Origin of the sequence: Pectobacterium sp. CHL-2024 (assembly GCF_044751765.1) — a bacterium.
GTDB lineage: Bacteria > Pseudomonadota > Gammaproteobacteria > Enterobacterales > Enterobacteriaceae > Pectobacterium > Pectobacterium brasiliense.
Map to the genome: position 1 here is coordinate 1 of NZ_JBIXKO010000022.1, position 45,911 is coordinate 45,911.

Below are 45,911 nucleotides of genomic sequence, written 5' to 3' on the forward strand. Positions count from 1 at the left end.
AGACTCGAACTCGCGACCCCGACCTTGGCAAGGTCGTGCTCTACCAACTGAGCTATTCCCGCAGAGAATCGGATTTATTATCTTTTTACTTTCAGCAAAAAACAAATCTTGCCGAAACCAAAACTAGTTAAACCCAGTCAAATCAAATGTAACCCAATGAATTTAATCACTATTTATCAGTAGGTGATTCAACGGTCAGCATTATGTACCAATCAACTTTACGTGGCAAGCCCTTTTCACTGAAAACCTTACCATCCAGTTTTAACCAGCACCAACGCAGTGGGGGCAAAGCTATGAGCCCGCCTCCACAATCAGACCGCCTGAGGTTAAGGCGGCCTGATATTTCATTGACTTATGCGTATCAGGATTTTACGCTTTTCAACAACGTTTGCTTACAGATGTGCCCGAATGTGACGTGAGTGACATTATTCCCGCCCACGCCGACACCGCTCTGAGCCGGGACTTCAATACGCCATGCACCCACATCGTAGGTTGTTCTCCACGTATTAATATAGCCCTGACTGTAGTCCTGGAACTGTGTCGTGTAATCAGCATAACAGTTATCCAATTTCACAGACCCAGAAGCCTTGCCGTTTGCATCAGTGATTATTCCGTGGGCATTGGCAGCATTAAACTCTAACTCACCGTTGTTTTCTCGTTGGTCGAGTATAAGAATCGCCACAATATTTGGAATACCCGCGCCGGTGGAATCCGCCATCGTCACTCCCCAGGTAACATCCCGATAGGCTTGCGTGGTCATAAAACCAAAAGCTGTCGGTGCAGAACTTGGGATACGCAGGACGGTACTTTCCCCCGTAACAGAATGGCTAAACCCAACAATTTTGGAGCCTAAAGTTAGCTTATATTTCTGGGACACCGTCGGTAATCTTGATGGATTAGGCAACACTCTCACCAAAACTTTCTCATTCGGCTGAGAAGGAATGATGGTAATTTCCTGTCCGGTATTACGGGTTGTCCAGGTATTACCGCCATCAGTGGAAGACGCCAGTAACCAGTTGTTATTGGTTCCGCTCGTCACGCCATCAAAGCGAAGTAAAACATGCTGGCCACGGGTTGCGGTAAATACGTAGTAATCCGCATCAGAATCACTATCAGAGTTACCTTCAATTTCCCTCAAATTATCAGACAAGGGATAGGCCAAAGACGGAATATCGTTCAGCTCATAAGCATCAACATTCGTATTAACAATGGCGCCAAAATTAAAACCAGAACCATCTGCGGTATTGGCTTCCATAAACCAGTAATAGTGCCCCGGTGGAGTTAAATCCAACGTAGCTTCATCAGCATTCCCTGCTTGATTTGAATAATTAATTGCCGTCACATTATTCTGACCATCGTCCCGCATCAAGCTAAGCGCAATATCTGTTTCAGGACTCATGCCTACGACGAATGCGGTTGTTTTAGAACGCTGAGTGATTTCAAAGTGATAACAGGCGCTGCCTCCACTTTGCAGCCCGTCCAGCGTATAAATAGAGTTTACGGCAAGAGTCGGACACAGCGGAGTGAATGCAGCGTTATTAGCAAGAGGCTGGGTGCTGGATAACGGCTTTTTTTGTGCATTTTTTGCATCAGCCTGTGCAGCTGGTGCATTGGGAGCGATAACAACAACCCCCTCATTTTCCGCTTTGTGAAATTTATAATTACTTGCAGCATGCGCTTGTATGCTATTAGGGGCATCAAATACAGAAACCGTGCCTTTCTTTTGCAGTTTCCCAATATCCTTCACTTCGACAGAAACGCTGGTTTCAGCAATCGCTGAACCCATGCAGAATGCCAATCCGGCAGCCGCAAGATATACATTTAAACGATGGTATTTCATCCCAATATTTCCTTATCCTTGAGGATTATCAAATAGAACGCAGACTTATTATTTAATAATTAACAAATACTGAACGTGAAGCGGACGTAGTATTACACCGACATGCTGTATAATCTCAATAAAATCTTACAAAAATATTTAAAATGAAATTTTTAAATGAGCGAATTGAAATTATTATTAATTCGCTCATTGATAATTTACTCAATAATTATTTAATACTCGCGACTAAAATCAACCTCACCACGCAACGTATTATCAGCATGAAAGCGGGTGAGATTATCCAGAAATAATCGCCCCATCAGCCCCGGCACCATTGGTCCGGCAATGTGCGCCGTCAACGTCAGATTCGGTGTGTTCCAGAATGGATGGCTGTACGGTAGCGGCTCTTGCCTGAATACATCCAGCACCGCCCCCGCAATCTGCGCATCACATAGCGCCGCCCGCAAATCATCATCCACCACGGCGCTACCCCGTCCGACATTAATGAACAGCGCCGAAGGCTTCATGGCGGCAAACAGACGGGCATCGTAGATATCGGTGGTTGCCGACGTATCGGGAAGGAGATTGATGACATAATCGGCCTTCGGTACCGCAGCGGGTAACTCCGCTAAGCTCATGATCCGTTTAAAATCAGGCCGCTGTCTTGGCGTACTAACGATGCCATATAACTCAACGCCAAAAGGCCGTAGAAAACCTGCGACCTCACAGCCGATCTCTCCCGCACCAACAATCAGCACATTTTTATCCGCCAGCGATCCTGGTAAACGGTGATCCCAGCGCCGTTCTTCCTGACTGATTTGCCGTTCCCCCAGACGCAGTTCATGCCTGAGCATATAGGCAATCACATATTCGGCGATAGGCTGCCCAAACACGCCAACAGCACGGCTTAAACGGTAATCACGCGGCAACTCATCAGCCAACAGCGGTTTGAACCCTGCCCAGGTCGACTGTAGCCACTTTGGTTTGGCTCCCTGAGCCAACAATGCGGCAGCGGTATCCGGTTCACCCAGCCAAATCGGGCAGCTTGCGGCCTGCTCTGCCGTACCGTTCGAGAGCACCAGCTCAAGCTCTGGTGCAGCATGATTTAAGACAGAGCCAATCTCATCGGCCCGCGAGTCCAGCAGCAGAATAGCGGTCATAAGCACGTTCCTTAGCAGAGTGAGACACCTTCGGACTCACTCCGAACATTGTCGTCATTACGTTTACGATTAGGCAGAAGCCTGAATGAGCGACGTCAATAGCGCGCCGCGCTTCGCTTCCGATTTTTTCACCAGTGCAGCAAGCTTTTTGGTGTTGCCCCAGATGAGATACAAAATATGTTCTATCACGGCGGGTTCCCGCATCCGCACTTCTTCAACCAGTTGTTCGAACAACGCATCATTCTCTAGCGCGAGCAACATATTCAACTTTAGACTTTCTGTCGCATGGCTCAGACAGGCAACCAGCGTCGCCACGTTCTGCGCCGTCACGCTATGCTTATCGAAAAATGCACGAATGAAGGCATCCTGTACCGATTGATGCTCATCATCCACACTTTCCATGTAATCTTTGACGAGTGGGAAGTATCCCGCCTCGGTCAGACCAAGCCCGAACACCGCATAGCTTCCCGGCATACAGCACTTTTCGCCTTCCGAATCGTCATACCATTCAAATTCTTCAATCGCAGTACGCGCATAATCCTCAAGAAGCGGATAGTTCGATTCATACTGCAACGCGTTAGCAAAAAAACGATGGGTATCCGATTTTGCCAGCCCCTTGATGGGAAGGTACTGCCGCATCGACGATTTCAGGACGATCTTGTAGCTCTTTGGGAAGCCGAGCGTCAGTAAGCGCGTAATGAAGCGCAGCGCCTGCTCATACGCTTCGGCGCTTTCCTGACGAATACGGACGGTGATGGTCGAGAACACATCATTCGCCACGCATTCCACCGATTCGTTCTTCAGGTTAATCTGCGCTTTCTCAAACGCACCACTTCCCTCTTCCATGATGCTTAGCGCACGCGGGTAGCCCAACTGCTTCGCGATATCCAGATATTCCAGCGCCTGAGACTTACTGTAGGAAGGCTCATAACGCAGAATCATGATGGCGGCATAAAGCACGAGCTCGACGGGGTGAAGCGTTTGTGGATCCTGCTGCTCCAACGTGATTCCGGGCTTGAGGGTATAGATTTCTGGCTCAAAAAAATGCTCAGGCTGAGATACGTCGCAATACCGCAGCAGAAATTGCTGCTCTACCCATGTTTTTAATGCACCGATAATATTGCGCCGATGCTCCGACAGCTCCGCATGCCCGGCATTTCGCCGCTGAATTTGCTCAAACTGCGTCATGATCCAGTGGATATCCTGCGAGGGAAAGAGCTGTATATCAAGCAAGTGACGAGCCAGAAAGAACGTTTGTAGCGGCTCCGTCGGCGCATCGCCATGAGTCAGGTGCCGATCGGTATAGGCGTGGATAGACTCAAGTAGCCGCTGTTTTTTCACCTCGTTGGTGAACGTAAACAGCGTAACCAGCAGGCGGCCTTCCGTTGCCGGGAAGATGGCACGGAAGCAAAACCGGTAGTTAATCAGCGCCGTATCGGCCAGTTTCTCAATACGCTGCGCGATAGCCTGAGTCAGCACAGGAACGATACTTTCCTGTATCTGCGCCACGCTCAGTGCCCCTTTGCGGCTGCCGGGAGACAGCCCATCGGCATCCGGCTTCGCTTCAGAGGATATCGACGTACGCCCCGGCGCATAATCCAGTATCACATCGTCATGGATGCCGGCCTGCAATGTGGTTCGCGATATAATCTCATCAAGACCGGCCCTTTGCTCCTGCGTATCAAACCATTTGTTGATTGCCGCAAGCGACTCGTCGCGCATAGGGAAATCGTGTTGTGGTGATACCCCGGTTTCGTTTGAATGCCTGTCCGTCATTTTCCTATTTTTCCTTATTATTTATCGCAGATGAAACATTGCCCCAAAGCACGGTATTGATGATGCTACCACCCGCCTCCACCGCCACCGCCGGAACCGCCTCCCGACGATCCCCTGCCGGAAGAGCCGGAACCGCTGGAGCTGCCGCCTCCCCCGCCAGAGCCGGAGCTCACCACCGTCGTTGACGAGGCGCTACACGCGCTATTGAACTGGGAAATACCGTCCCACTGCGTACTGGAGAACACGTCAGAAACCATTTGGTGGCTTTTCAGATACTGAGCAAACGTATTGGCCCAGGTTTCCCCCACGCCCAACGCCAGCGCATAAGGCAGCATGCGTTCAAAATGCGTCACTCGCTCATCGGGCGGATACAGCGTTTCATAACGGCGCTCTTCTGCGGCGCGGAGGTACAAGGTCATCCCTTTGGCTACGGCCAGACCATTCAACCCTTTCTGGATATGACGCGGGACGATGCAGAAGAACCCCAAACACAGTAACAGGCTTACCGATAAGGCTCCCTGATAGTCTGTCGGCAGTTGAGACGATGTCAGTAAGCGAAACAGCCCGAGACCAAACGGCAGCGTAAAGAGAAACCCGGCCACCACCAGAAAAAGCGAGGCTTTACTTTTCTCACTATTCTTTAGCAGTGCGGAATAGCGTGCGTATTTCAGTAATTGCAGACACAGCATCATACTGAACAGAAGGAAAGGCATGCCGATAACCGTGCTTATTGCCGTCCAGAGATTGAAGAAAAAGCCGTACAGCACCGGAACCAGCAGGCTTAGCGCGAGACCCACTCTCACGGCTCCTGCACTCGATAAAAACAGCGTCGGGTGCATTTTTTCATAATGCGCCTCTTGAGCCTTACGCGCCTTCTGCATTGGCACCGAACGCATACTGGTTTGCGTAATATCCAGTTTCTTCGTCTTGCCGGGAAACAAGGTGCTGAGGAGCTGTTTATCCTCAGGTGTCAACTTCATGGACCCGCTTTCAGGTAAGCGAGTGAGCCACTGCTCTTCTCGCCTCTGTGTCATACCACTTCGGCTTTTTCTCGGCTTATGGATGACTTTTGTCAGCGCAATCGCACGCCTGGCAACCAGATCCAAGACATCGCTGGAGAAAGCCACGTTATCGTAGGTTCGTTGACAGAGGTAACGTACATAGCCGGGATAAATGCCATTGGGAACGCTATACAACGGCATGACTGCAGGTTTCGTTAAGCCAAGCGGGGTTATATGCTTACCCCACCAAAACAGGTAGTAAGCCACTATCAGAAAGGGAGGAAACCACAGTATCCCGCTTTTCAACGCGGGCGAGAGCCAATTCCCCAGCAGAGAATCCTCTTGCGGTGCAGGGGCGGAAGCCAGAATACTCCGTGGCCAGGTGTAGGCGACCGTTACACCTTCCCCCGGATGCAGCGGCGCGAGCGTCTCGATACTGCCATCAGCCAGAATACGGGCGTTGTCACCTTTCCTGCCCACCGGACCGGTATAGACATCAATCGATTGCAGGCGTGTGTCTTTACCGCTGGCAGAGAGAAACGCGGCTTGCTCCGGCAGATACAGGCGAAAACGCACCTGATTTATTGGATAGCTCCAACCGTTGCCGGTGACGTTCCAATACAGCTCATCCCAGTCGGGAAAGCGGCTGAAATGATTACTCACCTGATACTGAATACGGTAGCGATAGACTCCAGGTTGCAGTTGGCGATCGGTTCGACCAATCAATACTTTAATCTGTTCGCCCGTTTGATCGATGCTGTAGCGTTCCGGCTCGCCATCTCGCAGCACCTGTGTGATCTGGTACGCCAGCCGGAACGTACTGCCGTCCTGCCGATACCAGACCAGCGGGAGCGTGCGGAAAATCCCTCGCTTGATCTGCTCGCCGGTCGACTGAACCTGAATGGTCTCATCCACCAGCATGGTGCCATCCGTCTGGAAGTGAGCCTGCGAATCAAATAGCAGAATACGTTCGTCCGCTAGCCGGTTATCAACGTTAGCGCCCGGCGCGACGCTAACACTAGGGATAAACATATTATCCGGCACGTTTGCCTGAACTAAAACACTCCATCCGAGTAAAACCAGCCAGCCACAACGGCGCAGCGCATCCACCCACCTTGCCATCACGTCACTCCATCCGTGGAACGTCACCCTCTGCGGGATTCTCCAGTTCAAAGAACGCTTCGGTTTTAAACTGGAACAGTTTTGCGATTAGCAAGCTGGGGAAGGATTCCACCTGAATATTCAAATCCCGCACCGTGGCATTGAAATAACGGCGCGACATCTGAAGCTGCTCTTCAATTTCAGAGAGCGATTGCTGCAAGGCGAGGAAATTTTGGTTGGCTTTCAGGTCAGGATAAGCCTCCGCTAGCGCAAAAAAGCGCCCCAGCGTCCCTGAGTATTCCCGTTCATTCTGAGCAATTTGCCGCGTACTGCCAGTCTGACTAGTACGCTGGCGGGAAATGGCTTCCAGCAGGTCTTTTTCATGCTGCGCGTAGCGCTTGACCAACGTCAGAAGATTAGGGGCCAGATCGTGCCGGCGCTTTAACTGCACCGCAATACCGCTCCAGGCTTCATCTTTAAAACGTCGCAGAGATATCAATCGGTTGTAGGTAAAAATCGCCCAGATAATCACCAAACCAACCAGAGCTAAACCAAGATAAATTTCCATTTTAAACTGTCTTTTCGCTGTGATAGAGAAGGAAAATCAACGCGTTGGTATAAAGGTATGACAACGAATAGTACCGCATTCACGCGTCGTTGGTGACAGGAAATTACGCTGGTTTGGTTTTTCTCATGATGTAGAGAAGGCGTGATAAATCAGTCGATGACAATCCCACAGCACGGGGAAATCCGTGCGGTGGGATACAGCTAATCAGGCGTGCAGCGTGGCGTTATCAATGACGAAGCGGTATTTCACATCGCCTTTGAGCATCCGCTCGTAGGCCTCGTTGATTTCGTCGGCGCGGATCAGCTCAATATCGGACACAATCCCGTGCTCGGCACAGAAATCCAGCATTTCCTGCGTTTCAGGAATGCCGCCAATCATCGATCCCGCCACCGTGCGGCGTTTCATGATCAGGTTGAACACATTAGGGGAAGGATGCGGTGACGCAGGCGCACCGACCAGCGTGAGCGCGCCATCACGCTTCAGCAGCACCAGAAACGCGTCCAGATCGTGCGGCGCAGCAACGGTATTCAGGATTAAATCGAAGCTGCCCGCGTGCGCCGCCATTTCTTCCGCGTTACGAGACACCACGACTTCATTTGCGCCCAGCGCCTTGGCATCTTCACGTTTGGATTCAGACGTGGTGAACGCCACAACATAAGCCCCCATGGCATGCGCCAGTTTGATCCCCATGTGGCCAAGTCCACCGATCCCTACGACACCGACCTTCTTACCCGGCCCGACATTCCAGTGGCGCAGCGGCGAATAGGTGGTAATCCCCGCGCACAGCAGAGGTGCGACCGCAGCCAGTTCCGCTTCGGAATGACGGACGCGTAGCACATAGCGCTCATGTACGACGATCTGCTGGGAGTAGCCACCCAGCGTCCAGCCGGGCTCATCCGCCGTCGGGCCGTTATACGTGCCGACCATGCCGTCACAGTAGTTTTCTAAACCATCATCGCATTCTTCACAGTGCCGACAGCTGTCCACGATGCAGCCAATACCCACCAGATCGCCAGCCTTAAAGGCCGAGACATGAGCCCCTACAGCCGACACCCGCCCGACGATTTCATGACCGGGTACACAGGGAAACTGTGTACCTGCCCATTCAGCACGTACCTGATGCAGGTCCGAGTGGCAGATACCACAGTACGCAATCTCAATCTGGACATCGTGGGCTCCGGGCGCACGACGGACAATCTGCAACGGTTCAAGAGGTTTATCGCCCGCATGGGCTCCATACGCATGTACAAGCATGGCTATTTCCTTTTCTGTTGAGAAACCGATTATGTTGAGAAACACGCTATACCCTAAATAATTCGAGTTGCGTGACAAAACGTTAGCGTTTTGAACAACGCTCTGCGTTGACCCTTTAGGGCAAGGCCCATTTATGGCCTTGTAACGCGGCAACCGAGCGACAAATTCGTCGGGAACGAATTTGACCAGCCAACGGCTGGCCTCCGGTGAGAGACAGGATGTCTCTCATTTCATCCCCAGGAGCTTACACGAGTAAGTGACTGGGGTGAGTAAGGGCAGCCAACGCACAAGCAACTTGAAGTATGACGGGTATATTTTCCTCAATTCCCCCAGCAAACAGGTATAGCATTCCGCTTGTTTTCTTGCCTAATTCTCCATTTTTATGTTCACACGACGTATTACAGACGGCTTTATTCACCACCGTCATGCATCAGAGCGTAATTTTGGTGAACGCCAGCGAAGCGCCTAACGCAATCAGTGCAACGCCGATACCTTTGTCGACCAGACGTTGCTTGTCGAGCAGCCGGCGACGCATAGCCGGTGCGGCAAAAAACAGCGCGACAATGCTGAACCAGACCCAGTGCGCCACCGACATGAATAACCCATAGCCAAAATTATGGCTCATTGGGCTACCGGGCTGCACAACCTGAGTATAGGTGGCGACAACAAACAGCATGGTTTTTGGGTTAAGCGCGTTGGTGAGAAAGCCCATGCGAAACGCGGCAAGCGATGACGGCGCATGACCGGACGCTTCTTCTAATGTTATTTTTGTTTTATTGGTTAATGACTTATACCCCAGATAAATCAGATATGACGCTCCTAGAACTTTCATCGCCATAAACAGTATCGGAGAGTTCACAATGAATACCGCGATGCCAAAAACGGTATACATCACGTGGATCTGGACGCCGCAGGCAATGCCAAACGCGCTGAGTAAACCGGCGCGCGAGCCAAAGGCATAGCTGTTGCGGGTCACCATGGCAAAATCAGGCCCCGGACTGATCACCGCCAAAATGGTGATCGTCGCGACGGCAATTAACTCATTCATTAACGTTTTCCTTGTTCGGCAAGCCATCACTTTCACGATGATTTTGCACAGATGGGTAACAGACAGGATAAAGGAGCAATGCAAAAATCACTGACGCAATACGGCTAGCAAAGGTGCGACCTCTACGATATTTCCTCATTATTTAGGCCATTAGGCCTTTTAAATCTGAAGACAGTGTGATTATTCAGCGTTTGCATGTGGCAAAAAAGCGATTTATCTTGGTATAAATCTGTCAAATTTCATCGTGTATATGAAAATTCCCTCGTTAGCCTCTTTTCGCTTCTTTGAAGCGGCCGCACAAACCGGTAGCTTTGTTAAAGCCGCCGAATCCCTGCACGTCACGCATGGTGCTGTCAGCAGGCAGATCAGATTGTTGGAAGAGGCACTGGGGGTTGAGCTATTTGAACGACGCAACCGCGCGATCTTTTTAAACGCGGCGGGTCGTTCTTTGCATACGGTCACGCAGTCCGTCTTCGAGCAGCTCGAAGGCGCGGTCTATCGGCTACAGCAAGGTGCGCAGGATGAGGTACTGACGCTGTCATGCGAACCCACGATTGCCATGAAATGGCTGATTCCGCGGCTACCGGCTTTTAATCAGGCGAATCCCGATATCAAACTTCATCTGGTGGCTGCGGGCGGGCCGATTGATTTTGTGCGTAGCGGCGTTGACCTCGCGCTGCGGCGTGACGATTTTCACTGGGATCCGCAAACGCATGGGGTAAAGGTGTGTGACGAATGGATGGGGCCGGTAAGTCGCGACAAAGCCGATCGCAAGGAGAGTCTGGAGGGAATGCGCTTGCTCTATGCCGGAACGCGGCCGAAAGCGTGGGCAACCTGGCAACGACAGACGCATGTGTCACTCAAAGGCAGCACCAGAGCGGACTATGAACACTTTTATCTGTGTATTCAGGCGGCGGTATCGGGATTAGGCATGGCAATGGCGTCTTTCCTGATGGTGCAGGACGAGATTGCAAACGGGCAACTGCATGCACCGTATGGATTTGCGCGGGAGGGGTCTGCTTATTATCTATTATCGCCTATCCCCCTCGAACAAAATGAAAAGTACGTACGATTTCATACCTGGCTAATGCAGGAAGTATCCACCTGCCTTTCCGGGGTTGAAAATGCTTGTTAAAACCGCACTGGAAAGACAATGACAGCATATTCCCGTGAAGCCAATTTCACGACACTGAACATGATTATCGCCGCCTCACTCGTGGGGTTGGTTACGGGGTACACGCTGCCGCTCATCAGCCTAAAGCTGGCCGAGCTCGGGCACAGCACCGCGACACTCGGTATTCTGGCAGCCCTTCCCGCGGCGGGGATGATGCTATCCTCTTTCGTTACGCCATGGCTCAGCCGCCACCTGCACGCCAGCTATCTGTTATCCGGCAGCCTGATCGTTCTGGCGGCATCCACCGTTGCCTCGTTCCTGCTGTCACACCCTGTTTCGCTCATCTTCCCCCGCCTGTTAACCGGGCTCGCCTCGGGGGTTTTGGTGGTGCTGGGAGAAACCTGGGTCACCAGTCGGGCGTCAGACAAACACAAAGCGACGCTGACGGGGCTGTATGCCGCCGTTTTTACAGGGTGTCAGCTGATAGGGCCGCTGCTGATTGCCGCTGGCGAGCCGATACAAACCTATGCGCTATGGCTGATTTGTGCGATATCCGCCGCGTGTGCGTTCATGCTGAGGAACTGCGCCACGATGGTTCAGGCAGATGAATCGTCCTCAGCGTCTTATCGGGATCTTATCCCTTTTCTCCCGGCAATCGCTTCTGGCGTGCTCTGCTTCTCCTTCTTCGATGCCAGTATCCTTGCGCTCTTTCCGCTTTACGGCATGGAACAGGGTTTAGACGAAAAATCCGCGATCTTACTGGTCACACTCATTTTTCTGGGCGATGCCGTCTTTCAGACGCCGATTGGCTGGCTGGCAGACAAATGCGGCATCATCAAAACCCACATCGGCTGCGGCATCCTTTTCTGTGTGATGCTGGTTTTGATCACCTTCTCGTTCTCCTCCCCTTCACTTTTGATCCCCGTCTGTATCGTACTGGGCGCAGCGGCGGGCGGGCTTTACACGCTGTCTCTGGTTCGGGCGGGTCAGAAATTTGCCGGTCAGCGGCTGATTGTGATGAATTCACTTCTGGGGCTGGTGTGGTCGGCTGGTAGTATCAGCGGGCCGCTATTCTCTGGTGCCGCCATCACGTTTTACGGCTACGACGGCCTCATCGCCATCTTGCTGCTAACCGGCGTGCTGTTTGTCGGTATACAGGGCATATTAAGAAAAGAACGCGTATCGCGCTCGTTGGGTGAAGAGTGAATGCAGAAATCTGGCTCACCCAGCCCGCTACGGCTGGGTGAGCCAGGAATAGATACGCCAGATGGGCGACTTATGCAGCCATTTCGCGTTTGAACACCTCCAGCGTATGTGCCTTGACGCGGATAAACTCAGGATCGCTCATCGCCTCCGCACCGCGCGGGCGCGCTAAATTGAACGGAACAATCTCCGACACCGTCGTTGGCCGGCGCGTCAGCAGCAGGATTTCGTCCGCCAGAAATACCGCATCTTCCAAATCATGTGACACGATGACCATCGTCACGCCGGTCGCCACCTGAACTTCTTGCAGCTTGTCACGGATGAACAGCGTCATTTCAAAATCCAGCGCGGAGAATGGCTCATCCAAAAACATCACCTCTGGCCCCGTCGCCAATGCCCGCATGATACATACCGTCTGCTGCTGTCCACCTGAAAGCTCATACGGATAACGCTGAAGATCGAAGCGAATATCAAACATCGCAATCAATTCATCCATCCGAGCCTGAACGTCTTGCTTGCGCATGCCGCTGCGCACCAGCGGGTAAGCAATATTCTTCCAGGCGCTCATCCAGGGAAAAAGTGCATCACGGTAGTTTTGAAACACATAACCGATTCTGGTTTCTGACAGCGTTTTGCCATCAAACAGGATATCGCCGCTATCGACGGGAATCAGCCCGGCAATCATGTTCATCAGCGTCGATTTACCACAGCCATTCGGCCCGAAAATAGACACGATTTTGCCACGCGGTAAATCCAGATTCAGGTCGGTATAGAGCGGCTGACCCGCAAACGACTTGTTCAAGCCGCGAATGGTAACGTGGGTGTTCGGTGCCGGATAAGGCGGAAAAGCGGTATCCGGTTTTTCCACTTGCGCTGTATGGGATGTCATCATGCTTTGCCACTCCAGTGAACAATTCGTTTCTCTACCACTAAAAACAGGACGTTAAGCAGATATCCCAGTGCGCCCGTAATCAGAATCGAGGCGTACATATCCCGAATATTGAACACCTGCTGGGCATCAATGATGCGGTGTCCCAGCCCCGTTTCCGAGCCAATAAACATCTCCGCGACAATGACGATCACCAATGCCATCGACACGCCCGTGCGCAGGCCGACAAAGGTTTGCGCCAGACTTTCCAGTAACATGATGTCTTTAAAAATATGCCAACGGGAAATCCCCATGACCTGCGCCGCCATCAGACGGGTTTTCTTTGCATTCATCACGCCATAGGCGCTGTTGAACAGAATCACCAGCACGGCGGCAAAAGCCGAAATGGCAATCTTATTCGCGTCGGTTATCCCGAAAATCAGCAAAAATAACGGAATCAGCGCCGATGATGGCGTAGAACGAAAGAAGTCGATCAAGAACTCCAGGCTGCGGTAGATCTTTTCGTTACTGCCTAAAATGATGCCGAGCGGCACACCAATCAGTGCAGCAAAACCAAACGCCACCAGCGTACGGTATAGCGTCGCACCGATATCGGTACGCATGCCGGCATCCGCGAAAGACTGGAACATATAACCCAGCGTCTCAACCGGCGATGGCAATAAAATAGGGTTCAGCCATTTCGCGCTGACGGCCAACTGCCAAAAGAGAAACAGCAGAATCGGTCCGACAGCGGGTAATAATTTAGACGTCCAATGCTGGCGCATAATCGAACACCTCCCTTAAGGCTGATAAATCAGGCTGCTGACATCCACCGGCTGCCGGAAGATTTTTCTTTCGGTGAACACGTCATAGAACTTCTGGAACCACGCCAGATTGTCGCCTTTTAGCTCGTCGTACATGACAAACCCCGGCAGCGGCACTTCTTTACTCAATTCGGCCTCAATGCTGGTGTAACCAGTGATGTGATCGCGTGCGGCTTCTGGGTTCTGCTGAATAAACTGCACCGATTTGGCATAGGCCTGCGTGAAGCGTTTTGCATCCGCCGCACGGCTTTCGATAAAACCGCTATTTAACGCCGCCGCACCGCCAAACCACGGCGCATCGGGGTTATCGAGCACATAACGCGAGATCACACCGGTTTCCAGAGTACGCGACAGCCCTTTCAGCCGCCCGACGGTTCCCGTGGGTTCCAGCGTATAAACGCCGTCAATTTGCCCCGCGGCCAGCGCAGCCACATGTTGCCCGACGGGCAATTCCGTCACGCGCAGCTCGTCCGCCGTAAAGCCATTTTTCTCCAGAATGATTTTGGTCATCACCACATTCTGAATACCCGGGCCACAGGCGATGCGCTTGCCTTTCAGCTCCGCGATACTTTTTACGTCGCTGTTTAACGGCACCAGAAATTCATCCAATACCATCTGATGATTCGACGGGTTCGAGCAGATGATCTTGAACAGGCCGGGTGAGGTAATCGCCCCTAATCCCAGCGCACCAGTGGCCGTACCGTTGGCGCATCCGTGTATGCGGCCCGTGATCATCCCCTCGACAATCTGTTGCGGGCTGGCGAATTTCACCGCTCGCACATTCAATCCTGCCTCTTTGAAAAAGCCCCGCTCAACGCCCACATATAAAGGCAAGCCGCCCACAATCGGCCAGTAACCAATACGGATTTCTTCCCCTTCGGCAGCAAAAGCCATTCCCGGCAGCAAGCTACTTAGCGTCAGCGCCCCTGCGCTAACCGCTGACCACTTCATCAACTGCCTGCGTTTACGATCGATCTTGTCATTGTTATTTTTCATTGTGTTCCCCCTTCAATGGTGAGCTAACAACAGCTGATAACCACCAGCCTGAAAAAACCGATCAGGTCGATTGCCTGAGTCGCCCCATCTTGTACACAAGATGGTATGTAAGACTAAGCACAGGCCGTGCCATGTTTATTAGCGCCATAAAACCCCAGCAAACACGCCGATCCGGCTGCGTTAGCGCACCAAAAAAAAGCAAAACGTTACAAAAATGCATTGTGAGTGATGCAGAGTGATTAGCAGTCAGCACATCGTCTTCTTGCTGAGGTCGACAAATGTGGCATCATAAAAAGCCCCATTAGAGGCGATATTCTTTTCTACGTTAGGGATTGCTATGCCAATCATGCACACGGATGTTTTATCTATAGATTTCCCCTCAAATTTCACGTCTATTGAGCAGATAGGACAAGGGGCTCTCGGCCAGTACGCCACCGACGACGGCATCGTTGCGCTAAACATTTATCCGGTGAGTAGGGAACTGCTGCATAAAGTAGAAACGGGGCAGGCAGAGCGATATCGCGCTTTCTGCGGTAAAAGCTATGGCAAACTCACCTGGCTTGAGGAAAAGACGTTAACTCTCGAAAACGACAGCGCATTGTTAATGACGGCTGAAGGGATTTACGGCTTCGCCTACCTGTTCGCGTTTATCCGCTTAACGGACACGGTTTGCCTTTTCGCTGGGGGATACTGCCCGGAGGATCGGCGACAAGAACATTTCAAAACCATAGAAACCGCGCTGCGCAGCCAGCGGATTGTCACCACAACCCCAGAGATGGCATTGAGCCGCCATCGACAAGCATTAGGGGAAGAAGACGCGGGGGCCAGCGCCATTCAGGAAAGCAAGCTAGAAATAAAGCAGGAAAAGACAGCAGAGACGCCAACCTTTAGCCCTATTCCCATAGATCCAGCCTTGCACCCGCTGCTGGCGGAGCATTCTCCGTTACGGCGGCACCTTGTGGATGCGCTGCTCTCAGCGGATACCATCACCCCCATAGCCCATGCCGTGGCTGGTACTTTACGCAGCAGCGTCGATTTCTATCATGGCACTGAGGACGACCAGACAGCGCTGGGTAATCATCGGCTGGGCGGTCTGCCAGATTTACCTGTTGATATCCCCTACCCTTGTGTCAGCGTCGCCGAAGATATTCTGCTCGAATACGAGGAGTGCTGGGAAGAAGGTGAAGACGAAAAAGACGTGTGCATTTTTCCCTGGGACGACGTTACACAGAGCTATCGTGTACCGCTGGAATTTATTGCGCAGATAGACTGCCGCGCTTTGGCACCGCTGCAAGATTATTTACCGCGCGAAGGCACGTTATTCTTCTTTCTGGAATGTGGAAGCAGCCCTGTAACAACCCGAGGGAAAGTCATCTATGTGCAAGATGCCGCACGTCTGTGCAGCGGCATTCGCTTTGCCGGCCTGACCTTCAATGATGAGAATACACTCGGGCAGAAGCCCGCATTCAAACTACATCCGAGAACCAGCGTCGCCGTCCCCAGCTTTTACGCATTGCGCCAAAATCCTCATATTGGATCCATACTCTGCTCGCGCCTGAGTCTAGAGCAGCAGGCAGAGCTGGACGATGATACATACGACGATGCACTGTCCCGTCTTGGCTTTGCACAATATTACGCCTGGCAGTTACGGCAACTGGGCGCATTCAATCTGCTGCCTGACAGCAAAGCGACGAAAGAGCAACTCGCCTGGATGATCAACAACGACATGCTGCCATCGGACTTTTCGCCTGATGCTCTACTGCCTGAATATCGGGGCATTGCCCGAATCAACGGCTGTGGCTTCAGCCAGCATGAATTACCAGAGTTGCAGGCAGCACAGAAATTGGGTGGCGAAGCGCAGGACTGGCTGGTGCTGTTTCAGGTCTGTCTGGACGGACAATTTCAGTGGGATGACGGCATGCTGAATTTCATCATCCATCGCACAGACCTTGCCGCCCTACGCTTCGACCGCGTATTTTTGGTCTGCGACTACTGAGGACGTGCATGTTGCTAAAGCTAAGTGAGCAATTGGGATAAGTGCGACGACAATCCACCGCGAGTTAACCATGGTGATTGTCGTCGATGTTGCGTGGTACGGCTTAAGATCTGCCGCTGAGCTGCGTGAAGACATCTTGCAGGGTTGCGGCTTCGTAGGTTGGCGCGATGTCCGAATCGTTGGCGGCTCCGCCTGCGTTGAACCAGCAGCTGTCTATGCCGTACAGGTTCGCCCCAAGAATATCGGCATCGAGCCTATCGCCCACGATGATCGCTTTGGTTTTCTCGAACGAGCTAAATTTGCTGGCGGAGAACTCGAAGAAACGTGCATCCGGCTTGGCGAAGCCGCAAGCCTCAGAGGTAGCGACAAACGAGAGACAATCTGCCAAACCCGAGTTCGCCACACGCTTCGCCTGCACATGCTCGATACCATTGGTAATAATGCCAACTTCACCAATCTCGGCAAGCGCTTCACAGATCTGAACCGCGCCATCTACCAACACCACGGTCTCAGGCAGGCACTCCAGATAGAGGTTGCTCGCTTTGTGGGGATCTATATCGATTCCATGAAGGGAAAACGTGCGGCGGAATCGTTCGACTTTCAGGAGATCCTTGGAGATTTCCCCCTTTTCAAACTCACTCCATAGCTGAGTATTCTCGCGCTGATAGTCTGCGAATAGGGTCGTATTCTCAATATCGACACCAAGGTTCGTCAGCGTACGCGCAAACGAAAGACGCTCAGAGGCTTTGAAGTCCAGCAGCGTGTCGTCAAGGTCAAACAGGAAATGGCGGTATTTCATAAATGTTGGTTACTCTGCATCAAGGAATCACTTCTGACGGAGACGGACTGCGCTGGCTTAGCGGCCGCTAGCGCACGGTTAACCCCCAGAACTACGACGAGGAATGATAGCGTCAATAGCCCAATCATCACCCACGGAAACGCGCCCGGGCCTGCGCTGCTAAGAAGCAATCCTCCAATGACGCCCCCTGAGGCCACCGCGGTGTTCCACGATGTGGTAGACATCGACTGTGCGACGTCCACAGCGTCAGAAGAAAGATGAGTCATTGCCGTTTGCGTGACGACGGAGAATCCCCCGAAAGAGATGCCCCACATAAAGACTGCCAGAATCAGAATGACCTGTACATCGGACCAAAGGCCCAGAAGAAGCGTCGCCGCGGCGAATAAGAGCACCTCGGCAGGACCGAGACGCTTGAGATTTCCATCGACAATAATGCCGGACAGCACAAGGCCAAACACCGCCCCCGCCCCGAAGATGAACAGCACGCCGTTGAGCCAGTCCCCCATGGCGGAAGCCACGAGGAAAGGTTCGATGTAAATATACAGAATGTTGTGCGTGACGATGTAGGTGAGGATCAGCGCCAGCGTCGCCCCGACGCCACGCTTGGCGGCAACCTGAGGCAGTGATAACCGTTTATCCGCCGATTCCCCTGGGAAATCGGGAGCAAAGAGCGCGATCCAAACGACAAGGAGCACCGCGATAACCGACACAAGCCCAAATGCGCCCTGCCAGCCGATGACTGACCCAAGAAGGCCGCCAATCGGTACACCGAGAACCAGCGCCGCCGTAGAGCCCGCACCGACAATGGCAATGGCACGCCCGAGTAACCATCTGGGAACCATACGGGAGGCGTACCCGGCAAGCATCGACCAAACCACGCCACCGAACAGACCGGCGACAAAGCGGGCGGCCAGTGATAAAACGTAGCTGTCTGAAAAGGCGGTTACCGCATTCACGACGGCAAACCCGCTAATCGCGATGAGCAGCAAGGGCTTGCGTCGCATGCCGCGCGTCAGCGCCGTAGCAGGAATCGCAGATAACAGCGCCCCCAGAGCAAACGCGGTAATGAACTGGCCGGCCAGACTTTCAGAAACATCAAGACCCGTAGCGATCGCACTGAGGAGCCCTGCCGGCATGATCTCAGTCAGTAAGGTCAGAAACGCGGCTGTCGCAAGTGCGAGGAGCTTTAACACGGGGAGAGACGGGGTTTGGATTCGATTTGCACTCAAAATAATTATTTACCTGTAACGCGGACCTGTCGTGGCACACTGAATTTCGCCACCTGAGCAGAGATGATATCACCACATCCGTATACAAACAGGTAACATGATGTTCGACGACAGGGGGGTCTCACGAGGAAACACCCGATGACACGCAGAGATCCGCCCACTCGACACCAAGTCGCAGCCAATCAGCCCTCAGTTTTCCCACACAATTCACCCGTCAACCACTGAATGGCTGTGTGGGTCAAGTGAATAGCCGTAGATTGCAGACGGCGGCCTGCAATCTACGGTAGAAAATAAAAAATGACTATTTCTTCATTTCAAGGCTTTTCATTGCCTCTTTGCTTAACCCATGCGTTGAACTGCTAATAACACAGTTATAAGTCTCACTTTCATTAATAACCATAAAAGTGCTCACCGGGTTTTTCATTTTTTTATCAAGAGAGAAAAGAATATAAGCATTGGGTAAGGAACTCGGTTTAAATGCACCAAATGAATAGCTATCAGAGAGACCCAAAGCGGATAAATCGGCCGTTAATTCCATGGGTTGTGTACTCTGTGGTGAAGGGAACATAGATTTTGCCGACATCATCATTGACTGGGTATTAATGTTATATTCTGTTGTCACTTTCATGCCGACGTATTTGGATTCAGGCATATTCAGTTGTTTCTCACACATCGCATCGTGCTGCGGACTGGGCGTTCCATTTTGCAGGACAGCGTGAATATGTTTGAGTTCAACTTGCTCTTTTCCGGTATGTGCTTTTACCGTGTCATCAGCCTGAGCAAACCCACTCATCACTAAAGCCGCCGTCGCTACAACATGTAAAATAGTGCTATTTATTGCTTTCATTTTTCCATCCTCTTTTATCTGTAGGGATAACCATATGATTCATGATAACAACCCATTATTTATTAAATAAATAATCGGAATGCCTCATGAAATTTAAATGATACTCCCCAGATAGCGTCGAATAGAAAAAATCACTAAAAACAATAACAACCTTCTTCATTTTAAACGATGTGATTTTTATAAATGCATTCTGGTTATAAACATAGTTAATTTTTAATATTACGTCAAAATCAAACCGACATAAAAAATAAAATAGAAAAGAGAATCAGAATAAATATAACCAGACTAAGTATTTAATAAAATGATTTATCTACGATATCAACGATCAAGGCACAGCCCAGAGACATCACTCAGCGTACAGCATAGGTTTCTTACGCGATGAAGAAAGCAGAAAACGTTTAATGGGTTTGAAACATCAAAAGAGAAAAGGATACTGGATTAAAGAAAGAAACTAAAAGATTGGAGCGGGAAACGAGACTCGAACTCGCGACCCCGACCTTGGCAAGGTCGTGCTCTACCAACTGAGCTATTCCCGCATATCGGACAGACATTAACAGGCGTTACGTCTGATTACTGCGTACTGCTTGTATGGTGACAAACAGTAATAAAATTTGGAGCGGGAAACGAGACTCGAACTCGCGACCCCGACCTTGGCAAGGTCGTGCTCTACCAACTGAGCTATTCCCGCTCGGGAAATCTTCATACGATGTTGAAGTTCTTTAATTGAAATTCTTCATCGGTATGGGGTGCGCATTATACGAGAAATCCGTTTAACCGCAAGCCCCCCAAAATGAAAAATTGTCTGACTGCTGATAAAAAAAACAATACGCTGACAAAACAGGCATTGTGACGTAAATAGCAGCAGATCGCGGCACATCACGCCCTACCCGTTTTGCTTCAACGACTACAGCCGCAGAAAGTTCTCACGGTAATAGGCCAATTCCGCCAGTGATTCGCGAATGTCGTCCATCGCCTGATGCGTGCCTTGCTTCTTAAAGCCCGTCAGGATTTCTGGCTTCCAGCGTCGCGCCAGTTCTTTGAGCGTGCTGACATCCAGATAGCGGTAGTGGAAGTAGGCTTCCAGCTCTGGCATATAGCGGAACAAGAAGCGACGATCCTGACCGATGCTGTTGCCACAGATCGGCGATTTACCCGCCGGTACCCATTTTTGTAGAAACGCCAGCGTTTCCAACTCGGCAGCGCGTTCATCCGTCGTGCTGGCTTTGACGCGATCCGTCAGGCCGCTGGCACCGTGCGTACGCACATTCCAGTCATCCATCAGCGCCAGTTGGCTGTCTGACTGGTGCACCGCCATGACCGGCCCTTCAGCCAACACGTTTAAATTTGCATCCGTCACCAGCGTTGCGATCTCAATGATGCGATCGTGATCCGGGTTCAGACCCGTCATCTCAAGATCGATCCAGATCAGGTTATTTTCATCTACCATCGTAGGAATTCCTGTTGCATTGTGCCCTGTCGTCGATACAAGGATACCAGTATCAATCTCAATGCTGATACCGATAAGGTGGTATCAGTTAATTAAAATCAAATAGGGTGTATTATAGTCGGTTCAAACGCGGTGGGCGATAACGCACTGCCGCGAACGATAAATCGTCTTAAGTGAGGCTCAGTGAGCAAAAAGAAACTGTCGAAAGGTCAGCAGCGTCGGGTTAGCGCAAACCACCAGCGTCGCCTGAAAAAAACGGAAAGCAAAGTCGAATGGGAAGATAGCCAACTGGGCGATGCGCAGGAAGGCATCATCATCAGCCGATTCGGTATGCACGCCGATGTGGAAGCCGCCGATGGCGTGGTGCACCGCTGCAACATTCGTCGGACCCTTTCATCGCTGGTCACGGGCGACCGCGTCGTCTGGCGCCCCGGCCATGAATCACTTGCTGGCATCAGCGGGATCGTGGAAGCCGTTCACCCCCGCCATTCCGTCCTGACACGCCCCGACTATTACGATGGCATTAAACCGATCGCCGCCAATATCGATCAGATCGTGATCGTTTCGGCGATCTTGCCTGAGCTGTCGCTGAACATTATCGATCGCTATCTGGTCGCCTGTGAAACGCTGGAGATCGACCCGCTGATCGTGCTGAACAAAATTGACCTGCTGGATGACGAATCCCGCCAGTTTGTTGATAAACAAATGGATATCTACCGCGCCCTCGACTATCGCGTGCTGATGGTTTCCAGCCATACTCAACAGGGTATTCCTGAACTGGAGCAAGCCCTCACCGACCGTATCAGTATTTTCGCCGGACAGTCAGGTGTCGGGAAATCCAGCCTGCTTAACGCGCTGCTCGCACTGGATGAAGAGCGAATTCTGGTGAATGAGGTGTCTGATAACTCAGGATTGGGGCAACACACCACCACCGCCTCCCGGCTTTACCACTTCCCGCACGGCGGCGATGTGATCGACTCACCGGGCGTGCGCGAATTTGGTCTGTGGCATCTGGAACCTGAACAGGTGACGAGTGGTTTCATTGAGTTACGTAAATACATCGGCTCATGTAAGTTCCGCGACTGTAAACATGAAAACGATCCAGGCTGCGCGATCAATGCTGCACTTGCGCGCGGAGAGATTGCCATCGAGCGTTTTGATAACTATCACCGGATTCTGGAAAGCATGGCGCAAGTAAAAACGCGTAAAGGCTTTTCGGATACAGATAACTGACATTTATCATGACCATCGTTACAATGCGCCCCCTTTGAGGGTAAGTGAATCCGCTAACTCTCTTTCTGGGCTACCGCTGGCAACGTCAGGCGTGTTTCCCAGACAGCTTATTTTATGGCGCACTATTAATCCAAGAGGCTCACAGTGCTGGATAATATCAAAATCAAATTACAGTATTGGCTTCCCAAGATCTGGCTGACCCGCTTAGCGGGCTGGGGAGCAAATAAGCGAGCAGGAAAACTCACCAAGCTGGTGATCGATCTGTTTGTCCGCCAATACAACGTCAACATGCAGGAAGCGCAGCAGCCGGATACCGCCTCCTACCGCACGTTTAACGAATTTTTCGTTCGCCCTCTGCGTCCTGGCATTCGCCCTGTCGATCCTCATGCGCACCGTCTGGTGCAGCCCGCTGACGGCGTGCTGTCGCAGTTTGGCCCTATTACCGACGGCAAGCTAATTCAGGCGAAGAACCACGACTACACGCTGGAAGCGTTGCTGGCTGGCAACTATGTGATGGCCGATCTGTTCCGCGACGGTCTGTTTGCCACCATCTATCTTTCGCCGCGTGATTATCACCGCCTCCACATGCCGTGCGACGGCGTGCTGCGCGAGATGATTTATGTGCCGGGTGACCTGTTCTCCGTCAATCTGCTGACGGCCGATAACGTGCCGAATCTGTTTGCACGTAACGAACGCGTCATTTGCCTGTTTGATACTGCATTCGGCCCATTGGCACAGATTCTGGTGGGTGCGACCATTGTCGGCAGCATCGAAACCGTGTGGTCAGGCGTGGTTACACCACCGCGTGAAGGCATCATCAAGCGTTGGACTTACCCGCAGGCGGGTGAAGAAGGTGCCGTCGTACTGGCAAAAGGCGAAGAAATGGGTCGCTTCAAGCTGGGTTCAACCGTGATTAACCTGTTTGCCGCAGGCAATAATCTCCAGTTTGCTGCTCACCTGAATACCATGAGCGTGACGCGTATGGGCGAGCCGTTTGCCGAAGTCCGTCAAGATGAGCAAACGCCTGTTGTCTTCCCGGAAGGCACCGAGCTGGAAGCCAACGACGCCGCACTGTCGCCTGCCGCGGTAGCATCTGAGCCCGCTCAGGTTGAGGGACAAAATCCTGCGGTTGAGGCATCCGGCCAGACGGGCCACAAACCCGACGCGCCGTAAATAACGGCCGACTTTAGTCGCTTGTAAGAGTGTTGTTTGTAATAAAGGTAGCTAACGTGCGTCTGATTCTGACTTTTCTTTTGGGATGTTTATTATCAACTGCCGCGTTGGCTGCCACTGCGCCCAATGAGGCACAGCTACGCCAGCAGCTACAGCAGGCGGAAGCCAACAAAGGTGCAGCCGATCAGGCGAAAATCGTTGAAGAATATCAGGCTGCACTGAACACCCTGCAGGATCGCAAAGAGTCACTGGAGCGCGCCACACAGTATCAGCGCGTTATTGATGATTTCCCCAAGCTGGTTCAGGAGCTGCGTCGCCAGCTTAATGCCGAAGACGGCAAACCGTCGTCTATTTCAGACAGTCTCTCCAGCAACGATCTTGAACAGCAGCTACTGCAAACCAGTAGCCAACTGCTGGAACAGGCGCGCCAGCTCCAACAGGAACAGGATCGGCTGCGTGAAATCAGCGATTCACTGAGCCAGCTTCCGCAGCAGCAAACTGAAGCCAGCCGCATGCAAAGCGATGCGGAACGCCGTATTCAGTCTCTCGGTACGCCTGCTACCCCGCTGGGGCAAGCGCAGCTCGTCGCGCTTCAGGCCGAATCTGCCCTGCGCAAAAGTCGGGTGGACGAACTGGAGCTGGCACAGCTTTCAGCCAGCAATCGTCAGGAGCTATCCCGGTTACGTGTCGAACTGTATAAAAAGCGCCACGACAGGCTGGATCTGCTGCAACAGGATTTACGCAGCAGACTCAACAATATGCGCCAGCGCGAAGCCGAACAGGCATTAGAGCGCACAGAGCTACTCGCGGAACAAAGTGGCGATTTGCCTAGCGTCATCAGCAAGCAGCTACAGGTTAACCGCGAGCTCTCCGTCGCGTTGAACCAGCAAGCGCAGCGTATGGATCTCATTGCTTCTCAGCAGCGTCAGGCTGCCACACACACCATTCAGGTTCGTCAGGCGCTGAGCACCATCCGCGAACAGGCACAGTGGCTCGGCGTTTCACCGATATTGGGTGAAACGTTACGGGCACAGATCGCCCGCCTGCCGGAAATGCCCAAGCCTCAGTTACTGGATAGCGACATGGCGCAGCTGCGCGTACAGCGGCTGCACTTTGAAGATCTGATCAACAAACCGCAGGATCTTGATAAAGCCAAACAGGACAACGGCGATCCGCTGACCAGCGCACAACAGCGTATCCTGACCGACCAGATGCGAACCCAGCGCGACCTGCTGACTTCACTGATCTCCGGCTGCGATTCACAGATACTCGAACTGACCAAACTCAAAGTCGCCAATAACCAGTTGGCGGATGCGCTAACCGAAACACGGGAAGCGGCCCATCGCGACCTGTTCTGGGTTGCGGATGTTGACCCTGTGACGTTCGCCTATCCGCTCAAACTGGTACAGGATCTGACGCGCCTGCTGTCACTGGACACGCTGACGCAGCTGGGTAGCGCGCTGGTAATGATGGTGACCAGTCAGGAAACCGTGCTGCCGCTGCTGGGCGCACTGCTGCTGGTTGGCTTTAGTATCAGCTCGCGTCGTCACTATCATGCGTTTATGGAACGTGCCAGCAGCCGCGTCGGCAAGGTCACGCTCGATCACTTTATGCTGACGCTTCGTACCGTGTTCTGGTCCATCCTTACCGCCCTGCCGCTGCCGGTGCTCTGGGCCGCGCTGGGATACGGGCTGCAAAACGCCTGGCCTTACCCGATTGCCGTCGCTATCGGCGATAGCGTGACTGCCACCGTGCCGTTGATGTGGCTGGTGATGATCAGCGCCTCATTCTCGCATCCACAGGGACTGTTCATTGTCCACTTCCGCTGGTCGCCGGAGCGCGTAGCCAGAGCGATGCGCTACTATCGTCTCTCGATTGCCTTTATCGTACCGCTGATTATGGCGCTGATTACGTTCGATAAGCTCAACGATCGCGAGTTTTCCAGCACGCTGGGACGACTCTGCTTCATCCTGCTCTGTATGGCGCTGAGTCTGGTCACGACCGGATTAAAACGCGCGGGCATCCCGCTGTATCTGGACAAAGAAGGCTCGGGTGAAAACTCCGTTAACCGGGCGATGTGGAACATCCTGATCGCCATGCCGCTCGTTGCGGCGCTGGCCTCCTGCATCGGCTATCTGGCGACCGCACAGGCGCTGTTAGCCCGTCTGGAAACCTCCGTCTCTATCTGGTTCTTCCTGCTGGTGGTTTACCACATTATTCGCCGTTGGATGTTAATTCAGCGCCGCCGCATCGCCTTCGACCGCGCCAAACAGCGACGGTCGGAAATTCTGGCGCAGCGTGCCAAAGGTGAAGAAGACACGCCGTCTGCGTCGTCCCATGAAAGCAGTTCGGACGCGGTGGAAGAACCCGTCGTCGATTTGGATGCCATCAGCGCCAAGTCACTGCAGCTAGTACGCTCCATCCTGACGCTGATCGCGCTGGTTTCCGTTATCGCGCTATGGTCGGAAATTCATTCCGCCTTTGCATTCCTGGAAAATATCAGCCTGTGGGATGTCTCCAGCACGGTCAAAGGTGTGGAGAGCGTGCAGGCGATTACGCTGGGATCGGTGCTGATCGCGATTCTGATCTTCATTGTTACTGCGCAATTGGTACGTAACCTGCCCGCCCTGCTGGAGCTGGCAATCCTACAGCATCTGGATCTGTCGCCGGGCAGCGGTTACGCCATTACCACCATCAGCAAATATATTCTGATGCTGATCGGCTGCCTGATGGGCTTCTCGCTGATCGGGATCGAATGGTCGAAACTGCAATGGCTGGTTGCTGCACTGGGTGTGGGACTCGGGTTCGGCTTACAGGAGATCTTTGCCAACTTTATCTCCGGCCTGATCATCCTGTTTGAGAAACCGATCCGCATCGGCGATACGGTCACGATCCGCGATCTCACGGGTAGCGTCATGCGGATTAACACCCGCGCCACCACCATTTCCGACTGGGATAGAAAAGAGATCATCGTGCCGAACAAGGCATTTATCACCGAACAGTTTATTAACTGGTCGCTGTCGGATTCGGTCACGCGTGTGGTGATGACGGTGCCTGCTCCGGCGAACGCGAACAGTCAGGAAGTCACGGAGCTGTTGATGGATGCGGTGAAGCGCTGTTCGCTGATTCTGGATACACCAGAGCCCGAAGCCTTCCTGGTTGACCTGCAACAGGGGATTCAGATTTTCGAGCTGCGCGTGTTCGCCGCCGAAATGGGGCACCGCATGCCGCTGCGCCACGAACTGCATCAGCTGATTCTGGAAAACTACCGCAAACACAATCTGGAGCTTCCTTTCCCACCGTTCCAGGTGAAAATGGACAATCTGTCGCGCAGTGGAAAAACGCTGACGCCACGGCAGCGGACGCCGGGCAGCTTATAAGAAGGGAAAACGGGCGGCGGCCAGATGTGGCCCCGCCCTACTTCAAACGGATTACGCGCGATCGACGGAGAACGCGATCACATCACTCAGCCTCTCGGCATTCAGCGCCAGCATGATCAAACGATCCACACCTAACGCCACTCCGGCACACTCCGGCAGACCGTGTTTCAGCGCCGCCAGCAGGTTTTCATCAATCGGCTGCTGTGGCAAATCACGCGCGGCACGCTTGCGGTTATCCTGTTCGAAACGCTGACGTTGCTCATCGGCATCGGTCAATTCACGGAAGCCGTTCGCCAGCTCGATCCCTTTGAAATAGACTTCAAAACGCTCGGCGACACGATGGTCTTCCGAACTGATCTCGGCCAGTGAGGCCTGCGTTGCTGGGAAATGATAGACAAACGCCGGTTTGTCGCGCCCGATATGCGGCTCAACGCCAAAGGTGAACAGCATCTGCACCAGCGAATCGCGATCGTCTTCACGGCAGGCGATATCGCCCAGCCCGAGTTTTTCTGCTGCTTCGCGCAGCTGCGCTTTATCAACAGACAAAGGGTCAATCTCCAGATGGCGTAAAAACGCCTGCTGATAGGAGAGCATTTCCGCGCTTTCACAATCCAGTACCTGCTGCAACAGGTCATCGACCTCATTCATCAGGCGGTACATATCATAGTGAGGGCGATACCATTCCAGCATAGTGAATTCTGGGTTGTGGTGTCGGCCTGATTCTTCATTGCGGAAACTGCGGCCCAGCTGAAAGATCGGTCCGCTACCGGCAGCCAGCAGACGCTTCATGTGGTATTCCGGGCTGGTCATCAAATACAGCGTCATGCCATCTGCAGCACCGGGACCAACGAAGCGGGTCTGGAACGGGTATAAGAAAATATCCGTTACCGTCGCCTGGCTCATGGCAGGCGTTTCGACCTCCAGTACACCACGATCGGTGAAGAAACGTCGGACAGCAGCAATGATCGACGCTCGTTTCAACAAATTAGCGACAGAAGCACTAGGTTGCCAACTTGTCGTCTCGCTCATGGTTCTTACTCCAAAGTCAAACAGGGGGTGCAGTCTACCCGCATCAGCCCAAATTTCCAGCGGAAAAAAGGCCAGACGCGCTTTTCAGCAATGCATGCTCTACCCTCCAAGAGGGAGCGGTCAGGATAGTCGCTATAAATTATATCCAGTGGATCATTTTCTTATATCCACCTCAAAAGGGTTATTAAAGAAATAAAAGCATCATTTCCCCCTAAATAAGCCTTTCGATCACGTTTTTATCAATAAATACGTAGCCTGCTGAAAAAACCACAAAATGCAGGATCACATCAAATTTCATCTACCCATAATTCGGTATAATCATTCCCACACAAAAATTATAGGTTTATCTATTCTTTATACATCTATCACATAATTTTCAGCGGGTTTGATATTAAGCTCGGATATAAAGACAGAAACGAATAGATATTATTTTTTTATTTTAACTTAATTAACTTAAGTAACTGGAGGAGTGCATTGCAAACCTTTAATGCCGATTTGGCCATTATCGGGGCCGGAGGAGCTGGCCTACGAGCGGCAATTGCTGCCGCAGAAGCCAACCCTCAACTGAAAATTGCGCTGATCTCAAAAGTCTACCCAATGCGTAGCCATACCGTGGCGGCAGAAGGTGGGTCAGCAGCAGTAACTCAGGAACACGATAGCTTCGATTATCACTTCAACGACACCGTATCGGGTGGCGACTGGCTGTGTGAACAAGACGTGGTTGAGCACTTCGTCAAACACTGCCCGGAAGAGATGATTCAACTGGAACAGTGGGGCTGCCCCTGGAGCCGTAAACCGGATGGGTCTGTCAACGTTCGCCGCTTTGGCGGGATGAAGATCGAACGCACCTGGTTTGCCGCCGATAAAACCGGCTTCCACATGCTGCATACCCTGTTCCAAACTTCCCTTAAATATCCGCAAATCCAACGCTTCGACGAGCACTTTGTCCTCGATGTTCTGGTCGATGACGGTCAAGCGCGCGGCCTTGTTGCCATCAATATGATGGAAGGTTCACTGATTCAGATCCGCGCTAACGCTGTGGTGCTGGCGACAGGCGGCGCAGGTCGCGTGTACCGTTACAACACCAACGGCGGCATCGTCACAGGCGACGGCATGGGCATGGCGTTCCGCCACGGCGTCCCGCTGCGTGATATGGAATTCGTTCAGTATCACCCAACCGGCTTGCCCGGTTCCGGTATCCTGATGACCGAAGGCTGTCGCGGCGAAGGCGGCATCATGGTCAACAAAGACGGCTACCGTTACCTACAAGACTACGGCATGGGTCCGGAAACGCCGCTTGGCGAGCCAAAAAACAAATACATGGAGCTAGGGCCGCGCGATAAAGTCTCGCAGGCGTTCTGGCACGAATGGCGCGCAGGCCGCACCGTCTCAACCCCGTTGGGCGATGTGGTTTACCTCGATCTGCGCCACCTCGGCGAGAAGAAACTTCAGGAACGTCTGCCGTTCATCTGCGAACTGGCAAAAGCCTATGTCGGTGTCGATCCGGTGAAAGAGCCGATTCCTATCCGTCCTACCGCGCACTACACAATGGGCGGCATTGAAACCGATCAAAACTGCGAAACCCGTATTAAGGGTCTGTTCGCCGTCGGCGAATGTTCCTCGGTTGGTCTGCACGGTGCGAACCGTCTCGGTTCCAACTCGCTGGCCGAACTGGTGGTCTTCGGTCGCGTTGCGGGTGAGCATGCCGTACAGCGCGCACAGGCTGCGGCACCGGCCAACGGCACGGCGCTGGATGCACAAACCCGCGACATCGAACAGCGCCTGCATGACCTGATGAATCAGGAAGGCACCGAAAGCTGGGCGAAAATCCGTGACGAAATGGGCATGTCGATGGAAGAAGGCTGCGGTATTTACCGCACCACCGATCTGATGCAGAAAACCGTCGATAAGATGGCAGAGCTGAAAGAACGCTTCAAACGCGTGAAAATCACCGACCGCTCCAGCGTGTTCAACACCGACCTGCTGTACACCGTTGAGCTGGGCCATAGCCTGGATGTTGCGGAATGTATGGCGCACTCGGCGATCAACCGTAAAGAGTCCCGCGGCGCCCACCAGCGTCTGGATGACGGTTGCACCGAACGTGATGACGTTAACTTCCTGAAGCATACGCTGGCGTTCTATAACCCGGAAGGCGCACCTCGTCTGGAGTATAGCGATGTGAAGATTACCAAGCTTCCACCGGCCAAACGCGTATACGGTGCAGAAGGTGATACGCAGGAAGGCAGCAAGAAGGAGCAGGCGAATGGCTGAGATGATCAAAACCCTGAAAATGGAAGTCATGCGCTATAACCCTGAACAGGACAGCGAACCGTATTTTGAGACGTTCGATGTTCCGTACAACACGCAGACGTCCCTGCTGGATGCGCTGGGTTATATCAAAGATAACCTGGCTCCGGACCTCTCCTACCGCTGGTCCTGCCGTATGGCGATCTGTGGCTCCTGCGGCATGATGGTGAATAACGTTCCTAAACTGGCCTGTAAAACCTTTCTGCGTGAATACACGAACGGTCTGAAGGTCGAAGCGCTGGGCAACTTCCCCATCGAGCGCGATTTAGTGGTCGATATGACCCACTTTATCGAGAGTCTGGAAGCCATCAAGCCGTATATCATCGGCAACGATCGTAAGCCTGCTGACGGCCCGAACAAGCAGACTCCGGCGCAAATGGCGAAGTATCACCAGTTCTCCGGCTGTATTAACTGTGGCCTGTGCTATGCGGCATGCCCACAGTTCGGCCTGAACCCTGAGTTCATCGGTCCGGCGGCAATTACGCTGGCACACCGTTATAACCTGGACAACCGCGATCACGGCAAGAAAGAGCGTATGGCGCAGTTGAACGGAAATAACGGCGTCTGGACCTGTACGTTTGTGGGCTACTGCTCAGAAGTGTGTCCGAAGCACGTCGATCCTGCCGCTGCCATCCAGCAAGGCAAAGTCGAAAGCGCGAAAGACTTCATGATCGCCATGCTGAAACCACAATAAGGGAGGGACAATGATGACATCTAAACGTAAAGCGTATGTTCGCGGTATGTCGCCGACCTGGTGGAAAAAGCTGGGGTTCTACCGCTTTTATATGTTGCGTGAAGGGACCGCCGTCCCTGCCGTCTGGTTCAGCATCGTGCTGATGTTTGGCGTTTTCGCGCTGAAAAACGGGCCGGAAGGCTGGGCAAACTTCGTCAGCTTCCTGCAAAACCCACTGGTGCTGCTGATCAATATCGTTGCTCTGCTCGCTGCTGCGCTGCATACCAAAACCTGGTTTGAACTGGCACCGAAGGCCAGCATCATCGTGATTAAAGATGAAAAAATGGGGCCAGAGCCGATCATTAAAGGGCTGTGGGCTGTCACCGTGGTGGTAACCGTAGCCGTTCTGGCGATCGCCTTACTATTCTGAACAGGAGAAATAATGTGATTAACCCAACGCCAAAACGTTCTGACGAACCGCCTTTCTGGGGCCTGTTCGGCGCTGGCGGGATGTGGAGCGCGTTCTTCGCTCCGGTGATCATTCTGCTGGTCGGCGTGATGTTGCCTCTGGGCCTTTTCCCGGACGCGTTAACCTATGAGCGCATCGCCGCGTTCAGCCAGAGCTTTATCGGCCGTGTCTTTTTACTGCTGATGATTGTACTGCCGCTCTGGTGTGGCCTGCACCGCATCCACCATGCGATGCATGACCTGAAAATCCACGTTCCTGCCGGAAAATGGGTGTTCTACGGTCTGGCGGCAATCCTGACCGTGGTTACCGTTATCGGTGTCGTTACGCTGTAGAGGTAACATCTGTAAATTTGTACCTAACGGCCTGCACGAGATCGTCGCAGGCCGTATTATTTCCCCGCCTGACTACGTCCATCGTCTACACTGGAACAAGGATGAAAACGATGAGATGTCAATATGATGCCCTTTAACGCTATTCGCTTTAACAGCACGTTATTCAAAAGCCTTCTCTTCACAATCAGACGACGTGGGAAAGCCTGCATTGCCGCGCTGATAGCACTCTTTTCTGTCGCCTGTAGCGTGACGCCGCCCGATAACGTTACCGTCGTGGAAAATTTTGACGTCAATCGTTACCTCGGCACATGGTATGAGATCGCCCGCCTCGACCACCGTTTTGAACGCAATATGGAACGCGTGACGGCAACCTACAGCCCGCGGGATGATGGCGGAATCAAGGTGATCAATCGTGGCTTTAACGTCGAAAAACAGGAATGGAAAGAGAGCATCGGGAAAGCGTATTTCACGGATTCGCCTCAGCGTGGCGCGCTAAAAGTGTCGTTCTTCGGGCCGTTCTATGGCGGCTACAACATTATTGAACTGGACGACGACTACCGCTACGCCCTGATTTGCGGGCCGAACCGCGACTACCTGTGGATTCTCTCACGCACGCCAACGTTGGATCCTGCGACACGCGACAAACTGGTCGCCACAGCCAAACGCTACGGCTTCCCGACAGAAGCGCTTATTTGGGTCAATCAGTAATCTGAGTGTATTGACCGCAATACAAAAAGAAAACCGCGCCCGGCAGACAAATATAATCGGTTCGGCGCGGTTCTTTTAACATGAACACGAACATGAACATGGAATAAACAAGGAAAGGCCGATCGCGTCCTGCAATATTTTCACTATTCCGGCAAAGGCGACCTGATAGCTAATCCGATTTGCAGATACCTGCAAAAAGCATGCGAATAATACAATACCTCGATTGACCAATTATCCAGATTCGGCCACTGAAATAGCGTAAATGCCCGTACCAGATAAACGTCATAAATATATTACTCAACGTCAGCATGCTGGCAGGCATGGCAAGAGACGACGTTATTACTTCACCGAGTGAACCGCGTTTTCATTTCCTCAATGTATGGAAGAAAACACCATCACGGTATTTTCTTCCACTCGGAAACGTTATTACGACTTATTTCCCACGTTGGGCTATTGGGCGCTGCGCTGAATAGCCTTCCCACCCGCTTCAACATCTTCCCCAACACCTCTGGTGGTATTACACCCAACCACTGCGGAGAGAATAACCAGAGAGAAAATGGCAACAAACGCTTTCTTCAACATACTCGATTCCTTCTTTATGAGAATAGGATTTCAACGGTACGAAAGGACTGCTTTTTAAGCGTAGCCAATTTTAATGCTTGTGGCGGTTTTTTCGGACGAGGAGCAAAAAAGGGGGGGAGATTTGAATGAGAAAAATAAATTAAAAAGGCCGCCCTCACAGAAGGCGGCCTTCTTCGCATTAATTACTTAACGCGTGAAACGTACTCGCCAGAACGGGTGTCAACTCTGACAACTTCGCCGATCTGCACGAACAATGGCACTTTAACGACCGCGCCAGTGCTCAGCGTTGCTGGCTTACCGCCAGTACCGGCAGTGTCGCCTTTCAGGCCTGGATCGGTATCGGTGATTTCAGCTTCGATGAAGTTCGGTGGCTGAACGGCGATAGGACGACCATCCCACAGGGTAACGATACATTCGGCGTTGTCTTGCAGCCATTTTGCCGCATCACCAACGGTCTTCTCTTCAACCTGATGCTGTTCAAACGTCTCAGGGTGCATGAAGTGGTAGAACTCACCGTCGTTGTACAGGTAGTTCATGTTGGTATCAACGACGTCTGCGCCTTCTGCAGAATCGGTAGATTTGAAGGTTTTTTCAACGCGAGAGCCCGTCAACAGGCGACGCATTTTTACGCGAGCAAAAGCCTGGCCTTTACCCGGCTTAACAAACTCACTGGATTCGACGGCATACGGTTCGCCTTCGAATATGATTTTAAGACCGGAACGGAAATCGTTGCTAGAATAAGTCGCCATAAAGGCCCTCTACAATTTTAATACTGGTACGAAGCCAAAAAATGGCACACATTGTAACCCTAAATATACCTTCCAGAGAAGATTGGTTGCAGCAACTTGCGGACGTAATTACCGATCCTGATGAATTACTGCAACTTTTGGCACTGAGCGATCACGCTAAACTCCGGCAAGGCCGTGATGCGCGCAGGCTTTTTGCGCTGCGTGTACCGCGCGCCTTCGCTGCACGGATGCAAAAAGGCAATCCTGACGATCCGTTGCTGCTACAGGTATTGACCGCGCATGAGGAGTTTATCGCCACCCCAGGCTTCACTCATGACCCGCTTGATGAGCAACACAGCGTCGTGCCGGGGCTACTGCACAAATATCACAACCGTGCCTTGCTGCTGGTTAAAGGCGGCTGTGCGGTAAACTGCCGCTACTGCTTCCGCCGCCATTTCCCCTATCAGGATAATCAGGGCAACAAGGCAAACTGGCGTCAGGCGCTGGATTATATCCGCCAGCACCCAGAACTGGATGAAATTATTTTTTCCGGTGGCGACCCGCTGATGGCTAAAGACCACGAGCTGGACTGGCTGATCACCGAGCTGGAACACATCCCACATCTGAAACGCCTGCGCATTCATAGCCGTTTGCCGGTGGTGATCCCTGCGCGTATTACCGATGCGCTGTGCGATCGCCTGTCACGCAGTTCGCTTCAGGTGTTGCTGGTGACGCATATTAACCACCCGCAGGAAATTGATCCTGATTTAACACAAAGTATGGCGCGTTTGCGCCGTGCAGGCGTCACGCTGCTCAACCAAAGCGTGCTGCTGCGCGGAGTGAATGACAGTGCAGAGACACTCGCCCGGCTCAGCAATGCGCTATTTGACGCAGGAATTCTGCCTTATTACCTGCACGTGCTGGATAAGGTTCAGGGTGCCGCGCATTTTCTGGTAGATGACAACGAGGCGCGCGTCTTAGTCAAAGCGCTGCTGAAGAAGGTATCCGGCTATCTGGTGCCTCGTCTGGCACGGGAAATCGGTGGGGAAGCCAGCAAAACGCCGCTGGATTTAGGGATGAAGCAGCATCAGGACGACGCTGGGATAGTCGGTTGAGCAATACGTTAGGAAAGCGGTGAGAGCAAAATGCCACTCTCACCGGGTTTTTCTTTAGCTTAAGGACATTTGTAGACGCTGCCGCTCATCTTGCTGTCCAGCGGCGCAAAGCTTGACCAGAAGGTCTCACTCGGACTGGTTGCGCCATAGACCGTATTGCCCCCCATCGCCGCCGCTTTATTACGCAGATCGTTTGCCGCACCGCGCATAGAACTGCCGTCGCTATGGTTGCCTGCCAGCCAGTTAGACTGGCTACCGCTAGCCTGCCCCAACAGCTGACATTCGCTGCCTGGCTTGGTATCCGTGAACGTCACGGCCTGCCCGGCGGCGCTGAGTTGGCTACTGCTACTGCTGCATCCCGCCAGCAACACTGCCGCGGCTAGCCCCAACAAAATACGAACCTGCATGTCTTCCTCCTTGCGATTGAAAAACCAAAGGGCACAGGCCCGATTAGTTACGCCACGCTTTGAAGCGGTTGATCAGTCCGTTGGTAGAACTGTCATGGCTGTCGATCGTACTGTCATTTTCCAGCTCTGGCAGAATACGGTTCGCCAGTTGTTTCCCTAACTCCACGCCCCACTGATCGAATGTGAAGATGTTCAGGATCGCGCCCTGAGTGAAGATTTTGTGCTCATACAGTGCAATCAGCGCGCCCAGGCTGTACGGGGTGATTTCGCGCAGCAGGATAGAGTTGGTCGGGCGATTGCCTTCGAATACTTTAAACGGCGCGACATGTTCAACTTCTTTTGGACTTTTGCCTGCCGCCGCAAATTCTGCTTCTACCACCTCACGGCTCTTACCGAACGCCAGCGCTTCTGTCTGTGCAAAGAAGTTCGACAGCAGTTTGCTGTGATGATCGCTCAATGGGTTATGACTCACCGCCGGCGCAATAAAATCACACGGAACCAGCTTGGTGCCCTGATGGATCAACTGGTAAAACGCATGCTGGCCGTTCGTACCTGGTTCACCCCAGATAATCGGCCCGGTCTGGTAATCCACTGGATTGCCGTTGCGATCGGCAGATTTCCCGTTGGATTCCATATTTCCCTGTTGGAAATAAGCAGCAAAACGGTGCATGTATTGGTCATACGGCAGAATCGCTTCAGTTTCGGCACCGAAGAAATTGTTGTACCAAATGCCGATCAGCGCCAGCAGCACTGGCAGGTTTTTCTCCGCTGGCGTGGAAGCAAAGTGCTTGTCCATCGCGTGCGCGCCGCTGAGCAGTTTCTCAAAGTTATCAAAGCCCAGAGAGAGAATGATCGACAGCCCAATCGCCGACCATAGAGAGTAGCGTCCGCCAACCCAGTCCCAGAATTCGAACATGTTGTCGGTATCGATACCAAATTCGCCGACGGCTTTCGCGTTGGTGGACAGCGCAGCAAAGTGCTTGGCAACGTGTTTCTCGTCCTGCGCCGTTTTCAGGAACCAGTCGCGAGCGCTGTGCGCGTTGGTCATGGTTTCCTGCGTGGTGAAGGTTTTCGACGCGACGAGGAACAGCGTAGTTTCTGGGTTCAGCGGCTTCAACGTTTCAGCGATGTGCGTGCCGTCAACGTTAGAGACAAAGTGCATGTTGAGGTGATTTTTATAAGGCTTCAGCGCTTCCGTTACCATGAACGGGCCCAGATCGGAGCCGCCGATACCGATGTTAACCACGTCGGTAATGGTTTTGCCGGTATAGCCTTTCCACTCACCGCCAATCACGCGTTCGCTGAAATCTTTCATCTTCGCCAGCACCGCGTTGACTTCCGGCATCACATCTTTGCCATCTACCAGAATCGGCGTGTTGCTGCGGTTACGCAGGGCAACGTGCAGAACGGCGCGGTCTTCCGTGCGGTTGATTTTCTCGCCGGCAAACATGGACTGAATCGCCGCAGACAGGTCGGTTTCCCGTGCCAGCGCGTGCAGTTTTTCCATCGTTTCTGCCGTGATGCGGTTTTTGGAGTAATCCACCAGCATCTGATCGTCGAACGTCGCGGAAAAATGCGCGAAACGCTCGCTATCTTGTGCAAACAGCTCGCTGATTTGCACGTCTTTCATCGCGTCAAAATGGTGTTGTAATGCCTGCCAGGCGGCAGTTTGGCTTGGATTAATATTTTTCATAATGCGACTTTCTCTCTAAGCATGAGTTCAAAGTGACTGAATCGATTGTATCCCTTAAAATCCAGATTGAGATCCCTTTTCTTGCTAAAAGCGGTTCATGCCGTTTTGTTTATTGACAGAAACCGCATAACCCGTTATTTGTAACACCGTACTTGCACACTCGGTGTGCAAGCCAGAAGAGGCGCATCGCCCAGGTAAGATATCGGAGGAACCGTAATCCGCTGATGATATCCGAGGGGGAGCGATGCCGAGATGCGGTGAAAATACGGTTTTCACCCTATCGACTACAGAGGCTGAATCCTCTGGGTTGTCACCGGATTTGTCCTGATGGACATCCAGCAAGGTGGAGCGCTTCTGGGTGTATCGTAGTCATTTTTTCTACGCCTGCCCCCTACTTTTGCTCTCCCCCTGTGCCAAGGCTGATTAATGGAATGCTGTTTACTGAAAAACAGCCTACCCCCTGACACGAGGTTTTTTGACATGTCTGCAACTGAAGTCTCCGCAAACGCGAACTCTACCGTTATTGCCAAATTTGGCGGCACCAGCGTGGCGGACTTTGACGCCATGAATCGCAGTGCCGATGTGGTGTTATCCAATCCGAATGTGCGCGTTGTGGTGCTGTCAGCATCAGCGGGTATCACGAATTTACTGGTCGCGCTCGCGGAAGGCCAAACGCCGGAAACGCGCGCCGAGCATCTGGCGAAAATCCGCCAAATCCAATACGCCATCATCGACAGACTGACCAATCAAAGCGTGATTCGCGATGAGATTGATCGCATGCTGGACAGCGTCACTACCCTGTCTGAAGCGGCGGCGCTCGCGACGTCAAACGCCCTGACCGATGAACTGGTCAGCCACGGCGAACTCATGTCTACCCTGCTGTTTGTCGAGATTCTGCGCCAGCGTGATGTCGTGGCAGAATGGTTCGATGTGCGCAAAATCATGCGTACCGACGATCACTTTGGCCGTGCTCAGCCGGACTGTGACGTACTGGGCGAACTGACTCGCAGCCAGCTGCAGCCGCGTCTTGAGCAAGGTCTGGTGATCACTCAGGGCTTTATCGGCAGCGAAGCAAAAGGCCGCACGACCACGTTGGGTCGCGGCGGTAGCGATTATACGGCGGCACTGCTGGGCGAAGCACTCAACGTCAGCCGGATTGATATCTGGACCGATGTTCCCGGCATCTACACCACCGATCCACGCGTGGTGCCGACCGCAAAACGCATCGACCAAATCATGTTTGAAGAAGCCGCCGAAATGGCGACATTTGGTGCGAAAGTCCTGCACCCCGCCACGCTGCTGCCTGCGGTGCGTAGCGATATCCCTGTGTTCGTCGGCTCAAGCAAAGATCCGGCCGCTGGCGGTACGCTGGTGTGCAATAAAACCGAAAACCCGCCGTTGTTCCGCGCGCTGGCGCTGCGTCGTAAACAAACGCTGCTTAAGCTGTATAGCCTGAACATGCTGCACGCACGCGGTTTTCTGGCCGAAGTGTTCAGCATTCTGGCACGTCACAACATCTCCGTTGACCTGATCACCACGTCAGAAGTCAACGTCGCGCTGACGCTCGACACAACCGGCTCCACCTCAACGGGCGACAGCCTGCTCTCCAGCGCCTTGCTGACCGAACTGTCATCGCTGTGTCGGGTTGAGGTTGAAGAGAATCTGTCGCTGGTCGCGTTGATCGGCAACAATCTGTCTCAGGCGTGTGGCGTCGGGAAAGAAGTGTTTGGCGTACTGGAGCCCTTCCGTATTCGCCTGATCTGCTACGGCGCCAGCAGCAACAACCTGTGCTTCCTGGTACCGGGTGACGACGCCGAGCGAGTGGTACAAACACTGCACCGCAGCCTGTTCGAGTAAGCTCCTTCTATCTTGTGGGGGAAACACCCCCACAAGATTCTGTCACAGAGTTAGCGGTGACTCTTCGCGTTCTTCATCCCCATCCTGCTGCACAATCAAGACGTTATACGCTACCGCACAGAACAGTGAATTCAGTCGGTTCATGTCCCCGAGTAAGCTCAAATGGAGCGAACTGGTTTCCAGACTCTGTACGTTGTGCTGATGTAAGCGATCAACATGCGCATGGGCATAACGGCGGTTCATAATGCGGAAGCGGTGTTTGGCACGGCGCAGACGTTTCGCGCTGGTGACATCCTCCGACAGGAAAACCGACAGTCCCAGACGCAGATTCGCCAGCAGCTGTTCATGCAGATGGTTCAACTCTTCCAGCCCCTGCGCGGAAAACGCCATGCGCACGCCGGAGGAATGATTGGCAATGTCATCAGCCATGCGTTCGATAATATCCCCCGCCTGCTCCAGATTCAGCGCCACTTCGATCACTTCCGCCCAGCGCCGGGAATCTCGCTCATCCAACCCGTCTTTCTGAATCTGCGCCAGATAAAGCTTAATCGCGGTGTAAAGGATATCGACATCATCATCGAGTCGACGAATCTCCCGCCGCTGCATATGGTCGCCCTGCAAGACTTCGCGGTACAAACGCAGCATCTGCTCCAGCACATCGCCAATGCGCAGCGTTTCCCGCGCGGCGTTGGTCAGTGCCAGCGCCGGCGTATCCAGCGAACTGGTGTCCAGATGGCGCGGTTTCATTTGGAGATCAACCTGCGGCGAGTCAGCAATCATCGCGCAGGACAGGCGTGCCACCACGCCGGTAAGCGGAATCAGCAGCAGACAGCGAATCAGGTTGTAGAACAGATGGAAGTAGATGACCAGCTCTTCGGCGTTTAACGGAATACGCGTCAGCCAGCGCGAAAGCGGCTCGACCAGCGGCAACACGACCAAACAGCCTATCAGCTTGAACAGCATGCTGCCGAGCGCCACGCGTCGGCCTGCCGCATTCTGCGTCGAGGTGCTCATCATCGTCAGTAATCCGCTGCCCAGATTGGCACCAATGACCAGGCACATCGCCACTTCCAGCGAGATCACACCGCTTGCCGTCAGGGTTGCCGTTAGCAGCACCGCTGCCAGACTGGAATAGGTAATCACCGCGAACAGCGCGCCAGCCAGTGCATCCAGCATGACGTCACCCGTCAACGAGGAAAACAGCACCTTCACACCCGACGTTTGCGTGATCGGAGCCGCGGCCACGACAATCATTTCCAGCGCCAGCAAAATCAGCCCGAGCCCAATCGCCACGCGACCAACCTGACCCACCCGTGTCTGCTTACGGCTGAGAAAAAATATCACGCCCAGAAAAATTAGCAGCGGAGAAAGCCAGGACAGATCGAACGTCAGAATACGCACCATCAGTGCCGTACCGACATCCGCCCCGAGAATAATCACCAGCGCAGGCGTTAATGCCACCAGCCCCTGTGAGACAAAAGAGGTCGTCAGCAACGCGGTCGCATTGCTGCTCTGCACCAGCGCGGTTACGCCAATACCGGCCATAAAAGCCAACGGTTTTTTCTCAACGCTATCGCTGAGAACCCGACGTAACTGGGTACCATAAACTCGCATGATACCGGTGCGAACAATGTGAGTGCCCCACACCAGTAACGCAATCGCAGAAAGGAGATTCAGCAGTGTTAACAAAAAGTCCGCGCCTCCAGCTAAACATGTATTGATGAAATAGAAGGTGTTGATGACGTAATGAATGACCATCTTACCAGATGTTGGCGGACCGTACTGCGAGGCAGCCCGCGCCAAAGCAAAATCGCCCACCAATCAACTAATGATAAAAATTACTTAACTGACAATATTTAAAAAACAGAATCCAAATCAATAAGCCAATAATTTTGTCTCACGCCTTTCCCGGTTAGCGCTATGCTCTTTTTATCCCTATAACTCTTATGGGTTATAACCCTGCACAATCTTGCTGCCCTCGAGTAAGGAAAATGGATGAAAACAAAAACCTCATATGGACTGAACTGGCTTCCGCTAATCATTATTCTCTCCATCGCCGCCTTTTTTTGGCAGATGGAACCCCCAACTGGCTTAAGCCCCGCCGCCTGGCACTCCGCCGTCCTCTTCGTCGCCACGATCGTGAGCATTGTCGCGAATGTTCTCCCGATTGGGGCTATCGGTATTATCAGTATCACGCTCTTTGCGCTGACGTACGCCGCGGGAGATACAACGGCCAGCGGCGCGATACAAACCGCACTCAGCGACCTGAACAGCTCGCTGATCTGGCTGATTGTTGTCGCTTTCATGATCGCGCGCGGCTTTATCAAAACAGGGCTGGGTCGCCGTATCGCCTTGCAGATGATCCGCATGTTGGGAAAACGCACGCTGGGTCTCGCTTATGGGCTGGCCTTTGCCGATCTGGTGCTTTCCCCCGCGATGCCGAGCAACACCGCACGCTGCGGCGGGATTATTTATCCCATTGCCGATTCGCTGTCGCGCAGCTTCGACTCCAAACCGGAAGATGCCTCACGCAGTAAGATTGGTACCTTCCTGATTACCTGCATCGGTAACGTTAACGACGTAACCGCTGCGCTGTTTATGACCGCTTACACCGGCAACCTGCTGGCGGTGAAACTGGCGGCCAACGCGGGCGTGACCATCACGTGGGGAAGCTGGTTTCTGGCGGCGCTGGTGCCCTGTCTGATTTCTCTGGCCGTTGTCCCCCTGCTCGTCTACTGGCTGACCAAACCAGAAATTCGCCACACGCCAGATGCACCAAAACTGGCCGTCGCCGAACTGGCAAAAATGGGCAACATGAGCCGCGGTGAATGGCTGATGGCATTCACCGTCGTCCTGCTGCTGGTGCTGTGGATTTTTGGCGATAAATTAGGCGTGGATGCCACGACGGCCTCGTTCGTCGGGCTGTCTTTCCTGCTGTTAACCGGCGTACTGAGCTGGGAAGACGTAAAGAGCGAGAAAGGGGCCTGGGATACGCTGATTTGGTTCGCCGCGCTGCTGATGATGGCGAATCAGTTGAAAAAGCTCGGCTTCACCAACTGGTTTGGCGATCTCATCGGCAGCAACATCGGCCACTTAATGCAGGGAACCAGTTGGGTATTGGTGCTGTTGCTGCTGAATGCGGCCTATTTCTACACCCACTATTTCTTCGCCAGCGGCAACGCGCAGATCGCCGCGCTTTTTGCGGTGTTCCTCGGTGTCGGGATCAACCTGAACATTCCAGCGGTGCCGATGGCATTCATGCTGGCGTTTACCAGCAGCCTGTACTGCTCACTGACGCAATATACCCACGCACGCGGCCCGATCCTGTTCGGCGCGGGCTACGTGCCCACCGCCGTCTGGTGGCGTACCGGCTTCGTCGTCAGTCTGGTGAATCAGGCGATCTTCATGAGCGCGGGTCTGCTGTGGTGGAAAGCGATTGGCCTGTATTGATCGTTAGTGAATACATGATGTGAAAAAGCCGGGGAAACCCGGCTTTCGTTTTATTGCTGCAAAACACGCGATCAGAACGAGTAAGAGACGCTGCCGACTACGCTGCGTTCGGCACCGAAGTAACAGAACTCCAGCGAGTTACAGGACGCCACGTAGCGTTTATCGGTCAGGTTATTGACGTTAAGCTGTGCACTCAGCCCTTTCAGACCGACCTTCGAGAGATCGTATCCCACCGCCATATCCACCAGCGTGTAAGAAGGCAGCGTGTGGGTGTTGGCGCGATCGGAGGTCACGCCATTCACGTAACGTACGCCAGAGCCAATCGTCAGGCCGTCCAGTGGACCGCTTTTGACATCATAGCTGGCCCAGGCGCTGGCCTGATTGCGCGGCGCGTACACCGCGCGTTTTCCTTGCTCAGCCACACTGCTTTTCTTATAGCGAATATCCGTATAGGTATAAGCCGCTTGCAGACGCAGATTATCGATAATGTGGCTCACAGCCTCCAGTTCAACCCCTTCAGACTCAATTTCACCCACGGAGCGGTAAGGATCGTTAGGCTGAACTTTTGTCGCCACATTCTTCTGGTTAATACGGAATACCGACAGGCTGTACTGATCCTGAGAACCCTCAGGCTGATACTTCATTCCGGCTTCCCACTGCTTGCCTTTCATCGGTTCCAGCACGTTGCCGTTATCATCGGCGAAGCTGGTCGGCGTAAAGGCCGTGGAATAGCTGACATACGGTGCAACGCCATTATCAAACAGGTAGAGCAAGGCGGCACGCGAGCTAAAGTTGTTTTTATCCAACTCGCTGTGTGTCCCCTTGGTATGGTTAACGTGGGTCACTTTTACCCGATCGTGACGACCGCCCAGCGTTAAGCGCCAGCGCTCCCAGCTCATTTGATCTTGTAGATAGATGCCCGTCTGTTGCAGCTTGTGTTTTTCCAGCGTACCGGACATGGCCGTTGGGCCAGAACCGTAAACGGGATTAAATGCGTCAATCGCAGGGAAAGAGCCAGAAGGCCAGTCCATATTATTATTACGCTGCTGATAGTCGATCCCCACCAGCAGGCGGTGGTTCACTGCCCCCGTATCCACGCTGCCATCGAGCTGATTATCTAACGTTAGCGCAGACAGCGACTCGCGGGAACCCGAGTAATAACGGGTCAGCGTATCGGCGGTCGGCTGCGTCCAGCCATAGGCGTACACCTGATCCAAATGCACTTTGGTACGCAGATAACGCACTTTTTGGCGCACCGCCCAGCCGCTATCAAAACCGTGTTCAACGTTGTATCCCACCATGTTTTGCTTACGGTCGTATTTCTCATAATTCTCTTCCCCTTCATAGAAGGTGTTCGAGATTTTCCGCCCATTGTGCGCGACCACAGTACCGTCATACGGCAAGCCCGAGTGGCTGCCGCCTTCTGGATCGCGTTGCAGGTACGCCATCAACTCCAGGCGGGTCTTGTCGGAAATCCGCCACAGCAGGCTAGGTGCAATCGCATAGCGTTCTTCTTTCAGCGGCCCAAATTGGGTATCCGCCTCACGCACCATCCCACCCAGACGAAATGCAAAACGCTCATCGTCATCCAGCGAGCCGGTGACATCGAACGCAGCACCACGCTGCACATTATTGCCAGCAAACAGCTTGATCTGTCCGCTGCGATCGAACGACGGCTGACGGGAATTCAGCGCCACAATCCCACCCGGAGAAGAGCGCCCGTAGAGGACGGACGCCGGGCCTCTGACCACTTCAATGCTGTCGAGAAACCAGGGATCGATAACCAGCGAGCTATGGGAATTGGTATCCCCCATCATCTTCAGCCCGTCGAGATAGACGTTATCGAGGCTGCCATCGGAAAAGCCGCGCAGCACCATGTAGTCAAAGCGGTTGGACGCGCCGATTTGGTTGTTGTACACGCCCGGCGTATAGCCGACCGCCTGACGAACGCTGGTCGCTCCCTGTTCCTGAATCTGATCGCGCGTAATGATAGAAACGGCCTGAGGAGTCTCGATGTCGGGCGTTTCCAGCTTAGTCGCGCCGCGTTGCGTTTGAGACGTCACGACTAACGTATCACCCTGAGAAGAAGAGGATGGCGTATCCTGCGCCAGTGCCGACACCGTTAATCCACTGGTGAAACAGCCAACCACCAGCGCCAGCCGCGTTTTTCTGAACATGGGAATCTCCACAGACCTTATTATTGTAAATAAGAATTATTACCGTTTTTAGTCTTGCGATAGCTATGCGCAATGACAACTTGCGTATGCGCAATGACAAAACGGGAACTCAGCGAGAAAGCGTCAAACGGGCAGCCAAGTGACAATATCTGGCATAAATAAGGCTCAGAAGATTGATAAGAAAGGAAATGCTAGATGACCATGCGTGCATCGCTCGGCGCCATACCGTAACGCCGCCGGAAAGCCGTAGCAAAGTTGGTCGCGTGCTGGTAGCCCGACATCCAGGCCGCCTGCTGAACGCTGTATCCCTGCACCAGATAGCGCCGAGCCAGTTCCAGCCGACAATCGCGCAGATAGTCAAAGACCGAATGGCCATACGCCTGACGAAACTTGGTACGCAGGCTACTGGTGCTCATCGCGGCCAACTGCGCCAATTCATTGAGGGTGTACTCTTTTTCAGGCTGTTGCGCCAGAAGCCGCCGAACGTTCTCCAGTCGATCCTGTTCGCCAGGCGGAGGCGATACGCGCCGCTCTCCCCCACGTTGCCCGAATGACAGGCCTTGCCCTAGCAGCTGTAGCATCACACCTTCCAGCATAAGCTGGCGCGATAATCCCGGCACGGTGTTTTCCAGTGCGTGCTGCAACCCAGATAACAAGTAGCCGGGAACCTGCCATAAAAATGTCGGATTGCCGCCCTGTTCCCACTCGTTCAGCAGCGAGCCCAACAGCGGATCCAAAGCAAAAGTAGTGGGGAAAATGCCCAGCGATACGGTGCGAAGATGACAATCCGCAAGGTGACTGGCATTCATGACTAACGGATCACCCAGCCGGGTGCTGAATGCCATACCAGACCGCACAACAAATTCCTTGCCGTTCAGACGCAGCGCGACGCGACCTTCCAGCACCACCAGCGTATAAAACGGGCAACAGTGCAACGACGTCGATTCGTAAGGCTGCAACACCTGCACGTTGGAGTTCGTCAGGCAAATCCCAGAGGACAGCGTCATCTCTTCGACATCGCCCTGCACCACGATACGCTTTTCTTTCGCGCGCTCACGGCAGGACGACAGCTGCGGGAAGTGGTAATCAATCCCGTAACGTTCACCGATGTCGAAGAAATCCTCAATGGAAAAGAGTCGTTTTAGCATGGGCGGGAAGATACCCTCATCCTGTTTAACGCCCAGAATCAGGCCAGCGGTTAGCGGAAATGCGTGGAATGAAAACAGAAAAATGCTTTCTGCTTAATTGATGCTCACCTTACCATTACCATGAAATCTCATCAATAAGACTGATAACTATTCTCATTGAAATGGTGTTCGCGTAACACAGGGTCATCAGCGGGGAAAATATTGCATGGGCTCAATCACGAAACCAGTACAGCTATGCAAAAAAGCAGACGTTTCGTGCGTGGTAAGCCGCGTATTTCTCTGTGCCATCAGCACCACGCCCGACTCAGGGCGCTTGTATCTTTCTCACGTAGTGATTAGCTATCACTACATGAAACAGAGTGAGCTTCCGCAGGGCGCTAAGGCTATCAACCTTGCGATT

39 protein-coding genes, 2 tRNA genes and 1 riboswitch are annotated in these 45,911 nt (G+C 53.0%); of the genes, 15 read left to right on the forward strand and 26 right to left on the reverse strand.

All coding sequences use genetic code 11. The annotated features are described in order from the left end of the window. Window positions 1-361 precede the first annotated feature (361 nt). From ACIPUG_RS19655 to ACIPUG_RS19685, 7 genes are all read right to left on the reverse strand, one after another. Entirely contained in the window at window positions 362-1,840 is a 1,479-nt protein-coding gene (locus tag ACIPUG_RS19655; protein ID WP_039462539.1) for a hypothetical protein, read from the reverse strand. Between the two features lie 212 nt (window positions 1,841-2,052). Then, on the reverse strand, window positions 2,053-2,979 hold the full coding sequence (locus tag ACIPUG_RS19660; protein WP_014916753.1) for a D-2-hydroxyacid dehydrogenase: 927 nt from the start codon (window positions 2,977-2,979) through the stop codon (window positions 2,053-2,055). A gap of 69 nt (window positions 2,980-3,048) precedes the next feature. Continuing rightward, window positions 3,049-4,755, reverse strand: a complete 1,707-nt coding sequence (locus ACIPUG_RS19665) for a DUF6138 family protein (protein WP_400339872.1) — start codon at window positions 4,753-4,755, stop codon at window positions 3,049-3,051. A gap of 65 nt (window positions 4,756-4,820) precedes the next feature. Then, complete coding sequence (locus tag ACIPUG_RS19670; protein WP_400339875.1) at window positions 4,821-6,878, reverse strand: DUF2207 domain-containing protein; 2,058 nt, start codon at window positions 6,876-6,878, stop codon at window positions 4,821-4,823. A 4-nt stretch (window positions 6,879-6,882) separates the two neighbouring features. Next, window positions 6,883-7,425: a LemA family protein gene (locus ACIPUG_RS19675; protein ID WP_039283635.1), complete on the reverse strand. Its 543-nt coding sequence runs from the start codon at window positions 7,423-7,425 to the stop codon at window positions 6,883-6,885. A gap of 204 nt (window positions 7,426-7,629) precedes the next feature. Further along, entirely contained in the window at window positions 7,630-8,679 is a 1,050-nt protein-coding gene (locus tag ACIPUG_RS19680; protein ID WP_400339877.1) for an NAD(P)-dependent alcohol dehydrogenase, read from the reverse strand. A gap of 430 nt (window positions 8,680-9,109) precedes the next feature. Continuing rightward, window positions 9,110-9,727, reverse strand: coding sequence for a LysE family translocator (locus ACIPUG_RS19685; protein ID WP_014916756.1), 618 nt, complete (start codon window positions 9,725-9,727; stop codon window positions 9,110-9,112). 250 nt (window positions 9,728-9,977) lie between these two features. Here ACIPUG_RS19685 and ACIPUG_RS19690 point away from each other — a divergent pair, with 250 nt between their 5' ends. Together ACIPUG_RS19690 and ACIPUG_RS19695 are read left to right on the forward strand one after the other, a co-directional pair. After that, window positions 9,978-10,862: a LysR substrate-binding domain-containing protein gene (locus ACIPUG_RS19690; protein ID WP_400339880.1), complete on the forward strand. Its 885-nt coding sequence runs from the start codon at window positions 9,978-9,980 to the stop codon at window positions 10,860-10,862. 18 nt (window positions 10,863-10,880) lie between these two features. Then, a complete protein-coding gene (locus ACIPUG_RS19695; protein WP_400339883.1) occupies window positions 10,881-12,047 on the forward strand; it encodes an MFS transporter in 1,167 nt (388 codons plus the stop codon). 70 nt (window positions 12,048-12,117) lie between these two features. On the opposite strand, the gene ACIPUG_RS19700 is transcribed toward ACIPUG_RS19695, so the two are convergent. From ACIPUG_RS19700 to ACIPUG_RS19710, 3 genes are read right to left on the reverse strand one after another with little or no spacing between them, the layout of a single operon-like run. Continuing rightward, the gene (locus ACIPUG_RS19700; protein WP_080163139.1) at window positions 12,118-12,936 is read right to left on the reverse strand and encodes an ABC transporter ATP-binding protein; all 819 of its coding nucleotides are present in this window, start codon (window positions 12,934-12,936) and stop codon (window positions 12,118-12,120) included. Then, window positions 12,933-13,697, reverse strand: a complete 765-nt coding sequence (locus ACIPUG_RS19705) for an ABC transporter permease (protein ID WP_010283101.1) — start codon at window positions 13,695-13,697, stop codon at window positions 12,933-12,935. The genes ACIPUG_RS19700 and ACIPUG_RS19705 overlap by 4 nt, the downstream gene beginning before the upstream one ends. Before the next feature lie 15 nt (window positions 13,698-13,712). After that, on the reverse strand, window positions 13,713-14,732 hold the full coding sequence (locus tag ACIPUG_RS19710; RefSeq protein ID WP_039552649.1) for an ABC transporter substrate-binding protein: 1,020 nt from the start codon (window positions 14,730-14,732) through the stop codon (window positions 13,713-13,715). Between the two features lie 337 nt (window positions 14,733-15,069). On the opposite strand from ACIPUG_RS19710, the gene ACIPUG_RS19715 reads away from it, so the two are divergent. Beyond that, complete coding sequence (locus ACIPUG_RS19715) at window positions 15,070-16,728, forward strand: DUF1963 domain-containing protein (RefSeq protein WP_400339886.1); 1,659 nt, start codon at window positions 15,070-15,072, stop codon at window positions 16,726-16,728. A gap of 103 nt (window positions 16,729-16,831) precedes the next feature. On the opposite strand, the gene ACIPUG_RS19720 is transcribed toward ACIPUG_RS19715, so the two are convergent. From ACIPUG_RS19720 to orn, 6 genes are all read right to left on the reverse strand, one after another. Continuing rightward, window positions 16,832-17,527, reverse strand: coding sequence for a YjjG family noncanonical pyrimidine nucleotidase (locus ACIPUG_RS19720; RefSeq protein WP_400339888.1), 696 nt, complete (start codon window positions 17,525-17,527; stop codon window positions 16,832-16,834). Next, window positions 17,524-18,756 (reverse strand): MFS transporter, encoded by a 1,233-nt coding sequence (locus ACIPUG_RS19725; protein ID WP_400339891.1) that lies wholly within the window; start codon window positions 18,754-18,756, stop codon window positions 17,524-17,526. Before ACIPUG_RS19725 ends, ACIPUG_RS19720 begins: the two co-directional genes overlap by 4 nt. 301 nt (window positions 18,757-19,057) lie before the next feature. Then, window positions 19,058-19,603 carry a hypothetical protein gene (locus ACIPUG_RS19730; RefSeq protein ID WP_400339894.1) on the reverse strand — a complete coding sequence of 182 codons (546 nt, stop codon included), beginning with the start codon at window positions 19,601-19,603 and terminating at the stop codon, window positions 19,058-19,060. A gap of 460 nt (window positions 19,604-20,063) precedes the next feature. Next, window positions 20,064-20,139 (reverse strand) — tRNA-Gly (locus ACIPUG_RS19735). A gap of 76 nt (window positions 20,140-20,215) precedes the next feature. Next, window positions 20,216-20,291: transfer RNA gene (locus tag ACIPUG_RS19740), tRNA-Gly, on the reverse strand. Window positions 20,292-20,507: 216 nt separating this feature from the next. Further along, the gene (gene orn, locus ACIPUG_RS19745) at window positions 20,508-21,050 is read right to left on the reverse strand and encodes an oligoribonuclease (protein WP_010283124.1); all 543 of its coding nucleotides are present in this window, start codon (window positions 21,048-21,050) and stop codon (window positions 20,508-20,510) included. A 183-nt stretch (window positions 21,051-21,233) separates the two neighbouring features. Here orn and rsgA point away from each other — a divergent pair, with 183 nt between their 5' ends. From rsgA to mscM, 3 genes are all read left to right on the forward strand, one after another. Beyond that, the gene (gene rsgA, locus ACIPUG_RS19750; protein ID WP_014916773.1) at window positions 21,234-22,283 is read left to right on the forward strand and encodes a small ribosomal subunit biogenesis GTPase RsgA; all 1,050 of its coding nucleotides are present in this window, start codon (window positions 21,234-21,236) and stop codon (window positions 22,281-22,283) included. 144 nt (window positions 22,284-22,427) lie between these two features. After that, a complete protein-coding gene (asd, locus tag ACIPUG_RS19755) occupies window positions 22,428-23,456 on the forward strand; it encodes an archaetidylserine decarboxylase (protein WP_075278394.1) in 1,029 nt (342 codons plus the stop codon). A 56-nt stretch (window positions 23,457-23,512) separates the two neighbouring features. Further along, the gene (gene mscM, locus ACIPUG_RS19760) at window positions 23,513-26,836 is read left to right on the forward strand and encodes a miniconductance mechanosensitive channel MscM (protein ID WP_039498018.1); all 3,324 of its coding nucleotides are present in this window, start codon (window positions 23,513-23,515) and stop codon (window positions 26,834-26,836) included. A gap of 51 nt (window positions 26,837-26,887) precedes the next feature. Here mscM and epmA read toward each other — a convergent pair whose 3' ends face one another. Next, window positions 26,888-27,865 (reverse strand): elongation factor P--(R)-beta-lysine ligase, encoded by a 978-nt coding sequence (epmA, locus tag ACIPUG_RS19765; protein WP_039498020.1) that lies wholly within the window; start codon window positions 27,863-27,865, stop codon window positions 26,888-26,890. A 474-nt stretch (window positions 27,866-28,339) separates the two neighbouring features. Between epmA and frdA the strand changes: the two genes are divergently transcribed. The 5 genes from frdA (at window position 28,340) to ACIPUG_RS19790 (ending at window position 32,354) form a co-directional block, all read left to right on the forward strand. Then, a complete protein-coding gene (gene frdA / locus ACIPUG_RS19770) occupies window positions 28,340-30,136 on the forward strand; it encodes a fumarate reductase (quinol) flavoprotein subunit (protein WP_010283134.1) in 1,797 nt (598 codons plus the stop codon). After that, the gene (locus ACIPUG_RS19775) at window positions 30,129-30,866 is read left to right on the forward strand and encodes a succinate dehydrogenase/fumarate reductase iron-sulfur subunit (protein ID WP_010283136.1); all 738 of its coding nucleotides are present in this window, start codon (window positions 30,129-30,131) and stop codon (window positions 30,864-30,866) included. The genes frdA and ACIPUG_RS19775 overlap by 8 nt, the downstream gene beginning before the upstream one ends. 13 nt (window positions 30,867-30,879) lie before the next feature. After that, window positions 30,880-31,275 (forward strand): fumarate reductase subunit FrdC, encoded by a 396-nt coding sequence (gene frdC / locus ACIPUG_RS19780; protein WP_010295522.1) that lies wholly within the window; start codon window positions 30,880-30,882, stop codon window positions 31,273-31,275. Window positions 31,276-31,289: 14 nt separating this feature from the next. Beyond that, a complete protein-coding gene (gene frdD / locus ACIPUG_RS19785) occupies window positions 31,290-31,646 on the forward strand; it encodes a fumarate reductase subunit FrdD (protein ID WP_005972985.1) in 357 nt (118 codons plus the stop codon). Between the two features lie 123 nt (window positions 31,647-31,769). Beyond that, window positions 31,770-32,354 carry a lipocalin family protein gene (locus ACIPUG_RS19790; protein ID WP_104213275.1) on the forward strand — a complete coding sequence of 195 codons (585 nt, stop codon included), beginning with the start codon at window positions 31,770-31,772 and terminating at the stop codon, window positions 32,352-32,354. Between the two features lie 75 nt (window positions 32,355-32,429). Here ACIPUG_RS19790 and ACIPUG_RS19795 read toward each other — a convergent pair whose 3' ends face one another. From ACIPUG_RS19795 to efp, 4 genes are all read right to left on the reverse strand, one after another. Next, window positions 32,430-32,585: a DMT family protein gene (locus ACIPUG_RS19795; protein ID WP_400339899.1), complete on the reverse strand. Its 156-nt coding sequence runs from the start codon at window positions 32,583-32,585 to the stop codon at window positions 32,430-32,432. Next, complete coding sequence (locus ACIPUG_RS19800) at window positions 32,524-32,676, reverse strand: DMT family protein (protein WP_400339900.1); 153 nt, start codon at window positions 32,674-32,676, stop codon at window positions 32,524-32,526. The genes ACIPUG_RS19795 and ACIPUG_RS19800 overlap by 62 nt, the downstream gene beginning before the upstream one ends. 128 nt (window positions 32,677-32,804) lie before the next feature. Then, entirely contained in the window at window positions 32,805-32,936 is a 132-nt protein-coding gene (locus tag ACIPUG_RS19805; protein ID WP_014916783.1) for an entericidin A/B family lipoprotein, read from the reverse strand. Window positions 32,937-33,118: 182 nt separating this feature from the next. Continuing rightward, window positions 33,119-33,685, reverse strand: a complete 567-nt coding sequence (gene efp, locus ACIPUG_RS19810) for an elongation factor P (RefSeq protein WP_014916784.1) — start codon at window positions 33,683-33,685, stop codon at window positions 33,119-33,121. 41 nt (window positions 33,686-33,726) lie between these two features. On the opposite strand from efp, the gene epmB reads away from it, so the two are divergent. Next, a complete protein-coding gene (gene epmB / locus ACIPUG_RS19815; protein ID WP_039516867.1) occupies window positions 33,727-34,779 on the forward strand; it encodes an EF-P beta-lysylation protein EpmB in 1,053 nt (350 codons plus the stop codon). Window positions 34,780-34,838: 59 nt separating this feature from the next. Here epmB and ACIPUG_RS19820 read toward each other — a convergent pair whose 3' ends face one another. Both ACIPUG_RS19820 and pgi read right to left on the reverse strand, forming a co-directional pair. After that, a complete protein-coding gene (locus ACIPUG_RS19820; protein WP_014916786.1) occupies window positions 34,839-35,186 on the reverse strand; it encodes a DUF4156 domain-containing protein in 348 nt (115 codons plus the stop codon). Window positions 35,187-35,229: 43 nt separating this feature from the next. Continuing rightward, the gene (gene pgi / locus ACIPUG_RS19825; protein ID WP_039462472.1) at window positions 35,230-36,879 is read right to left on the reverse strand and encodes a glucose-6-phosphate isomerase; all 1,650 of its coding nucleotides are present in this window, start codon (window positions 36,877-36,879) and stop codon (window positions 35,230-35,232) included. Between the two features lie 168 nt (window positions 36,880-37,047). Beyond that, window positions 37,048-37,241: riboswitch (Lysine riboswitch) on the forward strand. A gap of 118 nt (window positions 37,242-37,359) precedes the next feature. On the opposite strand from pgi, the gene lysC reads away from it, so the two are divergent. Then, window positions 37,360-38,736, forward strand: a complete 1,377-nt coding sequence (lysC, locus tag ACIPUG_RS19830) for a lysine-sensitive aspartokinase 3 (RefSeq protein ID WP_014916788.1) — start codon at window positions 37,360-37,362, stop codon at window positions 38,734-38,736. Window positions 38,737-38,778: 42 nt separating this feature from the next. On the opposite strand, the gene ACIPUG_RS19835 is transcribed toward lysC, so the two are convergent. Then, complete coding sequence (locus ACIPUG_RS19835) at window positions 38,779-40,425, reverse strand: Na/Pi cotransporter family protein (RefSeq protein ID WP_039320606.1); 1,647 nt, start codon at window positions 40,423-40,425, stop codon at window positions 38,779-38,781. Window positions 40,426-40,731: 306 nt separating this feature from the next. Here ACIPUG_RS19835 and ACIPUG_RS19840 point away from each other — a divergent pair, with 306 nt between their 5' ends. Further along, window positions 40,732-42,186: a DASS family sodium-coupled anion symporter gene (locus ACIPUG_RS19840; protein ID WP_400339904.1), complete on the forward strand. Its 1,455-nt coding sequence runs from the start codon at window positions 40,732-40,734 to the stop codon at window positions 42,184-42,186. A gap of 71 nt (window positions 42,187-42,257) precedes the next feature. On the opposite strand, the gene ACIPUG_RS19845 is transcribed toward ACIPUG_RS19840, so the two are convergent. Both ACIPUG_RS19845 and ACIPUG_RS19850 read right to left on the reverse strand, forming a co-directional pair. Beyond that, a complete protein-coding gene (locus tag ACIPUG_RS19845) occupies window positions 42,258-44,363 on the reverse strand; it encodes a TonB-dependent siderophore receptor (protein WP_400339907.1) in 2,106 nt (701 codons plus the stop codon). A gap of 191 nt (window positions 44,364-44,554) precedes the next feature. Continuing rightward, window positions 44,555-45,511, reverse strand: a complete 957-nt coding sequence (locus ACIPUG_RS19850; RefSeq protein WP_039279749.1) for an AraC family transcriptional regulator — start codon at window positions 45,509-45,511, stop codon at window positions 44,555-44,557. Window positions 45,512-45,716: 205 nt separating this feature from the next. Between ACIPUG_RS19850 and ACIPUG_RS19855 the strand changes: the two genes are divergently transcribed. Further along, window positions 45,717-45,911 (forward strand): hypothetical protein (locus ACIPUG_RS19855; protein WP_400339910.1); only part of this gene is annotated, 195 nt, incomplete at its 3' end.

Bases quoted from the DNA above. Each gene is read 5' to 3' on its own strand.
- ACIPUG_RS19655 (WP_039462539.1), bottom strand. From the start codon at position 1,840: ATGAAATACCATCGTTTAAATGTATATCTTGCGGCTGCCGGATTGGCA.
- ACIPUG_RS19660 (WP_014916753.1), bottom strand. From the start codon at position 2,979: ATGACCGCTATTCTGCTGCTGGACTCGCGGGCCGATGAGATTGGCTCT.
- ACIPUG_RS19665 (WP_400339872.1), bottom strand. From the start codon at position 4,755: ATGACGGACAGGCATTCAAACGAAACCGGGGTATCACCACAACACGAT.
- ACIPUG_RS19670 (WP_400339875.1), bottom strand. From the start codon at position 6,878: ATGGCAAGGTGGGTGGATGCGCTGCGCCGTTGTGGCTGGCTGGTTTTA.
- ACIPUG_RS19675 (WP_039283635.1), bottom strand. From the start codon at position 7,425: ATGGAAATTTATCTTGGTTTAGCTCTGGTTGGTTTGGTGATTATCTGG.
- ACIPUG_RS19680 (WP_400339877.1), bottom strand. From the start codon at position 8,679: ATGCTTGTACATGCGTATGGAGCCCATGCGGGCGATAAACCTCTTGAA.
- ACIPUG_RS19685 (WP_014916756.1), bottom strand. From the start codon at position 9,727: ATGAATGAGTTAATTGCCGTCGCGACGATCACCATTTTGGCGGTGATC.
- ACIPUG_RS19690 (WP_400339880.1), top strand. From the start codon at position 9,978: ATGAAAATTCCCTCGTTAGCCTCTTTTCGCTTCTTTGAAGCGGCCGCA.
- ACIPUG_RS19695 (WP_400339883.1), top strand. From the start codon at position 10,881: ATGACAGCATATTCCCGTGAAGCCAATTTCACGACACTGAACATGATT.
- ACIPUG_RS19700 (WP_080163139.1), bottom strand. From the start codon at position 12,936: ATGATGACATCCCATACAGCGCAAGTGGAAAAACCGGATACCGCTTTT.
- ACIPUG_RS19705 (WP_010283101.1), bottom strand. From the start codon at position 13,697: ATGCGCCAGCATTGGACGTCTAAATTATTACCCGCTGTCGGACCGATT.
- ACIPUG_RS19710 (WP_039552649.1), bottom strand. From the start codon at position 14,732: ATGAAAAATAACAATGACAAGATCGATCGTAAACGCAGGCAGTTGATG.
- ACIPUG_RS19715 (WP_400339886.1), top strand. From the start codon at position 15,070: ATGCCAATCATGCACACGGATGTTTTATCTATAGATTTCCCCTCAAAT.
- ACIPUG_RS19720 (WP_400339888.1), bottom strand. From the start codon at position 17,527: ATGAAATACCGCCATTTCCTGTTTGACCTTGACGACACGCTGCTGGAC.
- ACIPUG_RS19730 (WP_400339894.1), bottom strand. From the start codon at position 19,603: ATGAAAGCAATAAATAGCACTATTTTACATGTTGTAGCGACGGCGGCT.
- orn (WP_010283124.1), bottom strand. From the start codon at position 21,050: ATGGTAGATGAAAATAACCTGATCTGGATCGATCTTGAGATGACGGGT.
- epmA (WP_039498020.1), bottom strand. From the start codon at position 27,865: ATGAGCGAGACGACAAGTTGGCAACCTAGTGCTTCTGTCGCTAATTTG.
- ACIPUG_RS19775 (WP_010283136.1), top strand. From the start codon at position 30,129: ATGGCTGAGATGATCAAAACCCTGAAAATGGAAGTCATGCGCTATAAC.
- frdC (WP_010295522.1), top strand. From the start codon at position 30,880: ATGACATCTAAACGTAAAGCGTATGTTCGCGGTATGTCGCCGACCTGG.
- ACIPUG_RS19790 (WP_104213275.1), top strand. From the start codon at position 31,770: ATGATGCCCTTTAACGCTATTCGCTTTAACAGCACGTTATTCAAAAGC.
- ACIPUG_RS19800 (WP_400339900.1), bottom strand. From the start codon at position 32,676: ATGCCTGCCAGCATGCTGACGTTGAGTAATATATTTATGACGTTTATC.
- ACIPUG_RS19805 (WP_014916783.1), bottom strand. From the start codon at position 32,936: ATGTTGAAGAAAGCGTTTGTTGCCATTTTCTCTCTGGTTATTCTCTCC.
- efp (WP_014916784.1), bottom strand. From the start codon at position 33,685: ATGGCGACTTATTCTAGCAACGATTTCCGTTCCGGTCTTAAAATCATA.
- epmB (WP_039516867.1), top strand. From the start codon at position 33,727: ATGGCACACATTGTAACCCTAAATATACCTTCCAGAGAAGATTGGTTG.
- ACIPUG_RS19820 (WP_014916786.1), bottom strand. From the start codon at position 35,186: ATGCAGGTTCGTATTTTGTTGGGGCTAGCCGCGGCAGTGTTGCTGGCG.
- pgi (WP_039462472.1), bottom strand. From the start codon at position 36,879: ATGAAAAATATTAATCCAAGCCAAACTGCCGCCTGGCAGGCATTACAA.
- lysC (WP_014916788.1), top strand. From the start codon at position 37,360: ATGTCTGCAACTGAAGTCTCCGCAAACGCGAACTCTACCGTTATTGCC.
- ACIPUG_RS19840 (WP_400339904.1), top strand. From the start codon at position 40,732: ATGAAAACAAAAACCTCATATGGACTGAACTGGCTTCCGCTAATCATT.
- ACIPUG_RS19845 (WP_400339907.1), bottom strand. From the start codon at position 44,363: ATGTTCAGAAAAACGCGGCTGGCGCTGGTGGTTGGCTGTTTCACCAGT.
- ACIPUG_RS19850 (WP_039279749.1), bottom strand. From the start codon at position 45,511: ATGCTAAAACGACTCTTTTCCATTGAGGATTTCTTCGACATCGGTGAA.